Here is a 57,671-nt window from a genome sequence, read left to right as displayed (position 1 = left end):
ATGTATTAGTTAATTAATGCACTGGAAAACTATCCAGTGCATTATAATGTTGTAGTTATTTATAAATTTGTTTTGATATTACTTTACAGAATTTCTTATTTCATTAAGAACTTTTGTATCCATTCCAATAGCTGAATCTACTTTTATTTCTCCAGATATTATTTTCTTTGAAGTTTCTTCTACAAATTTTCTCATATCTTCTGGAACATTTTTATTGTAGACTTCGTTTGTAGCAAGTCCAACCGCTTCTTCTTTTAATCCTAAAGCTTCTGCCTTACCCCATGGTAATTTCCCTTGAGTTTCAAGCTCAATTGCTCTAACAAGTGAGTTATCAACTCTCTTTAAAACTGAACTCATTATTAGATTTGATTTTGCAGCATCATCTTTAAACAACATTGCCTGATCTGAGTCTACACCTATAGCATATTTTTTCTGCAATTTAGCTGCATCTAATGCTCCAAGTCCTGCCTGTGAAGCAACTGGAAATACTACGTCAGCCTTTTGATTAAACTGAGCTAATGCCATTTCTTTACCCTTTGCACTGTTAAAGAAATCTCCAATATATGATATAGCAACTTTTATGTCCTTATCTACATATTGAGCACCTTTTATATACCCAACAAGGAAGTCATTTATAACTGGAATATCCGCTCCACCAACAAATCCTATAACCTTATCTTTATTAGCTTGAGGCATATTTGAATTTGTTATCTTAGCTGCTAGAGCTCCTGCTAAGAAAGAACCTTCGTTTTGCTTGTAATTTATTGAATATACATTTTTGAAGTCACCTTTATCATAGTTTACTGCTGCATCAAATAGTATATATTTTTTTTCTGGATGCTGTGGTGCTATTTTTTCTAAGTGTTCCTGCATCTGCCATGTACCACAAATTATTATATCCCAATCTTCTTCAGATACATCTGCTAAAGTTGGTTCCCATTTTGTCTGATCTGATCCTACTTCTATTACTTTTGTTTCAGCTTTGAATTTTTCTTTAATTTGTTTTAAACCTTCATTTGCTGAGTCAAAGAAAGACTTGTCTCCTAAATTCCCGTTAAGAACTAATACTATCTTTAACGGTTTGTCTTTTCCTGCATCCTTTGCTCCCTGATCTGCTGCCTTCTTGCTTCCACAACCAGTTAATGCAAGTGCAATAACCATGATGAAGCTTAACATTAAACCAAGTACCTTTTTCATCTTATTTCCCCCTATTACTGAAACGTTTTACTAAAACGTTTACTTATTTTATATATATTATATTAATTTATTCAACATATTTCAATAAAAATATTACAAAAATAACATAAAAGCTTTTATAAAATTTATTTTAAATTTATTTTTGAGTTATTTTAAATAATTTATACTATACAATTAGTAGAAATATGTAGTATTTTATATCATTTGTAAGTTTTCTAATTTTGTTAAAAATAATAATATTCCATTTTATTATATTTTACTTACACGAAATTACTTTATTTCTATTAATACTTTATTCCTTGCCTAATTTTGCTATAATATTAGTACATATAAGTTTATAAAGGAGTGATATTTATGCATTGTCAAAATTGCAACACAGAAATCCTAGACTCAAGTTCTAAATTCTGTAGTTGCTGCGGCTATAAGCTTACTAATTCTGATAATTTAAATTCAACTAAAATAAAATTTTCTATAAATAAAAAAATAATTATATTTTCAGGCTTAATATTATTAGTTTTATCCCTTACTATGATTCAATCCTATAGTGCTATAAATTCTAAACCCGAAAATGTCATTAACAACTTTTTTGATGATTTAAAAAATAAGAAGTATGAAAGAGCTTTTAAAAATCTAGATAGTACAAAACTTCAATCTTCTCCTTTTTTAAGTAAGGAAAGCTTTGAAAAAGCTTTAAGTTTAGCTCCCATTAAGAATTTTACTATAGAAGAAGCAGATAGTGCTCTTTATAAAACTATTGGAGAAAAAGCCCATACTATGTTTTATAACGTATCTATTTACTCTGATGAGGTTCCAAATAGGGATTTCATTGTAAAACTTACCAAGAAAGATGATAATTGGCTCATAGAACCCTCAGCATTTATAATTAAAAAATCAATATATATTCCCGAAGATAAAAATATTGAAGTAACCATAAACGATATAAAATTAGATTTAAAAGATACTAGCTCTAATAAAGAATATGACTTTTTTATATATTCTCCTATAGTAGTTAAATACGAAGGAGCTAACATTAAGCCTCTGGTTGTGGATATGAATAACTTAAGTGATACAAGCAGTATAGTATTTGAATCTGTGCAAGATACATCTTCAAATTCAAATACTAAAACTTCTAAGAAAGATTCTAACAATGAACATTTTCATAATAATTCGGATTTTATTTTTCCAAATAGCTCTACTCAGGAGTTATCTGTATATGATTTAAAAAACCTAACTAAAGATGAACTAGGTATTGCAAGAAATGAAATTTATGCACGACATGGCTATATATTTAATCAAGAACCTTTCAAAAGCTACTTTGAAAGTAAAGACTGGTATGTTCCAAATCCTGAATTTAAAGGCCTAAATAGTGACCTATATCCTGTAGAATATTCAAATATACAACTTATACTGCAGTATGAAAAAAATAAACAATAATTTAAAATTACTAAAACTAACATTTACATGTGTTACAGAAAAAAAACTCACTGAAATTTCAATGAGTTTTTTTTCGTATTTATATTTTAATTATTTTGCCATTGATAAATATTAATCTTCTACTTTATTAAACTTACTATTCATAATAACTATATCAACTCGCCTATTTTTAATTCTTCCTTCTTCATTATCATTACTTGCAATAGGTCTGTGTTCCCCATACCCTACAGAACTAAGCTTTTCTGGGGGAAACCCGCACTTTTCCACAAGCAATTGAACAACATTTGCAGCTCTTACAGATGAAAGTTGCCAATTAGATTGAAACTTAGAGTTATGAATAGGTTTATTATCAGTATTCCCTTCTATTCTAATATAATTTTCTTGCTGTTTTAAAATATTTCCTATTTGAATTATTTTTTTTAAAGCATCTTCTCTTATTTCTGCCTCTCCAGATTGAAAAAATACTGTATCATTAATACTTACAACAAGTCCTCTTTCTTCTATTTTTGTCGTTACACTTCCAGTTAATTTACTTTCCTTTAAGTACTTATCTAAGTTTTTTTTTGTCTCTTGGAGTTTTGAGTCTTCATTATTTACACCAACACTTGTGCCTTCTCCTCCATCAACTATAGATGCATCTCCTCCAAAGGTAATTCTAAAAGAATTCGATATACTTTTGTATTTAGTTGCATCTACTTTACTACTAGCATACATAATAACGAAAAATATCATCAATAAAGTTATAAGATCTGAATAGGTAAGAAGCCATCTTTCACTACTGCCTTCATGCTCTTCGTCTCTTTTTATCATCTTTAAGTTTCTCCTCTTCCACTTTGGTATTTTAAAAGTTCACCTTTATCTAAAAACCCTCCGAGCTTTTCACCTAGTGTACCTGGATTAATTCCTTCTTGAATGGAAATTATTGCTTCTATAATAAGTTCTTTTTCAAGTAATTCCTGTCTATTTAATGCTTTTAACTTAGATGCAATAGGTAACCATAATAAGTTGGCAGAGCCCACTCCATACAGCGTGGCAATAAAGGCTACTGCAATTTTAGGACCTAATGAATCAGGATCACTTAAATTACCCAAAACATGTACAAGCCCCATTACTGTTCCTATTATACCCATAGTAGGACCATACCCTCCTGCGGCATCGAATATAGCTATAGCTTCCCTATGCCTTTCATTCACCATTTCTACTTCTAAACTAAGCATATTTCTTATAAGAGACGGTTCTAATCCATCTACTACTCCCTGAAGTCCTTTTTTAATAAAAGGATCCATATCATTTCTTCCTAAATCTCCCTCTAAACTTAACAAGCCATTTTGTCTTGTTTTTTGGGAAACTTGAACAAAATATTTAATGAGTTCTCCTTTATCTTTGCTTTGATCTGTAAAGGCAATCTTCAAAGCGCCCGAAGCCCTTTTCAAACTTTTTATAGGAAATGAAACTCCAACTGCACCAATAGTTCCACCGAATACAATTATGGCTGCTGTTCCTACTAAAAGTGCTGATACATGTCCCCCTTCAAGAATAAATGCAAAAACCAATGAACCAAAACTAATTATCAAAAAAATTATTATAGAAATGTCCATATTACTCCTCCGACACTGTTGTATTTTGTCTACTATAAAATAATTCGTATATTAATTAGGATACTTTATAACATTAAATGGATAGAAGCACTATTATATACAAAAAAACTCACTAAAAGTTTTAGTGAGTTCTCTTTTGCATGTTAAGTAAATCTTTTTCAACGAAAGTTTTTCTAATTTTTAATCTCAGAAGCCATCTACTAATTTATTATTCTTCTCGCAGTAAGATAATCAGATCTCGTAAGTGGAGATATCTTTATTACATCTCCTGTACGTGGAGCATGTATATATTGATTTCCTCCTATATACATTCCTACATGATGAGGGTCACTCCATGTACCAAACAGTATTAGGTCTCCAGGCTGAAGCTCTGAACGTGATACTTCTCTTCCATTATTTATTTGGTCATAGGTAGTTCTTCCTATACCAATTCCAAAATGAGCATATACATACTGCATGTATCCTGAGCAATCAAATCCATTTGGAGTTGTTCCACCCCAAACATATTGCAATCCTAAAAAATTCTGTGCATAAGCTACTAAATCATTACCTGATACAGAGCCACCATGGCTTGGCCCTCTTGAAGGCTTAGAGCCATTATTGCTATTACTGCTATTGTTGCTATTGTTGCTATTATTCGAGCCCTTATTTGCTGATTCCTTCTGTCTTGCTGCTTCCTTCTGTCTTGCAGCTTCTGCTGCTTTTGCATTTTCTTCATCTATTGCTTTAAGTGTTGAATTTACCGCACCCTGAGAAGTGTTTATTTTTGATGCATAGACTTTTTTTTCATTATTTAAGTCCTGAATGAGCTTCTTTTGCTCATCAGCAGATTCTTTTACCTCTGCTAATTTCTTTTCACTATTATTCTTATATGCTACTAAGTTTTGTTTTTCTTTATCTAATTCACTTTTTTTAGTATTTAGAACCTCTCTTTCAGATTCCATTTCTGCAAATATTTCTTTATCATATTTCATTACTCTTCTTACATTTTCAGCCCTACTTATAAGATCTGAAAATCCTTCTGCCTCAACAAGTACATCTATGTAGGAGGTTTGTCCATTTACATATAGCGCTCGTACCCTTTTATTAAACAAGTCCTGCTGCTTTTCTAAATCTTCTTCTGCTTTAGTTATATCCTTATTTACCTGTTCAATATTTGATTGAGTTTTTGATATTTTACTTTTATACCCTTCAACCTCTGCAAGAGCCTTTTGTATTTTGTTGTCTAGATGCTCTATAGCTATCTCTTTGTCTTCTAATTTTTTTGTTATATCCCCATAGGTCTTTTTTTCTTGTTCTAATCTTTGCTTTTGAATTTGTAACTGCTTTGATAAAGGTGCTGCAGATACCACACTACTGTTAATAAAAATTACTGTCAGTATACTAGCATAAATTTTTAATTTCTTATTCAAGCTTCCACCCCTTGTCCACATTTCTTTATAAGTTACTACATTACAATTTATGAGAATGTTTCATTATTAAATTATCCTTAGTAATCACACCAATATTATATGGAATAATTATGAATATTTTATGTAGAAATTTTTACTTTAATACTATTATATCATTTAAACTGATATTTTTTACATATTTTTTTATTATTTCTAAACTTTTTTCCAAATTTTTCGCTTATATATAAAGAAAAATAATTTAGAGAGTAATTATATCAATAAAAAATATGGGAGTATATATAGATTTGTTTAAATCCAAATCTATATATACTCCCATATAAATCTAATTTTATCTTAATACTCTTCTTCCCGTTATAAAGTCTTTTCTAGTCATTTCTGAAAATTTAATTACATCTCCTGTACGTGGAGCATGTATATATGTATTATTTCCTGCATATATGCCCACATGCGTCGGGCTAGAGTTACCAAAAAACACCAAATCCCCTGGTTGAAGATCTTCTCTTGATACAGGAACCCCATCATTTATTTGATCATATGTAGTTCTACCTAAATTAATTCCAAAATGTCTAAATACATATTGAGTAAATCCAGAACAATCAAATCCACTTGGGGTAGTTCCTCCCCATAGATACGGTGTTCCTAAAAATTTCTGAGCATAAGCTAATACTTGTCCTGCATCTCCACTAACTGTTCCTCCTCTAGAAGGAGTATAGTTTGAATTACCTGTATTTTTAACATTTGAATTACTACTAGTTGTAGCAACCTGAATATTTGAAGCGTAAACTCTTGATTCTTGATTTAATTTAGCAATTAGCTTCTTTTGTTCTTTCATGTCTTCTCTTGCTTTTGCTAACTTATTTTCGCTATCCTTCTTTAAACCTATAAGTTTTTCTTTTTCATTAGTTAACTGTTTTTTCTTATTTTCTATTTGTTCCTTATTAGACTTAATTGAAGCCAACGCTTTCTTGTCATGGCTAAGTATGCTTTTAACCATGTCAATTCTTGATATAAAATCTCCAAAGCCTTCTGAATCAAATAACACTTCTATGTATCCTGTTTGTCCACTTATGTACATAAATCTCATTCTGTCTTTAAATTTTTCTTCTTGCTCTTTTAGCTTTTTTTCAGTTTCCTTTAATTCTTGGTCTGATTTTTTTATACTATTTTCAGTTTCACTTATCTTTTTCTTGTAACTTTCTACCTCTGCTAAAGTAGATTCTATCTTGTTATCAAACTCTTCTATTTTATTTTCAGCTTCTTGTACTCTGTCCTGTACGCTTCCCGTGACCTGTCTATTATTTATACGTGTTGTTGAATTTACCCTTGGCGCTGCTTGTACAGCACTACTACTCATAAGTACAACTGTAAGTATGCTTGCATAAATTTTTATTCTTTTATTCAAGCCATCCCCCTCCTTTTTCCTTTGAAAGTTTATAACACGCCATCTTTATTGTAAAAGATATTGAATAATTTATCAATAAAACCATGTAAACTTTTTAATGGTATGCTTTCCTAATATAGGTATACATATCATTCTATATAGGTAAAAATACCTTAAATACGGTCCCTTCCTTAATGTTACTTTCCACAGTTACTTTTCCATTATGAGCCTCTATAATACTCTTTACTATGGCAAGTCCTATTCCAGCTCCCCCTGTTATACGAGTTCTTGACTTATCAGCCCTATAAAAACGTTCAAAAATATGAGGTAAATCTTCCTTAGAAATTCCAATACCTGTATCTCTTACAGTTAAAACAATATTTTTACTTTCTTCCTGTAAAATGACGTCTACATTTCCATCTTCTTTTGTATACTTTAAAGCATTTGATAACAAATTTACTACTACCTGACTTATCTTATCTTTATCACCAATTATATACTTACTTAAGCTTTCATATTTTAAAACTACATTTTTATTCATATATTCATTTTCAAAATTCATTATTATATTCCCTATAAGTTCTCCAATATTAAACTCTGACTTATTAATTAAAAACTTATCACTTTCATATCTTGATAGCTTTTCTAAATCTCCAACTAACTTGTTTATTCTTATAGACTCTTCATGACAACTTCTAATTCTTTCAATGGTAGGCTCCCACACTCCATCAATCATTGCCTCCATATGACCTTGCAGTGTAGTCAAAGGTGTTCTAAGCTCATGAGCTACATCTTGAGTTAGTCTTTTCCTTAAATACTCTTGATTTTCTAGAGTTTTTGCTAAGTCATTTATAGTATCAATAAGATTTTTAATTTCTATTACATTCGATACTTCATTTATTCTATTTTTATACTCTCCCCTGCGAATACCCTTTGATGCTTTTATAACTTTGTATATAGGTCTGGTTAATGCAGAAGCCATAACAAGACCAATCATTACAGCCATTAATAAGGATACTGTTCCCACCCCTACAAACAAAGCATTTAGCTTTTTTAAGAAAGCTAAATCATTATCGCTATAGTAAAATGGTCCATAATATCCAACTTTTACACTTCCTATAATATTATTTGCATTAACCATGGGATATTTAATTTCCATATATTCACCGTTCCAATTTGAGTATCTATCCATCATATTTTTTGCCATGTTTGTGAGTATTGCTTCACACCGTCCACTATCATAAGCGCTTGCATCCCATATAATTTCATCATTACTATTTGATACACTTATAATAAGTCCATTTTCTAAAGCCTCAACTCCCACAGCTTCTATAAATGCTAAATTTACATCTCCATCTTTACTAAACTGATCGGTAATAGACGCCACTATTCCCTTTACCTTATTTTCATGAGCAGTTAGAACATAACTTTTAAACTGTTTTTCCAAAAATAAATTAGAAAATATGCTTATTAAAAATACGCATGCCATTGCTACCAATATGTAGGACATCACAAGTCTTTTTCTTAAAGTTACCATATTTAAGCTTCACCACCAAACTTATATCCTACTCCATGTACTGTTTTTATGTACTGAGGTTTCCTAGTATCTCTCTCTATCTTCCTTCTTAGATTTTTAATATGAGAATCTATAACTCTATCAAAACCTTCAAAGTCCTCTCCCAAAGCCTTACAAACTAGCTCCTCTCGAGTAAACACTTTATTTGGATATTTAATCATAGCTATAAGTATGTTAAGTTCTGTACTAGTTAAACTTACTACTTCTCCATCTCTTTTAACCTCATAAGTTAATGCATCCACAGTCAACTCATCATTATTATAAGAATAATAATTTGAAAGAAGTCCCATATCTTCTTCAGATCTTCTAAGAAGTGCCATAACCCTTGCAACTAATTGCTTAGGACTAAATGGTTTTGTAACATAATCATCTGCTCCTATATCAAATCCATTCAAAATGCTATCCTCTTCCACCTTTGCTGTAAGCATTATAATAGGAACTCTAGATACTGCTCTTATACTTTTGCATACTTCCTCTCCACTTAAATCAGGAAGCATTAAATCTAATACAATTAAAGAAGGACTTAATTCATTGAACTTTTCTAAAGCCTCTGTTCCGGTTATTGCTTCATGCACTTCAAATTCCTCTTTTTGCAAATAAGACTTTAGTACTTCTAAAATTTTTATCTCATCATCCACTATTAAAATTTTCTTTTTATTCATGGTATGTCTCCTTAAACTTTCAAATTATATATTATATTAAAACGCTAATCGTTATTTTATGCATAATAATCAAATGATTATATATTAAAATAGAGGTAAGCCTTTAAATGACTTACCTCTATTTTATATTATGGGGAGTTTTAGGGTTAATGGGTTAATGGGTTAATAGGTCTACATGATTAATATACCAATAAAATGTGTAGAAAATATGAAAAAACAATTGGTAAAACTTACAACCAAATAGTGCTAATGCGTGCAATAGTAGTAGTAATAAGACAAACTGCAAAAGCAATTCCAGTTGGAATTAGTACCGCAAGCAAAGTCCATTTCTTACTTCCCGTTTCTTTTTTTATAGTTAAAATCGTAGTTGCACAGGGCCAATGAAGCAAGCTAAACAGCATCATATTTAAAGCAGTTAGATACGTCCAGCCATGGCTTAATAGAATTTGCCTTAACGATTCAATGCTTTCAAACTCAACCATAGAACCAGTTGACAAATAAGACATTAAAAGTATGGGCAGTACAATTTCATTTGCAGGTAGTCCTAAAATAAATGCCATTAAAATGTATCCATCTAGCCCTATTAACTGAGCTAGTGGATGTAATAAATTCGCAGCATGAGCTATTATACTTAAATCCCCAATATATACGTTCCCAAGTATCCATGTAACAGCCCCTGCTGGTGCTGCAACAGTTATAGCTCTTCCCAGTACAAATATAGTTCTATCAATAATAGATGTATATAAAATTCTTCCGAATTGAGGTTTTCTATAAGGTGGAAGCTCTAATGTAAAGCTTGAAGGCACACCCTTAAGTAGGGTTTTAGAAAGTATATATGAAACAAGCAAGGTAACTATTACTCCAATTATAATCATTGTGGTAATCGCCAAGGCTTGATATACATTTGAAACTTTATTATTACTTGTTAGCAAAAATACTGAGGAAATAGCAATTATCGTTGGAAATCTTCCATTACAGGGCATAAAATTATTTGTTAGTATTGCAATAATTCTTTCTCTAGGCGATTCAATGATTCTACACCCAACAATACCTGCTGCATTACATCCAATTCCCATACACATGGTTAAGCATTGTTTCCCATGAGCACAAGCCTTTTTAAAGAGATGATCTAAGTTAAATGCCACCCTTGGTAAATATCCTAAATCCTCAAGCAGTGTAAACATTGGAAAAAATATTGCCATTGGGGGAAGCATTACAGATACCACCCAAGCTAACGTTCGATAAAGTCCCAGTATCAAAACTCCATGAAGCCAGGCTGGTGCATTAACTTTAGTAAACCATTTAGTTAGAACTTCTTCAAATCCAAAAAGCAAATTTGAGAGTACTTTTGAAGGTATGTTAGCCCCTGTTATTGTAATCCAAAATATGATCGCTAATATAAAAAGCATTATTGGGATACCGAAAATTCTTGACGTTATATAATTATCAATAAGTCTATCCCTGCCATTTTTACTCTTATCGCGAGTTACGTATTTATTCCTAATATATTCTGCCTTTTTATAAATTTGATAAGTTATATCATCCCTTATCTCCTTCTTTTCATGGGTTAATCTTAAATTTTCAGCACTCCTTAATAACTCTTCAGATATATTTGCATCTATTCCCTTTAAAATTGTACTTGTAATACCCTTATCTCCATCAATAAGGCGCAGTGAAAGCCATCTTGAGTTAACAACTTGTACTCTCTCTTTTGTAAATGGCTGAATATGTTTAATCATCTCTTCAATATAATCTTGATATATTATCCTTTTAGGATTTGGTTTTATCTCTTCAGAAGAAATGTTATAAACTGTTTCCTTTAATTCTTCTATTCCAATATTACTTCTTGCTGCTGAAAGTACTACAGGTATTCCAAGTTCTTCTTCTATACCTTTTCCATTAATTGCTATACCCTTCTTTTTTGCTTCATCTATTAAATTAATACATAGTATTACGTTGTCCGTAAGCTCCATGACTTGATAGGCTAAATTCATATTTCTTTCAAGACAAGTTGCATCCGTTACAACAATAACTGCATCAGGATTCCCAAAACAAATGAAATCCCTTGCAACCTCTTCTTCCACAGAGGATGCAAAAAGTGAATAGGTTCCAGGTAAATCTATTAATATATATTCTCTATCTTTTACTTTGAATTCTCCCCTTGCATTAGCAACAGTCTTTCCAGGCCAGTTTCCTGTATGTTGGTGAAGTCCAGTTAAAGCATTAAAAACAGTACTCTTTCCCGTATTTGGATTTCCAGCTAATGCTATAATATATTGTCCTTCCTTTTTATCCACCTTGTATAGTTCTGTTAATGCTTCCATACCTGTGGACTTATAGGTCAGCCCCATCTTAAATCCTCCTATTAATTGCTACATGATTTGCAGAAGTCTTTGATTCCTTTGAAAATCAGTACATCTCAATTCGTTGAGATGTTTCCTTTAAGAAATCATTATCAATGATGCTTCTTCTTTTCTTAAAGCAATCATCGCTCCTCTAATATCATATACCGTTGGGTCCCCTGAAGGTCCCCTTCTTATAACTTCTATACTTGTGCCTTTGATAACTCCTAATGCAAGCATTCTTTCCCTCAATAATCCCTGTGCAAATATATCTTGAACTTCTACAAAGTTTCCTACCTTAGCATTGTTTAAAGTTTCCATTTTAATAAACCCCTCACTTCTTTATAATTGTTAGCTTAGGCTAACTTTTAGAGTTAGCTAATGTTATCTTATGCAAGTTGAGCTATAAGGGTGAGTGCTTAAAGGAAGATTTTTAGACCAGAGAACCATTTTACTAATGTTTAACATTAAGCTATAAGGGCTTAGTTATAAACAACTAAGCCCTTATAATTATTATGCTTTTAGTGGCTAGAAATTAAAACTTCTAGTAACATACAAAGCTATCTATTTTATTTGTATCAATTCCAAAATGCTGCCAGCCATTTCTAGTCCACATATAGCCTGAAGCAGAAGTTCCTCCTACAGAGGTTAAATATGCCCAAAAAGACTGTCCATTCTTAGGCCAAATATATATATATCTATTAGTACATAGCTTTACATCACCAGGCTCCACAGCAGTTACTTGTGGGCCACCACTTTGAGGTTTAGGTGGTATCATTTTGGGTGGTGGTGGAATTTGAACCTCAGGAGAACTTCCTGGCATACCTGGCTGGTGAAGCTGTCTATTAAATTCATCTGCACGTTCTATAAATGGACATCTAAATTGCTTTAAATAATATTGATAGTAAGGGCACATATTCCTATTCGGATAAGTGTATTCTCCATTCTTGTCCAAGTCTTCAATATCAAATCCATCATAAAAAATTGACAACTAATAATACACCTCTTTTTAATATTTCATTAATATTATATGTAGTGATACAAAAATTGCCATATATTAAAGTAAACTTATTTTATAAAACTTTCATAAGCCGTTTATTCATTAATATTTAAAGTAAGCACTATTGAATCGTCCTCCATAACTTGTTCACTTTCTAAGGTTAATTTATTATTTTCCTTAAGTTTTTCTTTAAGCATGGAATAAGTGTATTCTTGCATATTATATTTATATTCTTCATCTATAAGTTTAATATGGCGATGAAGCTCATCTATATTTTCTTCCTTACCTTTTACTGAAAGGATAATTCCATTCTGTGCTGCTTTAGTAAATTCCATATCTATATTTTCTACATTACAAATCAAGCTATTTTTATTAAAACTTTTTATATTTGCTCCATAACATTCAAGGGCATCTTTTAGTATATCCATATCCTTAAAAGTAGTCCTAATTGTGCTTAAACTTTGTTTATTTTGGGACATTTCTTTTAATTCGTCCTTCGAAATCACTTCTGCAAGTATTAATGCTGCTGGAATTAAAAGTATTGAAACTGACATGTTAACTTCCTCCTAAAAATCTATAGTTCTTCCACCTCTATACCTTCTTATATCACTAGGCTGAGTATTTTTTTCCTGAGCTTTAGTAACCTTTTCTTCATCTATATACTCTGTTCTATCATCATAAGATGTTGCAGCCACTGCCCTTACGTTTGCCCATTCTCTAATCTGAACTATTTTTTCTGCTTGAGTTACAGATAGAGGCACTGTATTTTGTATGCTTCTTTCCAAGTCACTTATCTTTAAGCCTCTTTCTTCATAAAAAGCTTCATATAAAGCAGCTATAACCACCTGTTCAATTTCTGAACCTACAAAACCCTCAGTCATTTCTGCCAAATGATTAAGCAAATCAACAGTTATATTTACTTCTCCCTTTATAAAATCACTTGTAAGTCTTTTGTTTAAATGGACTTTAAATATCTCCTGTCTTTCTCTTTTAGTTGGAAGGTCTACAAAGAAAATCTCATCAAATCTACCTTTTCTTAAAAGTTCTGCTGGGAGTTTACTTATATCATTAGCTGTGGCAATTACAAATACAGGTTTCGTCTTTTCCTGCATCCAAGTTAAAAAAGTTCCAAATACCCTTGAAGAAGTTCCACTATCTCCACTTCCACCATTTCCTCCAAGTCCTTTTTCAATTTCATCCACCCAAAGTATGGATGGAGATACTGCTTCAGCTGTTTGTATTGCCCTTCTCATATTTTCTTCTGAGCTTCCTACAAGGCCACTAAATATCTTACCAAGATCTAGCCTTAAGAGAGGAAGCTGCCACATAGCACTTATGGCTTTAGAGGTTAAACTCTTACCGCATCCTGGAATTCCAGTAATTAAAATTCCCTTTGGATGCGGCAGATTATATTTTTTAGCTAAGTCAAGCCAAGATTTATTTCTTTTATTAAGCCATTTCTTTAAATTTTCAAGACCTCCTATATCTTCTGCCTTCATATCAGAATTTATATATTCAAGTATTCCAGTTTTTCTTATAACTTGACGTTTTTCTTCTAGTATAATCTCAATATCTTCAGCTGAAATATTTCCTCCCTGTACCATGGCACGAGCAAAAGCATTTTCAGCCTCTTGAAGAGTAAGACCTAATGCAGCTCTAGATAATCTCTCCTTATCCTGTTCATTGAGCTCATTATCTATTTTACCATCTGTGCAGTTAGCTTCTATCATTTCATCTAATATAACTCTTATTTCCTCCACCGTTGGAAGTTCTATATCTACAACTGTAATGTCCTTTTGCAACTCCAGTGGAAGTACTAATAATGGTGATAAAAACACCACACTTTTAGGCTTTATAGATCTTTTTAACTCCATTAGTAAATCCCTAAGCTTTCTTATTATTGTAAAATCAGGAGTTCTAGCTTGTCCTCCGAAGTATACATGAAAATCCTTTAATATAAATATGGCTGCTTCATCACACTCTTGAATTATTTCTAGAGCTTTTATATTATTTCTAGAGTTCTCTCCATAGGTTATAGCTGGATCATTTATGCACCTTATTCCTTCCGTTTGACTCCATATATATATTTTTCTTGAATTTTTCATAAGACTAGTATCATTTACTATATCCTCTATCAGTGAAATTGTTCTTTCTTCTTCATAAGTATTTATATATATGTATGGAAATCTAGCCTTTAATAAATTAGATAAGTATTTTTTTGTCTTACTTGTGGTTGTAGTATTCTCTTGCATATCATCATCTCCTAAAGCTTTGTAATAACCCCTTTATTTTCGAAAAATCACCCATGCCATTAACTTCAATTATTCCTTTTGAATTTATAGTAACTTCTAGCTTATTTTTATAAGCCTTTAAATTAATATCCTTTAATTTTTCTGTTAAAAAAATATATCTCTGATTACTTGAGCCTACCCAAGGCCTTGACAAGTCAAATAATTCGTTTTTATAGGGTCCATCTATTAAAATGTCTATTTCCTCTAAAAGTCTTATTTTATCTAAATTCTTAGAACACAGTATTTCTTCATAAGTATATCCTGTAAACACTATAACATCTAATCCTAACTCTCTGCATTCTTTTGCAACTTCATGCACTGCATTACTTTGATCAAATGGTTCCCCTCCAAGGAAGGTAACCCCTTTAATATTAGCCATTTCCTTTTTTATCAAACTAATAAGTTCTTTAGTGTGAATATCAATTCCCTTATTAAAGTCCCACATGTCTATATTGGCACAATTACTGCATTTAATAGAGCAGCCTTGTACCCATATACAAAATCTAATTCCCGGACCCTCTACTTCTGTTCTCTTTAAATACCTATGCACTTTTAGCTTCATTGCATATCAACCATTCTTTTAACTCTATTTGAATTAGTCTTATGTACTCTGTTTTCCTCAGAAACTTCAAAGTATATATTGTCTCTTATTTTGTCCACTATGTGAGGTTTAAGATCTGTTCTTATAGCAAAATCATTTAAATCCTTAAATGCTCCTTGAGTATTTCTTATTTCTACTATTTTCTTTGCTCTTATGGATCCAATGGAAGGAATTTTTGCAATATCTCCTTCTAATGCATGGTTTATGTCTACCTTTATTTCAGCTTGTTTTATGTTTTCCTGATTTGATAGACTACTTTTAAAGAATTCATTGGTTGGTTCTTCATCCTTATTTGTAAATTCATCCATATTGTTGTTTAAGTTATATTCTCTTCTTATTTTTTCTTTTAAACCATCTTCTTTATTAAATTTATAATCAGCTTCGCTTAATATTTCACGTCTTATTAGGTACTCTTTTGTAATCTTAATACTGTGTACCATAAATATAATCCAAAGAACTCCCCCTATACCAGAAAAATTATCATTTCCTATGACTTCTCCTAAAACCGATGAACCTACAATAGCTATATTATATATAATTCCATATATCTTCCACCTTTTATGTATAACATTTCTACCTGCAATATACATACCAACTCCAGCAAATACAAGAGTGAATCCCAATAATATCCACCAAAGACTTAATATTTTCCTGACAATTACTTTATTTTTCTTCTCCAACTTAAACTTCCTCCCTTAAATTTAAATTATTGCTTAACTTGATATTTGTATATTCTGAATCACTTTCAAAAAATTCTTTCGTGTATTCTGAATCCACAGTTTCAGCTTCGAGTAAATTTTCAACTACTTTTATATAATCCATACACTTGGAACCCTTTATTCCTTGAGTTTCGGCATTTATAGATCCACCCTTGTTTATTTTTATAATTAGCTTTTTCATATATAACCTCCGTGATTAATTTTTTTATTGCATTGATATTTTATCACATTAAGAAATCATGAATCAATTTTCTTTTGAGCTCAAAGATGTGAGAAGAATCACTTCGCATTTCTTATACTTTATGTTATAATATATCGTAATATTTAAATATAACAATTTAAGGATGGTGCACATATGGATAAAATAATAGTGGCACTCTTTGTAGCTGTTGCCTTTTTTAACATAATTAGAAGAAGATCGATTTTAAGCAATAAAAGTGTAAAAAATCTTTCTCCTGAGGAAGCCCACAAGTTAATAAATGAAAACAAGGACGTAATAATACTAGATGTTAGAACAAAGGAAGAGTTTAGTTCTGGTCATATGCCTGAAGCAAAATCTTTTCCCATGCATGAAATTCTCTCTAGAATTGACGAACTTGAAAGCTTTAAGGATAAGCCTATTCTTGTCTACTGCGCTTCTGGTGGAAGAAGCCCTATAGCAATTAAACATTTATTGAAAAATAACTTTACTAATATATATCACTTAAATAAAGGTATTTCTGCTTGGAAGTATCCTTTAGAATAATAAATATTAGTTGTTATTTATCATATTTAAAATTATAATTAATACTATAGTAGTAAATAATAACTTCTCTTTATCCGGACTTTAAACTCTTGATGAAGGGACTTAAAGAAATCATCATTCTAATTGCAAGGATTATTCTAAGCAAAAGGACAAGGAGTGCTATAGCTTTATTTTGGTAAGACAAAATTCTGCCCTTCTACCCTTTTGAGGTAGAAGGGCTTTTATTTTTATCTTGAAGATTTAATATAAAGGAGTGTATTAATAATGAGAGAATATAAAGCAGAGGAATTTATAATTGATTCAGAAATACTACAAATAATAGATGAAGGTGAAAAACTTTCCAAAGACAAAGAATATGTGAAAACACTTTTAGAAAAAGCTAAATTATACGAAGGACTTACCCCTAAGGAAGCTGGGGTTTTATTAAATGTAAAAGATGAAGATATACTAGAAGAAATATACAAAGTTGCTAAGGATATCAAAGAAAAGATATACGGAAGAAGAATTGTTATGTTTGCTCCATTATATGTAAGTGATTATTGCGTAAATGGATGCACATACTGTGGATATAAATGTTCTAACTCTTCCTTTACAAGAAGAAAACTTAGTATGGAAGAAATAGCTAAAGAAGTTAAAATTCTTGAATCCATGGGACATAAAAGGCTTGCCCTAGAAGCTGGAGAAGACCCTGTAAATTGCTCTTTAGATTATATAATAGACTGTATAAAAACCATATATTCATTAAAATTTGAAAATGGAAGCATACGACGTATAAACGTAAATATAGCTGCAACCACAGTGGAAGATTATAAAAGATTAAAGGATGCAGACATAGGAACTTATATATTATTCCAAGAAACCTATCATAAAGATACTTATGAGAAAATACATCCAAAGGGACCAAAACATAACTATGATTATCATACCACAGCTCATCACAGAGCAAGAATGGCTGGAATTGATGATGTGGGAATAGGTGTACTTTACGGACTTTATGATTACAAATACGAAACCATAGCTATGCTTATGCATGCTGACCATTTAGAAAAAGCTACAGGAGTTGGCCCTCACACAATATCTTTTCCAAGAATTAGACCTGCTGAAGGGGTCTCTTTAAAAGATTATCCATACTTAGTTTCTGATGAAGAATTTAAGAAAATTGTAGCTGTCGTAAGACTTGCGGTTCCATATACTGGTATGATACTTTCAACAAGAGAAGATACTGATTTTAGAAATGAGGTTATAAACCTTGGAATATCTCAAGTAAGTTCTGGATCCTGTACCGGAGTTGGCGGATATACAGATTCTCAAAAAATAGAACATCAAAAGCCACAATTTACTGTAGGAGATCATAGAAGTCCACTTCAAATCATAAAGGATTTATGCAAGGATGGTTATATACCAAGTTATTGTACTGCTTGCTATAGAGAAGGACGAACTGGCGACAGATTTATGAGACTTGCAAAGACAGGCCAAATATGTAATGTATGTCAACCAAACGCACTGCTTACATTAAAAGAATTTTTACTTGATTATGGTGACGAAGAAGCAAATATCCTTGGAAATAAAGTTATAGCAGAAGAGCTTACAAAAATCTCAAATGAAAAGGCTAAAGAAGAAACAATTAATAGACTTAAAAGAGTTGAAAACGGAGAAAGAGATTTAAGATTTTAGTTTCTAAAATGATTTTATCACAAAGGAGAATTAACAATGCTAGATACACCTAAAGCAAATAGACTTCATATAGGAGTTTTTGGTAGAAGAAATGCTGGAAAATCAAGCCTTGTAAACGCCTTGACTTCTCAAAATTTATCTGTGGTTTCAGATATAGCTGGAACCACCACAGACCCTGTATTTAAAGCAATGGAGCTTCTACCTATAGGTCCTGTTATGATAATAGATACTGCTGGCCTTGATGATGAAGGCTCTCTTGGAGAGCTTAGAATAGAAAAAACTTTAGATATAATGGATAAAACAGATATCGCTCTGCTTTTATTTACAGGAAGTAGCAATGATTTTTCTATGGAAAGTACTTGGCTTAATGAACTTAATAAAAAGAAAGTCCCTGTTATTGGCGTTATAAATAAAATAGATTTATATGAGTTAAATGAAGATGACTTAAAAAAAGAATTTAATATTCCCTTTGTAAGTTTAAGTGCTGAAAATAAAATAAATATATCTGGACTAAAAGAATCAATAATTGAAAATGCTCCCTTAGATTTTGAAAGAGCAACCATCGTGGGCGATATATTAAATCCTAAGGACATGGTAATTGTGGTTGCCCCTCAGGATATTCAAGCTCCTAAGGGAAGACTTATTTTACCTCAAGTTCAAGTAATAAGAGATATTTTAGACCATGATGCTATGGCTCTTACTGTAAAAACCACAGAACTTAAAGATATTTTGAAATCTTTAAATAAAAAACCAGATTTAGTTATTACAGACTCTCAAGTATTTAAAGAAGTAAACTCAATACTTGATCCTTCTATTCCCCTAACTTCCTTTTCTATACTTATGGCAAGGTACAAGGGAGATATAGATATGTTTAAATCTGGTGCAAATGCAATAGAAGATTTAAAAGCTGGAGATAAAATACTTATTGCAGAGGGCTGCACTCACCATGCTCTTAAGGGAGATATAGCAAGAGAAAAACTTCCTAACTGGATAGAGCAAAAAGTAGGTGGAAAACTTCAAATAGATGTGAGGTCCGGCAATGACTTTCCTCATGATTTAACAGAGTACAAACTTGTAGTTCACTGTGGAAGCTGTATGTTTACAAGAAAACAGCTTTTATCTAGACTTTCACGATGCAAAGAACAAAATGTACCTATAACAAACTTTGGAGTATGTATTGCTAAGCTTAACGGAATACTTGATAAGGTTACCAAGATGTTTTAAAATAAAAGGCCATTCCAGAATCCGTTAAGAAATTTGTATAAACTTCTTTAAAAGATTTTATATGTATGTACATTTTGCTTATGAAGAGGATAAATTCTAAGGTTTATCCTCTTTTCTTTCTATTTTGGTTTTTGAGTTTTTTATTATATTATCCTACTAATAAACTTAAGCCAATTCGTAGTTCATATTCCCTCTTATCTTTTCTTTTTTGCAGTATTATAACTCATTTGTAAGCTCTATTTCTTTTTTATATTTCCTATATTCTTTAGTAAATAGGAACGGTAAATAGACTACCGACATGCAAATTAAGTTTACTAATACTAATTTTCCACTAAGAACAACATTAGCTCCTGAATTGTTGTAAAGAATAAAAGCAAAGTTATTGTTCAGGTAATGAATTATAGAAACAGTCCATATGTTTTCTGTCTTCATATAGACAAAGCCCAAAAATATGGCATAGGAAATACAAACAATCAATTGATTTAGAATAGAATAAAAAGGCGTCATTGGACTATAGTAAAACAGATTTAATGGTAAATGCCATATGCCCCATATAATCCCTAAAAGAACTATCCCTTTTCGTTTACCCAGCCTCTGTTGAAGAGCAGTTTGAAGAAAGTACCTCCAGCCATATTCCTCTCCTAAAAACATAATAAACTCTAATGAAAACAAAAGAGGTGCTAAAAATAGTATTCTCATTATTTTTCCGTTTCGTAAAGTGGTGATAAATTCTTTACCGCCATCAAAAATAATTGCCGCTAAAAAGTTTACACATAGATTCAGAGTAATAAATAACACAATATATCCAATAGATGCCTTCACATTTTTTCCAAAACCCAATCCTAAACTGTTCATTTTTTCTTTTTCATCTGAAGAAGAACATAAAAGGAACGAGGTAATACTCCCCAGAATCATCCAGCATTCAATATACATACCTGGGTCTTTGTGAAATACAAATACCTCTGCTAAAAGAAATAAAACTGAGGTAATAGTAAAAAACAAATAAGCTCCATAAAATTTCATTGGGAGCTTTTTACGCCTTTCTTTGTTTAACAATAAAGCCATCATCACACCTATGGCTGGATAATACATCTGTATCACGCCAAAAGAATCCACTGGGTATTTAGTGTATGCAAACCCCATAACAATGCCCATACCTATGGTCAAGCCAAAAGTTACTACCAAAAATATAGTAAGATCTTTGTTTGAAATACTATACTCAGACATTTTCTGCCTCCTCATGATTATATATTTTTTTTCATTTCACCAACCTCATTTAATAAAATTGCTTATGTCAGCTAACGCAACTAAAATTTCCATAAAAATAAAACAAATTATTGCTAGGGAAGAAAAAAATATCTTATATTTATTCTTATCCCCTTTCATTTTTCTTATCAGATATTTTAGGTTATATTTGTGCAAAAGGTCTCTCAATTTTTTGTCAAAACTATAACCTACTAAAAATATTATTGGTGAAATACTTTTTACATCTACAGGAACACCTCCTGTGCGCATTTTAGAGCCTATATCTGGCACAAGGTGATTTCAAAATTCTTCTGGTGTAGAACCAATAATACTCAAAAAAACAAACAGCATAGATAGTGCGAATAAACTATCTATTCCAAGTGTGTTTTTATCATTTTTACCTAAAATTATTTCCTTAGGTTTTATTTTTAATAAAAAAATACAAACAATTGATAGTAATAGCCAATGTATATCATCATTTAATGATTTTCTTGTATAAAAATCTAATTTTGAAAAATTAATTATATTAACTCCAAAAGTAAATATGGTTATTATACAAATTAATCCTATTTTATTTATAGTTGACTTTAAATTATCCTGTGTTGTATTTCGTGTTGTATTTCGCATTCTCTCACCCATATTATAATTTCTTACAATTTATAAGTTCAGTAGAATCGCCTATCTTACTTTAAGCTAAGTTATTTACTAATTTAACCTCGTTGGTTTTATATTACCAAAAAAAATTACATTATGGGGAAACATGGCAGAATGTATATACAATTTTGGTAAAACTAATATTTTTTCTTTATTTTCCTAAATAAAATTATAAAGTAATATACTTACAGTAAAATTACTATCATCATAATCTATATCCATTATTCCATCATATTTTCTTACAACAGTTTCTACGCTTCTTAGACCTATACCATGATTGTCCTTATCTTTTTTTGTTGACTGTAATTTCCCATTTCTAGATAAAATTCTTCCTGAATAAGTGTTAGTTATTATTATATAAAGAATGTTTCTATCAAATTCAATTTCTATTTTTATCTCCTTGCTTTTACTGTTTTTTATAGCATAAATAGCATTATCCATTAAGTTACCTAAAATGACATTTAAGTCAAAGGAATCTATTCTTAACTTGTTTGGGATATTTACAACAATATCAACTACTGCTCCTGCCTTTTTTGCTTCATGTATTTTATAATTAAGAATACTATCTACATCTAAATTTTGTGAATTTACATACTGATTTGATACATCTATAAATTCTAAAGTGCTTTCTAAATAATCAAGAATATCCTGCTTCCCGCCTTTTTGCATAATATCTTGAAATTTGAAAATATGATTTTTCATATCATGCCGCATCATTGCTATATTATCCTGTGATTGCTTTATAATCTCAAATTGATTTATATATGAGTTACTTTGTTGTCTAAGTAATTCCTTTTCATATTTCTCTTCATAGAATTTTATGAGCATATCATACAAATAAAAAATCATTACATTTATACCTAATAAGCAAGTCAAGCTTAAAAGACTAGGAATAGTTCTATAATTAGATAAAAGCAGTGTAGAGGCAATAATAATACTACCTACTGGAATGGAGAAAACCGCAACCCATTGTAAAACATTTGCATCGTACTTGTTTTTATGATTTATTACCTTATCAAATACAAGTACAAATAGATATAACACTAAATTAGATATGATGTCAGCAATTATTGCTATCTCATGTATTGTATTTACTTCTTTCATGAAATTATAGACTATACCTTTCAAACACATATTTTCTGAATAAATTAATGCCGTTGATATTAACCTTGTTGATAGCTTTCCTGGATATATAAAAGTTAACGCAAAAAATAATAATAAATTAGATGATAGGTTCATAAGAGGTGATTCAAAGAATATATGTACAAGACTATTAATTATAAAATATATAGAAAGTGATTCTATCTCAACCCTTTTATTTGTATTATTTCTATCAAAAAATACATTCATAAACCTAAGAATCACATAAACACCAAATAAATTTGAAATTAAATATAATATATTATTTATATTTAAAATATCCATAATTTATTTTCTGCCTTTCTTGAGGTTAAGCAATTTTTGTCTAATATCTTTTCTGTGATTCTGGCTTATAGGTAAAATATCGCCATTTGTTAATTTGATAGAATCATATTGATATTCTGCAACATAAAAATAGTTTACAAGATATGATTTATGAATGAATAAGAAATGACTATTTCCAATTACCTGCTGTACATCAGAAAGTTTGCGATAACATTCTTTTGTACTATCTTTTGTTATTACTCTAATTTTTTTCATTTCACTCTCAAAATACAAAATATCTTTAAGAGGTATTTTATATAATGTTTTTCCACTGTTAAACTCGAAGAATTGATTACCTCTTTGAGATAATTCTATAAATTTTTTCACAACTTGCGTAATCTTTTCTTTGCTTAATGGCTTTACTAAAAAGTTCATAGGCCTTATCTCAAACAAATCCATTGCATATCCTTGCTTTCCAGAAATGTATACTATTTGAACAATATCATTTTTCATTTCCTCTCGTATTTTCCTACCAACCTCAACACCATTTAATAACTTTAATTCAATATCTAAAAAGATCAAATCAAAGTTTGATTGGTTTAACATATATTCACATAGTTCTTCTCCTGAATAAAACACCTCCACTTCAATTTTTTCGCTGATTTCATTACTGACTTTTAGTATTATATCTTCAATTTGACCACATATCATTGATTCATCATCACATATTGCAATACGAAACATAATAAATTCCCCCTCTTCTTCTCTAGCCTATCAAAATGCCTGTATACATAATATATTAACTCTAAAAAATCTCTTTTACAGCGTTATGATGAAATATAATTATATGTGTTAATATTCTAACATATATCATTATTCATGTAAATTTTTAAATAATACCCAATATCATCTCATATCTTCCTTCCAACTCTATAATTAACGTATATATAAATCCCTTAAACCCTAAAATCAGCTGAAAGAATTAATGATGTTTTATAACAGCAGAAGCTTATATTCAAATGCTTTAAAAAGAACTGTTTCATAGCGCATATTCATACACTATGAAACAGTTCTTTCTTAGTTAGTTGCTAGATTTTCTATTCTTATTACATTTTCAATTTTCTCTGAATCCTCTAAGGCACTTATCATATTAATAGAATTATTTATATTCTGTTCTACTGTGCTATGAGTTATAAATACTAAAGATACCTGCTCCTCCCTTTTTCCTTTTTGAATAACAGAAAGAATACTTACATTATTTTCGCCAAATATAGATGATATCTCTCCTAGGACACCTGGCTTATCCTTTACTGTTATTCTAATGTAATATTCACATTGAACCTTTTCCATATCTCTTACTTCTCTATATTGATCATTTTCCAAATATGTATGATAAGCAAACTTATCCTTATTTCTTAATATAGAAACTATATCTCCTACTACAGCACTACCTGTAGGAAGTTCTCCAGCACCTCTACCATAGAGCATTAAATCTCCTACTGCATTACCCTTTAGAAAAATAGCATTAAAGGAGTCATTTACATTAGCTAATGGGTGTTCAGCAGGTATCATAGTTGGATGCACTCTTAATTCCAACTCACCATTTACTTCCTTTATTATACCTAATAACTTTATTACATAACCAAATTCCCTTGCATATTCTATATCAATAGGCTTTATATTGGTTATTCCTTCTCTGTAAATTGAATTTACATTTACAACTGTATCAAATGCTAAAGATGATAAAATGCACAATTTATAAACTGCATCAAATGCTTCTACATCTGAAGTAGGATCTGCTTCAGCATACCCCTTATTTTGAGCTTCAGCTAAAGCTTCCCGAAAACTTATTTTCTCATGTGTCATTTTAGTTAAAATATAATTTGTAGTGCCATTTATTATCCCTATTACTTCTTCTATCTTATTTGCTACAAGATTATCATTTAATCCATGAATTATAGGTATTCCACCTCCAACACTGCCTTCATAGTGAAACATTACTCCTTCTTCTCTAGAAGTTTTAAAAAGGATTTCTGCGTTTGTAGCTATAGCCATTTTATTTGCTGTAACTATATGCTTCTTTCTTCTCATCCCCTGTAACATATAGTCAATGGCAGGTTCTACCCCTCCCATAACTTCCACAAGAATTTCAATGCTGTCGTCTTCAATAATCTCTTCAAAATTTGTAGTGAATAACTCCTTTGGTACTTCCAGGTTTCGTTCCTTATTAATATCTCTCACAAGGATTTTACTAATTTCAATATCGTATCCCGATCTCTTTAAAATTTCATCTTTGTTCATATTTAATATTTTCCAAACGCCTTTACCCACATTACCAAGGCCTAATAAAGCTATTTTTACTTTTTGCATACATACTTCCCCCAATTCATAATTTATAAAGGCTTATTTCGAAAATGCGTTATATATGGCTCTTACTGCATTTTCAAAATTACTATTTTCAACTCCTACAATTATATTTATCTCGCTAGAGCCCTGACTTATCATGGTTACATTTATATCTTCCTTGGCTAAAGCTTCAAAAATCTTAGCTGAGATTCCTATGGTCCTCAACATTCCTATACCAACTACAGCTACTAATGCTATATCAGGATGTACATCTATAGAATCAGGCTTGCATTTAATTTCTATTTCCTTTAGTATTCTCTCTAATTTACCATCAAGCTGTGATTGTGCTATTACAAGGGATACTGTATCTACCCCTGAAGGTATATGCTCAAAGGATACATTATTATCTTCTAATACGGAAAGAATTCTTCTGCAATAGCCCTGTTCTATATTCATCATGCTTTTTTCAATAGTTATAATTGTAAAGTCCTTTTTTCCTGCTACCCCAGTAATACTTCCTGCATAACTTGCTGGTGATAGGTCATTTATTATATAAGTGCCTTCATCATCAGGACTATTTGTATTTTTAATATTTATAGGAATACTTGCCTTTCTTACAGGGAAAATTGCTTCCTCATGTAATACTGTAGCCCCCATATAAGATAATTCTCTTAATTCTCTATAGGTAATATTTTTAATATTTTTAGGGTTTTCCACTATTCTAGGATCTGCCATTAAAAATCCAGATACATCTGTCCAGTTTTCATACAAATCTGCATTTACCCCTCTTGCAATAATTGATCCAGTTACGTCTGAACCTCCCCTTGAGAAAGTTCTCACATCTCCATTTGGCATAGATCCGTAAAATCCAGGTATTACTGCTTTATCTATCTTTAATAACTTTTTGCTTACAGCTCTTTGAGTTCTTTCTTCATCAAAAATTCCCTTTTCATTAAAGAAAATTATTTCTACTGGATCGACAAATTCATATTTAAGAAAATTAGCCAGTATAAGTCCATTTAAGTACTCTCCTCTACTTGCTGTATAGTCAGCAGATGCTCCTTGAGCTATATTAGTTTTTATCTCTTTTAAATATTCTTTAATATCAATTGTTACATCTAGCTCTTCTACTAATTCTAAAAATCTATTTTCAATTACACTAAATACATCTCCAAACGGAATGTTTTGCTCAACATGAGCATGGCATAAATAAAGTAGATCTGTAATTTTATGATCTTCTTTATATCTTTTCCCTGGTGCTGATGGAACTATATACCTTCTTTTTTCATTAGCTAGCGCTATAGATTTTACCTTATTAAATTGGTTACTATCTGCAAGAGAGCTTCCCCCAAATTTAGCAACTATTATATTATTCATTGTTATTACCCCACTTTTCAAAATTTAACATTCCCTTACTACAGCCCCTTTTAAGTCTAAATTAAGTTCTTTTACTGTCCATTCTTGATTTAGACTCTTTAATGATTGTTTTATACTACTCGAAAATATCATATTTTTTTCTTCTAACAATGCCATAATTGTAGGTCCCGCACCACTTAAAAATACTCCTAACGCTCCAAGTTCCTCACTGGTGTTTACAACTTCATCATAACTCTCAATTAATTTACCTCTATAAGGTTCATGAAGCTTGTCCTGACATGCTACTTTTAACATATCAAAGTTTCCATTTATAAGTGATGTTATCATTAAAGATACCCTTCCTATATTAAATACGGCATCTTTATATGATACTTCTTTAGGAAGAACAGCCCTACTCTTTTCTGTAGATAATCTAAAATTAGGAATTAATGCACAAAACTTAATTCCTTCTTTTATGTTTATTTTATCGTAGTACACATTATCATTTTCATAAATTGCTGTAGTCATACCTCCTAGGAGTGCAGGCACTATGTTATCAGGATGTCCTTCTATTTCTGTAGCTAGTCTTAATATATCATCTGTATCTAGTTTATTTCCTGCAATACTATTAGCTCCTAGTACTCCTGCAACTATACAAGATGCGCTGCTTCCAAGACCTCTTGATGGAGGTATATCTGACTTTATTGATATCTTTATTCCCTTTTCCTCATATCCTATTCTTTCGAAGCATTTTTTCATAGATGTATATACTAAATTGCTCTTATTCCTATACTCTTCTTCACAGCCTTCTATAATTAATCCTTTTTCTATTTCTTCTATATAAAACTTATTATATAAATTAAGTCCTATACCTAAAGTGTCAAATCCAGGTCCGAAATTGGCACTTGTAGCTGGTACTACTACTTCTATCATAATATCACCTATACCTTAAGAAAATTTTTTATTTCTTTTTTTATTTCTTCCTTTTTACACACATTAGTATGAATGATGTCTTTGTTCTCTATATTGCTTATAGCATTTGGAATCTTCACTCCTGCAAAAGCAGAAAGCTTATATACTAAATCGAAATCATCTAACTCATCACTGTCTATTTTTAATGCTTTACATACATCTCTTGGAAATTTGAATGGGCTAGCTGTAGATACAACTATAGTCTTTGTATTGTCTCCAGTAGCTTGTTTATAATCCATATATGCCTTATAAGCTACAGCTGTATGTGTATCAACCAAATATGATGTATCTTCAAAAATATCCCTTATAGCTTTATAAGTTTCTTCATCACTAGCAAAACTAGAATAAAAACTATCCAACTCATTTTTCATATCTTTATCTATAATGTATTGACCTTTATCACTTAGTTCTCTCATAAGCCTATCTACCTTTTTCTCATTTTCATTACTAATATGATATAAAAGCCTTTCTAAATTACTAGAAACCAGTATATCCATAGAAGGCGAAATAGTTACTTTAAAATCCCTATTTTTGTTATATCTGCCTTCATTAAAGAAATCACAAAGCACATTATTTTCATTGGATGCACATATCAACTTATTTATAGGAAGCCCCATTTTCTTAGCATAATATGCAGCTAATATATTACCAAAATTTCCTGTAGGTACAGCTATATTTATACTTTCACCTTCTTTAATCTCTCTATTCTTTAACATACATAGGTATGAATATATGTAATATACTATCTGCGGTACAAGTCTTCCTATATTAATGGAGTTGGCAGATGAAAGCATGCATCCCTTATCTTCTAATAATTTATTAAATTCCTTATCATTGAAGATTTCTTTAACAGCCTTTTGAGCATCATCAAAATTCCCATCTATTCCAACTACATAAGTATTTTTTCCTTCTTGGGTAATCATTTGCCTTTTCTGAATAGGACTTACTCCATTTTCCGGGAAAAATACTATTACCTTTGTACCTTCTACATCAGCAAATCCTTCAAGTGCAGCCTTACCAGTATCTCCTGAAGTAGCTGTAAGTATCACTATTTCATCTTTTATTTTTAACTTCCTGCAAGAAGTCTTTAATAAATGTGGCAATATAGATAAAGCCATATCTTTAAATGCTAAAGTAGGCCCATGATATAATTCTAAGAAAAAGTTCTCATCTATTTTAGCTACAGGAGCTATAGAATCATTAGTAAATTTATTATCATATGCCTTATAAACACAATCTTTTATTTCTTCATCTGTAAAATCAGTAAAGTACTTTTTCAATATATATACTGACAATTTTTTATAATCATAGGAAAGCAATTCCGAGAAAGGTATATCAATTGTAGGAAATTCTATCGGTATATATAATCCTCCATCATCTGCAATTCCTTTTATAATAGCTTCAGCAGAAGTTATTTCTTTTTTACATCTTGTACTTGTATATGCTATTCTCAAGAATATCCCCCCATTAATTGTACGATTTTTTTCTTTTATATTATGCTACAATGTTCCCTCACAAAAGTCAAGTGTATTTTTATAGCGAACAAATAATTCTTATAATTTCAATCATACAAAAAACACCTCAATAAATTGAGATGTTTCAAAAAGGGAGAAGGCGACCTTGGGGTAAGGTCGCCTTTTATGGGTTTAATGCATGTTTATGAGATTATTATATTATTGAGCTGTGCTAATTTGTAGAAATTAGGTATTTCAATAAATCGTGCATCGCTCTCTGGTTTAGCCTAACATTTTCTTAAGATCTGCTTGAGCATCTCCGCTTATTAACTGTAAATTAAATACATCCTGTAATACCTTTAATACTCCTGGAGTTATGAACTTTGGAGCTGAAGGTCCTACATACATATTCTTAACTCCTAAACTAAATAATCCTAATAGTACTGCAACAGCCTTTTGCTCAAACCATGATAATACTATTGTTAACGGTAATTCATTTATATCACATTCGAAAGCTTCTGCGAGTGCTATAGCAATTTTTGCTGCAGAACCTGAGTTATTACATTGTCCTAAATCTATATATCTTGGAATATCTGTTCCTGGAACTGTTCCAAAGTCTATATCATTAAATCTATACTTACCGCAAGAAGTTGTAAGAATTACGCAATCCTTTGGTAATGTATTTGCCATTTCTCTATAGTAATCTCTTCCTTTAGTTGGAGCATCACATCCTGCTATAACGAAGAATCTCTTTATCTTGCCAGATTTCACTGCATCTATTATTTCTGGAGCTATATCTAAAACTGTATTATGATGGAATCCAGTTGTAAGCACTTTATCAGACTGAATATTTGCCTTAGGTAATGATAATGCTTTTTCAATTATTGGACTAAAATCATTGTTTACTATCTTCTGGATATTTTGTAATCCTGCTGTTCCATAAGTCCACATTCTATCAGCATAATGTCCAGTAGTTATTGGCATTAAGCAGTTTGTAGTACCAAGAATTGCTCCTGGGAACTCTTCAAATAATTTTCTCTGATCATACCAAGCTTTACCTACGTTACCCTTTAAGTGAGCATATTTTTTTAATTCTGGATATCCATGAGCTGGTAACATTTCTGAGTGAGTGTATATATTTATTCCTTTTCCTTCTGTCTGCTTTAATAATTCTTCTAAAGCATAAAGATTATGTCCTGTAACTAATATACAGTGTCCTTCAACTTTGTCCTGTGAAACAACTACAGGTGTTGGAACTCCTAATTTTGAAGTATGTGCTCTATCTAATAAATCCATTACTTTAACAGCTGCAGTACCAACTTTTAAAGTCATATTTATGTGTTCTTCCAAGCTAAAGTTTGAATTAGTAAGTGTTGTATATAATGCTTCGTGCGCTATAGCATCTACTTCTGGATCAATATATCCTAATTCTCTTGCATGAGTTGCATATGCTGCTACCCCTTTAAGTCCAAATATCATTATATCCTGTAAACTTGCTATATCAGGATTCTTTCCACATACACCAAACTTAGTACATCCAGTCTGTGGTGTCTGTTCACATTGATAGCAGAACATTGGGTTTGGTTCCTGTACCACTACCTTATTTAAAGCTTCATTTTCTTCTTTGTTCTTAAAAAATCCAAACATATTATATCTCTCCTCCTAATTTAACTATTTATTTTAATTTTTTTAATTTCTTTATTTCCTTACTGTTTACAAGATATATAATACACTGGATTTTATACAAAATCGGTAACGTATGAAACTAAAATTAAAATTTTATACTTTTTTAGTATAGTTTTTTATTAAAGCTTGTATTATTCTTTATTGAGTCGATAAATCTTATAAATTGTTTAAGCACCTTTATATTTTACATTAAACATAAAAATCCTCCATATAATTATCCACTAATTATATGGAGGATTTTTATTCTATATGAATTTAATTAGCTTACCTACTGTCTCCTATGAAAAATAATGTCACAGTACCCGGGCCTGTATGCGATCCTATTCCTGGCCCAATTGGATTTATTATAAAATCTTTTACTTTAAACTCTTCAAGTATCATATTTCTTACTAGCTCAGCATCTGAAATACAATCACTATGACTTATAAAAATTACCTGCTCCTCTGGATTAACAACTCTTTCTCTAAACTTATCAACCAGTGTTTTAAGAGCCTTTTTTCTTCCCTTTACTTTAGCTACAGGTATAAGTCTACCTTCATCATCCACATTAAGTATAGGTTTTATATTAAGTAAAGTTCCAACCACTGCTTGAGCTCCCGATACACGTCCACCTCTTTTTAAGTGGTTTAAATCATCTACAGTAAACCAATGATTTACCTTTAGCTTATTTTCTTCTACCCACTTTACTATTTCTTCCTTACAGCATCCTCTTTTTAACATATCATAAACATAATAAACTATTAATCCTTCACCTAAAGATGCACTTTTAGTGTCAATTATAGTAATATCTGCATTTTCATATTCCTCTAATATTTCACTTCTAGCTATATTAGCACTGTTTATACTCCCGCTTAAAGCCGAAGAAAAAGCCAAATAAATTATTGATTTATTTTCCTTAACATGCTTTAAAAACTCTTCTTTATATATTTCTGAATTTACTTGAGCAGTGGTTGGCATTTCACCTTCCCTTACTGCATCATAAAATTCTTTATATGTTACAGTTTTCCCAAAGTCATCAACAAATTCCATTTTATTAAGCTTAACATTTATTCCAAGTGATGGTATATTATTTTTTTCAACGAAATCTCTTGGTAAATCGCTACAGGAATCAATTACTACAACTGTATTCATTAGGACTCCCCCTATCTATATTCTATAATTATACTATAATACATACACTTAGCCTATCTATTATAACTTATATTCACACAAAATTATACTATACATATGTTTTTAATTTCTAAATATATGTAAATTAACCTATACTTGAATAAATTTGAAAATATATTAATCATTTTTCTCGATTTCTTCTTTAAAATTAATTTTCTATTTTTATATTGATTATATGTGCTTGTATTTAAAAATTACATATAATATTAATCTTTTGTTATGTAATATATATAAATGTAAAATTTTTTTCACATAAAGCAACTAATTATTTACGCACATAAAACTATATTAATGAGCTTAACATAAACTTTACATTGAATTAATTTACTTATAACACTAATTTAATATCATATAGGAGTTTGTGATTAATTTTATATTAAAATAGGAGGGAACTAAATGAAAGAACTCATATTTGGACTCATTGGCGGAACTGCATTATTGATGTATGGCGTAGACATGATGGGTGAAGGTCTTGAAAAAGCTTCTGGTAATATGATGAAGAAAATACTTACTGTTCTTACAGGTAGAATATGGAGTGCATTTTTAGTTGGAATACTTTTAACAGCATTAGTTCAATCTAGTACAGCTATAACTGTATTAACTGTTGGATTTGTAAACGCTGGACTTATGAAACTTCCCCAAGCAATCGGAATTATATATGGCTCTAATATAGGTACAACTATAACAGCACAGCTTATGGCATTTAGTTTTAGTTTTAAACTTACAGATATAGCCTTACCTGTTTTAGGAATAGGATTTGGTATAAATTATTTTGCTAAAAATAAAACTCTTAAAAATGTAGGCCAAGCATTAATGGGCTTCGGTTTAATGTTTTTAGGACTTAAAATACTTAATTCTGGCGTGCCTTTTATGAAAACTAGTCCTACTCTTCGTTATTTCTTTGAAACTTATGCTTCTAATCCTATAGTAGGTATGCTTTTAGGTGCGTTAGCAACAGCACTTGTACATAGTAGCAGTGCAACTGTTGGTCTTGTAATGGTACTTGGTCAGGCAGGACTTATAGACTTAACTACATCAGTTTCCATAATGCTTGGTGACAATGTAGGTACTTGTATAACTGCACAATTAACAAGTCTTACTGGTAATATACATGCCCGTAGAACTGCATGGGCCCATACTTTGTATAACGTATTTGGTGTTTTAATTTGTGCTATATTCTTACACCCATTTGTAAATTTAATAGAAATCTTTACAAACTACATACAACCTGGTTCAGATATAAGTGCTCAAATAGCAAACTCACATACAGTATTTAATGTTATAAGTGCAATACTATTTCTACCTATAACTAAGTATTATGTTAGGTTCTTAGAAACAGTTATTCGTAGTAAAAAAGGCGATGAAGATAAGGCTATGTATCTAAATCAAATGCTTCTTACTAACCCTATTGCAGCTTTTAAAGCTACACTTTCAGAAATAACTCGCGGCGCAGAAATTTCAAAAACAATGGTTTCTGATATAATGAGTTATATAAAAAATAACGATACTAAATCATTGAATAGAATTGAAAAATATGAAGGTAAGATAAATACTCTACAAAAGGAAGTTACATCTTACATTGTTGAAATATCTCATCAATCTTTAACTCACAATCAATCTCTATTAGTTCCTACTATGATAAGTAGGATAAATGATGTAGAAAGAATTGGTGATCATGTAATAGAAATAAAAGATTTAATAAGCAGCTCACAAGACAAACATCTTGAGTTTACAGAAAATGCACAAAATCAATTAAAAGTTATTGAAGATACCGTAACAAAAATGTTTGATGATACTATTTTATCATTAAAAAATCATGATTTAAATTTAGCAAAAGAAACCTTAAAAATAGAAGATACTATAGATTCCTTAACGAAAGAATTTGAGCTTGACCATATGAAAAGACTTCATGATGGAGACTGCTCCGTAGAATCTGGTATATTATTTCTTGATATACTCTCTCACTTAGAACGTATTGCAGACTATGTATATAAAATATGTATTTCTTTAACAGATGACCTTAAACCCCTTATTGAAAGTGACTCAAAGATAGGGTAATTATCAGTAACCATTTCCCAGTTACAAATAATTTTTAATCATCAATATTAAGTCCTTAATTTAAAGTTAGTAATATTTAAATTAAGGACTTAATTTTTTCTTTCTTCTTTAAATATATAAACAGCGTTATTCATTAAATCTTCTCTCTAAATATTTAACATATTCCTTTAATTCGTCTATTTGATCTTGTAAATCTTTAATATTATCATTGTTATTAGAACCTTTTCCATCACTTTCTTCATCATCTTCTTCATCTTGCTGATTTATTGATTGTATAAGTAAAATATTATCACCTATAACAGTTAAAATGTTTCCTACAAATTCCTGCTCATCAGAAGTTAAATTTTCAGCAATTATTATACTTATAAAAGCAGTCAATATAAGGATTTGGTTGGCATTAATACATTTCTTTTCCCCCATATGTTCTTACCCCTCTTATTATACCTATATTTTATATTATTTAAATTTTAATAAAGGGTTCTTAGTTATCCTTATAAACTTAAGCAATTCTTATTCCCACTTTATTTATAAATTCATAATATATATAATGCAAAGAATTTTTAGGAGGAATTATGAATACAGACCTAGTTTTTGAAGGTGGAGGAGTTAAAGCTATAAGTTATGTTGGAGTACTTAAAGCATTAGAAGAAAAAAATTATAAAATACTCCGATGTGCTGGCACTTCTGCTGGCGCTATAATCTCTGCTTTAATTGTTGCAGGATACAATTCTAAAGAGCTAAAAGACATAGTTTACAATACAGACTTTAAATTATTTAATAAAAATACAATGGTAGGAAACATACCTATTATAGGTGGATTTATCTCATTACTAGTGAATAACGGAAAATATGATGGTTCTGTAATTGAACAATGGATGGATACTTTACTTAAAAAAAAAGGGATTACAAAATTCAAAGACGTTATTGTAAATGGTAAAAGCATCTTAAAAGTGATAGTTGCAGATATTACCAAAAGAAAAATGATAATACTTCCAGATGATTTACCTGAGTATGGACTTGATCCTTTAGAATTTAGTATTGCCAGGGCTGTACGAATGAGCTGTTCTATTCCCTTTTACTTTACTCCTGCGAAACTAGAGTATTCTAACTCTATAAGTTATATTGTAGATGGAGGTTTACTTAGCAACTTTCCAATATGGATTTTCGACTCAGATAACACTAATTATCCTACCATAGGAATTAAAATTAAAGACCTAGATAGTTATACCTCTCAAGGCAAAACAGGTATACTATGTTTTTTAAAAGATGTGATTGATGCTCCAATAAACGTAGATCCAGAAAACTTTGTAAGAAACAAAGATAAATTAAGAATTTTAATCATTGACTATGGAGCTAAGATAAAGGCCAGTGACTTTAGAAAAATAGATAAATATATAGACCCGCTAATTAAAAATGGATATGATCAAACTTTGAGTTTTTTAAAAGTTCGGTGTCGCTTGAATAGTTAATAGTCCCTAATCTCTAGTAACTTGAAATTTTAGAATAAAGTGTTTTGTATACTAATACGGGGTACTAGGATTGAATGAAACCTTACCATGAAAGTTTTCTGAATTTCATGCATCCTAGCACCTTAATTTCTACTCCTAAAAGCGTTATTCACTTTTACTAAAGTCTATAATTTTCTCTTTATCATTAATATATACTATTGTCTCATTTGGAACAGTTTTAGAAATTATTTTCCCGCCTCTTATTGAATAAAGAACTGATACTTGCCTTCTAACTGCTTCGTAACCATTTTCTACTGGTAGTATTATAAGATTGCCTGGTTTTCCTTCCTCAATTCCATACTCATCTAATATATTTAATGTTCTTGCACTGTTTTTACTTATTAAATCTAATGAATTATTTATTTCATTATAGCCCATTACTTGGCATACATGAAGTCCTAAGTGAAGCACTTGAAGCATATTTCCTGTTCCCAAGGGATACCATGGATCAAATATATCATCATGTCCAAAGCACACATTAAGCCCAGCTTCCATTAGCTCCTTTACTCTCGTTATTCCTCTTCTTTTTGGATAACTATCAAATCTTCCTTGAAGATGAGTATTAACTAAAGGATTTGCAACAAAATTTATACCTGATAGCTTTAAAAGCCTAAATAATTTATAGGTATACGCATTATTATAGGAATGCATCGCTGTAGTATGACTGGCAGTTACCTTAGGCCCAATATTATACTCATAGGCTTTAGCTGCCACCACTTCTAAAAACCTAGATTGTTCATCATCAATTTCATCACAATGTACATCTATGAGTTTATTGTATTTTATTGCAAGTTCAAATATCTTTTCTATAGACTTCACTCCATATTCTCTCGTGAACTCAAAGTGAGGAATTCCCCCTATAACATCCGCCCCTAGTTTTAGGGATTCTTCTAAAAGTTCAAATCCATTTGGATAAGAAAGTATTCCCTCTTGAGGAAAAGCTACTATTTGAAGAGTAACATAGTCCTTTAGTTCATCTTTAACTTCAATTAAGGCCTTTAGAGCAGTTAATTTTTCATCTGTAACATCCACATGGGTTCTTATATATTGAATTCCATTAGCTATTTGCCATTCAATCGCCTTTTTTGCTCTAGCTTTAACATCTTCGACTGTAAGATATGGCTTTCTCTCTGCCCAGCACTGAATTCCTTCAAATAAAGTTCCACTTTCATTCCATCTAGGCTCTCCAGCAGTTAATGCTGCATCTAAATGCACATGAGGTTCTATGAACGGTGGCATCACAAGGCCGCCTTTTGCATCTATTATATTTTCATCTTTTAAATCTATGTTTTTATGAATTTTATTTATAATTCCATCTTTTATTAATATATCATAATGTCCTTCTCTTCCTTGTAATACTGCATTTTTTATTAACATAGCATTCCTCCATTAAGCACTTATTTTTATATTTTCCTTTTCTACATTCTTGTTATATACAACTTTTTTAATTACTACATGACATATCAAAGCCACGAGTACTCCATTTATAGAAGTTATTCCTGGTAAAAACTTAGCCGCTAAAACTCCTACCACCCATGCGATTATTGCTGATAAATCAACTGCATTAAAACTACTTTCATTAATACTTCCATATTTACCTTTCCTAACTATAAAGTAATCTGCAATGATTATTCCACCTATAGATGGTATTAAAATTCCCAGTAAATTTAACCAACTTACAAAGTTATTGTAAATATATAGTGCACCTAAAGTTCCTATAATTCCATTAAACACTACAATTTTACTTTTAGGTATTTTAGTTATATTTGAAAAGCCAAGACCTGAGGCATACAATGCATTGTCATTAGTTGTCCATATGTTAAATCCAAGTATTATAATAGCTGGTATTATAAGACCTTGTAAAAACATAACCTCTGATATATCTGACTGACCTGTAACCATTGCTCCTACTGCTCCAAATATGAACATAAGTGAATTTCCTATAAAAAATGCTACTGCTGTAGTTAAAACTCCTACCTTTTTATTTTGTGAAAATCTTGCAAAATCTGGTGTTAAAGTACCTCCACTTATAAAAGAGCCTACACACATAGTAAGTCCCGTGCCTATAGCTAGAGTTTCTTTTGGCTGAATATTTATAAGCCCTTGAATTCCTCCTACAGTAGCTACTGCCTTAATTACTGAAAATCCTCCAAGTAGTGCTATAGATGGTACTGCTATTATACTTAATACTGTAAGTGCTTTTATTCCTAAATAAGCTGTGGACGTCATAGCTATTCCTGCTATAAGAATTAATAAATACAAGTTTATGCCAGTTACCTTATGAACTGGAATTGCAAACATAGCAACCCCTACTCCAAACCACCCTACTTGAGTGATACCAAGCAAAAATGATACCAGATAAGAACCCTTTTCTCCAAAGGAATATCTAGCAAGTAAGTGTGTTGAAAGACCTGTATCTGATGCAATATATGCAAGTAAACTTGTATAAACCCCTAAAATTAAGTTACCAAATAACACTGTTATTAAAAAATCCTTAAATCCTAGTCCTATTCCAAGAGATCCCCCTGTCCACATGCTAGCTGAGAAGAATGTAAAACCCAACATTACCGCGAACATGGACAAAAATCCCTTCTTACTTTCATTTGATACCTCTTGAAGTGAAAAATCCTTATCATAATTTTTATTACTCATAAAAACCCTCCTTAATTTTTATATCAGCACCATTAAGGAAAGAGTAATTATAAAACACAAAAGCTTCCTTTCAGGAAGCTGAAAGGAAGCTTTTTTTATGTTTTATAAATTACTTAACTTATCAATAATTTGAAAACACATTAAATTATTAATATAACTTTATTTATAATACATTCCGCTAACCTTGTCAGTCTCTCTGGACCGAATTAAAGGTACTGATATCTATTTTTAACCATTATTTCACAAAAAATAAAGCTTGTCAAGATAATATTATTTCCTGTTAATTGGATTCATAAACCATTTCCACATGTGGAATGCCATCTTCGCTATAGATTTCTGAACATTCCTTAAACCCAAGTTCCTCATATAAATTTTTTGCATAAACTTGAGCTGAAAGTTTTATGCATTTTTGTTCCATTTTTTCTTCAATTACTTCAATAGCCTTTTTAAGCATTTTTATAGCAAGGCCCTTTCTTCTATATTTTTCACTTATAAGCACTCTTCCTATAGCAGCTTCATTATAAGACACCCCTGGGTATAAAAGTCTACAGTAAGCTACTATATGTCCATTTTCCTCCAAATATAGGTGCAGTGCTTTCAAGTCCTTGTCATCACACTCTTCATAAGGACAGTTTTGCTCCACTACAAAAACATTTATCCTTTCTTGTAAAATTCTATAAAGTTCATAGGAAGTAAGTTCATCAAATCTTTTTACTATCCAATTCATCTTAGTCTCTCCTTATGTATTTATCTAAATTAGTTTTTAATACTAATTTTAAAACCTATTTTAAAAATTTTCAAGTCACTTGCCAGGCCCCAGCAACCTGACAAGTGGCAAAACTGCATACTAAAAACTAGTGAAAGCTTCTCCAAAATTCCCCTTGGGTATTAATAATATTCATTATTTCACTAAATGGTATTTTAAAAGTAGGAAACCCTGCTGCAAAGGGAGCTATTTCATAGGGAGCAAAATAAATATATAAATTGTTTTCATCCACATAAAATGGCTGATTTGCTGATATTCCCTTATAGGCACCTGGAAATAAATAAGAATACTTATCATCATTCTTTATTTGTTCCCCTATAATATCACTAATAACTTTTACATAATCACTATTAGGCTTAAATAAATCCTTTAATTCATAAAATCTTCCATTCACAAGATTTATGTGAGGATACTGCTTTGTAGGCATTCCGTGTGCGGCTCCAAAATAATACTGATAATCATTAAGTTCTAAAACAGCCAAGTTCTTTTTAAAAAATTCTATCAAAAAATCTCCTGTATAGTTATAGTCAAGCTGAACATCACTACCTATATTCTTAACTTGAGACAGCTCCTTCAATTTTTTATTTACTTCTTTCTCTACATCCTTGTTATCCATGCCCTGTACCTGTGGATAATACACTAAATAATTTACATTAGGTTTAAATTTTTCTTCTATAATCTTATATTTATCACTTAAAGGAATTATTGTATTTTGTTTCCATATAACCTTTCCTGTTTTATCTAGATAAGATACTCTATAATCTATATTTGCCTTTATTAAATTTTCATCCATAGATACTGTTCCGCCACCGCTTAACATGGGTAGACTTTTTACTCTATTTCCAGTCCTATCAATAAAAAATGTACTTTTATCATCACTTGCAGAAGCTAACCCATTTTTATACTCCGAAACATTATTATATATGAATTCCGTAAGAAATTTACCATTAATATCTGCAATTGCATATTTTGATCCTATATAAGGTTTTTCAGGATCTATGGCCTTCCCTACAGCTACCATTCCTTCTCCTAATAAGTTTACATCATTATACTCTGGCTTTATTATAAAGTTCCCTTTCTTGTCTATAAGCCCATATTTATTTTTAAAATCTTCAGAAGTATTTACTACAGCCCTTCCTTCTTTGAAAGCTTGAGCTCCTGTATACTGAGGTACTATGACAATCTTTCCACTTTCATCTATATATCCAAAATTCCCTCCTGTGCTTTCTTGAAAGGCTAAAAGCCCATCCCCCAAATCTCCTACAAAGGCATAATTATAAATTTTGAGTATATTGCCATTAAGGTCAATCATAGCATATTGATTATCTCTAATTTTAACTACTGCTTTGCCTTCTTTAAAGTTGCTAGCTGATTCATATTTAAGTGGTATTACTTCTCCTCCACTCGTATCCAAATATCCGTAGAGCAGCTTACCTTCTCTATTTTTATCATAAAACACAGCTCTTCCTTCACTGTAACTGCCTATATAGCTATATCCTTTTGGAGTTAATACTTTTCCTTCTTCATCTATTACTTTAAATACTCCATTGTCAACTACCTGTGCAAGCCCCTCTGAAAACCCTGTAATTGTTTCATATTTTGGTTCTATAACAAAATTATTAGACTCATTTATGACTCCAGATTTACCGTTAATTTCTACCACAGCTAGACCATTATCTTGGAAATCTTGAGCATAGTCATATTGAGGTTTAATTATAATATCACCTTTATTATCTATATATCCCCACTTTACTCCATTTAAAGTTTTAATAGATACAGGATATAATTTTGAAGCCCTATTTCTTGCAAAGATACCACAATTACACCACATAAAAAATTTTCTCCTACATTTATTTCAAAATATTATATGAAAATTTTTTTAATGTGTGATGGAATATCAGTAAATTTTCCAGCATAAACTATTACACACTTTTTGGGATTTTTGAATAGGATATTAGTGTAGTTAATATATAAGGAGTGAAATTCATAATGTACTACTTAGACCCTGATCCAATGTCAATGGATATCTTTGATGAAAATTACGAAACTTATGAGACTGATGGAATCGAAGAAACTATGCCTATGCAATCTCCAATAGACATGCGTAGCTCAAAATGTAGCTCAAAAGGTAAATCAAAAGGAAGGGCTAGATTTGAGAAATCCCAAGCAGCTTGTGGAAATATTAAAGCTAAATGTACAAGATTTGGTCAGGCATATGTTCCAGATCAACCTTACTGTAATTTAGTATCATTTAAAAAAGCTTTGTGCATTGGGACAATATTTGCAGACCTTTATGACCCTTATTATGACAAAGGCAAAGGCAAGTGCTAGGCACACGTATTTAATTAAAGCACAGACTTTAATTTTGTTTTAAAATAATATATTAAGTAATTTTAATAGGAGGAAATACAATGTCCGATTGCATAAGCAGAAAAGATTTGCTCGATAAAATCAGAGAAATAGAATTTGTTACATTAGAATTAAATTTATATTTAGATACCCATCCTACCTGTGAAAAGGCTTTTGCAGATTTTAATTATTATGCAGGCAAATTAATGAAATTAAAAATGTTATATGAAAAAGAATTTGGGCCTTTATTGAATTTTGGCTTTTCCCAAAACAAATATCCCTGGCAGTGGGCAAATGAACCATGGCCTTGGGAAACAGGTGAATAGGAGGGGATAAGAATATGTGGATTTATGAAAAAAAGTTACAATGTCCTGTTAATATTAAAAGCAAAAATATACAACTTGCAAAATATTTAATAACCCAATATGGGGGACCTGATGGAGAATTAAGTGCCGCTTTGAGATACTTAAATCAAAGATATTCCATGCCTACTGGAACCACCAAGGCAATTTGTAACGACATTGGAACTGAGGAACTGGCACATCTTGAAATTATAGCTACAATGGTTTTTCAACTTTTAAGAGATGCTACTCCTGAAGAAATGAAGGCTGCAGGCTTAGGTGGACAATTTGCCGACCATGATAAAGCATTATTTTATACAGATGCAACTGGAAATCCATGGACTGCAACTTATATTCAAGCTAAAGGAAATCCAGTGGCAGATTTACATGAAGACTTAGCCGCTGAAGAAAAAGCCCGTGTTACTTATGAATGGTTAATTACATTAAGTGATGATGAAGACGTAAATAAAGTTCTCAGATTTTTAAGAGAACGTGAAATAGTTCATTTCCAAAGATTTGGAGAAGCTTTAATGGAAGTTCAAGAAACTTTAGGAAGTAAAAAATTCTTCTAAATCATTATAAAAATTAGCTAAATTCTAAATTTAAGGCCGTATACATATATTCGTGTATACGGCTTGTTCTTTTTTAAATCACTTTTGCAACTTTTCCAATATCTTGGGCACAAATTGTTAACTGCTGAGCTGAAGCCGCAATTTCTTCCGTAGCAGATGCTTGAACAACAATTGATTCTGTTACCTCATTTATTTTATTAGACAAATTATTCATGTCTTTATTAATAACATTAAGTATTTCCTTAATTTCTTTTACTGAATTTGCACTACTTTCAGCTAACTTGCGAATTTCTTTTGCTACAACAGCAAATCCTCTTCCTGTCTCTCCAGCTCTTGCCGCCTCTATAGCTGCATTTAAACCCAAAAGATTACAATTTGCCGCTACTCCATTGACAAAATCCAGTATTTTGCTGGTACTTTCAATGTGCTCTGTAATACCTTCAGAAAGGCTTTGTATATATGTGATATTCTCAGATAATAATTGTGATGAGGCTGCGATCTCTTCAGACGTGGAAGCAAGCTGTTGCGATGAAGAAACAATGGTTTCGGTTGATTGGAATAAAGTATGTTGATTGCTTAAATTAAGTGCAAGATTTATTGTTCCAATTATTTTACCATCATTCCTTTTTATAGGTATTCCCGTGGTTTTAAATGGAACTCCATAAGCTTCTTTTGATACTTCCCCACTTTTAGATTTTCCTGAACTTAAAACCTTAGGTATGGTACTATCCTTTGGAAAAGGCTTTCCTACTATATCCCCAAGATTAATTTCCTCACCAGGAATAGAGCATATAAATTTTTCCTTATCAGTCATCGATATTGTATTATCTAGCGGAATTAAATCATGAAATAGTGGCATAACTTTTTCTATTATATTAAAAATTAACTGATTTTCTTCTTCGCTATATTCCACATTAAATTTACCCATTTTTATATACCTCCGTCCACTTTAATACTTTTATAATATTCCCCTATTTAAGTATACTAAGTCAGCATCTAAAAAACATCTAATTATTCAGAAAACATTTACTTCTTTATATAAAATATAAAAAGGCTGTTGACAAATATATTTTGTCAACAGCCAAAGATAATCATATTTATGATTATCTTTTATATACTAGTTTTTAAAACTATGGATCGGAGCTGGAATTTGACCACCCCTTTTAATAAAGTCGCTGCTACTAAATTTGCTTACCGGCATAACAGGCGCTCTACCTAAAAGTCCTCCAAACTCCACCATATCACCTACAACTTTCCCCGGAACAGGAATTATTCTAACAGCCGTAGTTTTATTATTTATAACTCCTATCGCCGCTTCATCTGCAATAATGGCAGAAATAGTCTCAGCTGAAGTATCCCCAGGAATTGCAATCATATCAAGACCTACAGAGCATACACAAGTCATAGCCTCTAATTTTTCTAAGTTCAAAGCACCATCTAATACTGCATCAATCATTCCAGCATCTTCACTTACAGGAATAAAAGCGCCACTAAGACCTCCGACCCTAGATGCAGCCATAACTCCACCTTTCTTTACTGCATCATTTAACAGGGCTAAAGCAGCTGTAGTACCTGGAGCACCAGCTCTTTCAAGTCCCATTTCTTCAAAAATATGAGCTACGCTATCTCCAACTGCTGGAGTAGGCGCTAAGGATAAGTCTATTATTCCAAAAGGCACATTAAGTCTTCTGGACGCTTCTGCTGCAACTAATTGCCCCATTCTTGTAATTTTAAAGGCTGTTTTCTTTATAGTTTCAGCAACTACATCAAAACTTTCCCCTTTAACAGATTCAAGAGCTTTCTTTACAACACCAGGTCCGCTTACACCTACATTTATTACACATTCTGCTTCCCCAACACCATGGAAAGCGCCTGCCATAAACGGATTATCCTCAACTGCATTTGCAAATACCACAAGCTTAGCACATCCAAGACCATCTGTATCTTTAGTAAGTTCTGCTGTTTTCTTTATGACTTCCCCCATTTGTCTAACTGCATCCATATTTATTCCTGCTTTACTTGTAGCGATATTAACAGATGAACAAACCTTTTCTGTTACACTTAAGGCTTCTGGAATAGATGCAATTAACTTTCTATCTCCTTCAGAATAACCTTTATGAACTAGAGCTGAAAAACCTCCTATAAAGTTAACCCCTACAGTAGAAGCAGCCTTATCTAAAATCTTAGCAAATTCAACATAGTTTTCATCATTAGAGCATCCAGCAATTAAAGATATAGGAGTTACAGATATTCTTTTATTTATAATAGGAATTCCGTATTCTCTTTCTATTTCATTTCCTACACTAACTAACTTTTCAGCATATCTTGTAATTTTATCATATATCTTTTGACGAGCCCTTTTACCATCAGAATCACAACAATCCATTAGAGAAATTCCCATAGTTATAGTTCTAATATCTAATTTTTCTTTTTCTATCATCTTAATTGTTTCAATTATTTTGTTTTGATTAATCATATCTACACCTACCCTTATACATTGTGCATTGAATTGAATATATCTTCATGCTGAATTTTAATAGATAGGTTCATTTCTTTGCTCTTTAAATCTAAAATATCTTTTAGTTCCTTAAAAGACTTTGATGAATTAGATAGATCAACTAACATAATCATAGTAAAATACCCTTGAAGAATCGTTTGACTTATGTCTAGAATATTTACATTAGCTTCGGCTAATGCGTTGCTTACCCCTGCAATGATACCTGTTCTATCTTTCCCTAAAACAGTAATAATAGATTTCATGAATATGCCCCCTTAGATTTTATAATGTTTTGTTTACAAATTTAATGTCCCGCATATAAAGAACAAGTATTTACATATATAGTAAAATACTTATAAGGACATAAAAGGTATAACATATATAATATATTAACTAATTTTAAAATACAATATATTTAAAAAATTCCACAAAGTTTTTTGCTTAATATCTTAAGAGTAATTATTGCAAGCCAATGATTCCTATAATACTTCTGGTGCTAATGATGTGATTAAATCTTTGTAAATTTGGCAAATATATTATACATAAGTATGTTATAATATATCCCTAGATGGATTTAAAGTTTATTGTAAAACAAAAGAAAGAGGTGCTTTATCATAAAAAAGAAGTTTGAAGTTAAAAATAATGAATATGAGATAAAGGGAGAGATTGCCTACTTAAAATTAGTGAAAAAAGATGGCAAAATAATTGATGCTAAGATAGATGCTGAAGATTTGCAAAAAGTCCTTGATAGAGGTGGCTGGGCTGCTCAGTGGCATAAAGACTTTAACAGTTATTTAGCTATGCATTACATACCTGAAGAAAAACAAAAGGAAAGCTTACATTCCTTTATTTTAGGTGTATCTACTAAAACTCCTATAAGACATTTAAACGGAGACACTTTAGATAACAGAAAATCCAACTTGGAGATATATAATAAAAATTCCTATAATGATTATAAGGAATTTGATGAAACTGCTGAGATAGTGCTTAGAGATAGTAATGGTATTGAAAAAGGCCGTGCTATAATTGATAAGAAGGATTTATATAGAGTATTAAATAATGGATACCCATGGGTTTTTCATAAAGTAGAGGAAAAGCCTTATGCTGTAGCAAATACTCCTAAAGGCAGAATCCACCTAGATAAATTTATTATGGGAAATAACCAGGATATAACTGTTCATCACATAAATTTTAATACCTTAGACAATAGAGAAAACAATTTAGAAATTGTGGAATCCCTTGAAGAACAATCAGAATAATTACATATAAAAAACTTCCAGTTAATATTAATATTATTAATTAGTTTCTATTAACTGGGGGTTTTTATTTTTATCCAATTTAACTATTTTACAATTACAGAAACACCATCAGGAATAAATCGATCTATTTTCAACATTTTATAGTGTTTGGCTTCATCATCACGTGCAAAAGAACTTAATTACCATATAATGTAACGACCCCAGGGGTAGCTATTTTTCTTCACATGTATTGACAGATTTTAAAATTGAAATTATAATTTATAGCATATTTAATCTTTTAAATTGCAATGATGAGAAGAGTAAATTACCAGAAGCTTACAGAGAGAAATTCCATTTGGTGTGAGGAATTTTAAGTGAAAAGTAATTGAAGTGCATCTCTGAGCACTGAATCGAAACCTAGTAGACTTCAGCGGGAATGCCCGTTATAGCATTGAGGTATGTTTGTACCAATACTAAAAGAAGAGTTATCGTGTATTTTATTTTTTACATGATAAACAGAGTGGAACCGCGGAAGTATACTTCTGCCTCTGTAATGGAGGCAGGAGTTTTTTTGTTTCTCAAAATCCGGAGTTTGAGGAACATAAAATATTAAAATTAATATTATACACTAACAATAAATAGCAAATACGAAAGGATGATTTTTAAATGAATAAGATATCAAAAAAAATATTAAGCTTAATTGCTACAGCTGCTATAGCATCAGCTATATTTGTTGGCTGCGGAGCAAAAAAAGAAGAGGCAACTAAAGCTTCATTATTAGATCAAATAAAAAAATCTGGCAAAATGAAGGTTGGTCTTATGGGCACATATCCTCCATATAACTTTATGAATGATAAAAATGAAGTTGACGGATTTGATGCAGATATGGCAAAAGAAGTTGCTAAAAGAATTGGTGTGCAAGCTGAATTTATAACAAGTGATTGGTCCAGCATGATTGGCGGCCTTGAAAAAGGTAAATTTGATATAGTAATAAGCCAAATGGCAATTACTGATGAAAGAAAAAAGACAATGGATTTCTCTAAGCCATATATAAAAAATGAAGTTAATGTAATTGTTAAGGATGATAATACAACTATTAAATCTGTTAATGATTTTAAAGGAAAAAAAATTGGCGTAGGTCTTGGCACTAACGATGAGAAGTATTTAAGAGACGTTGTAATGCCTAAGGTAGGTACATTTAAAATTGTAACTTACAATGACGTAATAACTACATTACTTGATTTAAATACTGGAAGAATTGATGCAACAGTTAATAACCTTTTTGCCATAAAGCCTGTTGTTGATAAAAACAACTTAAAGATTAAAGCTGTAGGCGAGGCTATAAAAGCTGACTTTGCAGGAATGGCTATGCGAAAAGAAAATCCTGAATTTTTAGCTGCTGTAGATAAAGCTTTAGAAGATATGAAAGCTGACGGAACTTATAAAACGATATTTATGAAATGGTTTGGGGTTGAACCCAACATGTAATACTTTAAGTAATTAAGGAGGTCATTATGGAATTAGTTATAAATGAGTTTGGATTTTTATTAAAAGGTGCATATTATACAATGTTTATAACCCTTATTTCAATGTTTTTCGGATTAATCATTGGGGTATTCGTTGCAATTGCTAGGCTAAGAGGAAATATATTGGTTGCTAGGCTTGCAAAGGCCTATGTTTCAATAATTCGTGGTACACCACTGCTAGTTCAAATATTTATAATTTACTTTGGACTGCCTGACTTTGGAATATCACTGGAACCATTAACAGCTGCACTTATTTCACTAAGCATAAACATTGGTGCATATTTATCTGAAACCATAAGAGGAGCGATACTCTCTGTTCCTAAGGGACAAATGGAAGCAGCTGTATCCCTAGGAATGAGCTACTCTCAAGCAATGAAAAGAATAATACTCCCTCAAGCAAGTAGGATAGCAATTGCGCCTATGGGAAATACATTCATTGGTATGCTAAAGGAAACCTCCTTAGTTTCTACCATTACAGTAACTGAATTATTACGAGCCTCTCAACTGCTAATATCAAAGCATCTTGTAGTAATGCCTTTTTACATTGCAATCGCAATAATGTATTGGGTAATGAGCACAGTTTTTTCTACCATACTTGATAGGATTGAGCGCAAGATGGCTGTTAAGTATTAGTTAGTACTTACTGCTGAATAGTTTACATTGAATATAAAAACTCTGCCAAGGCAGAGTTTTTATATAACTATTAAATATTAACCATTAAATATTCATGCTTATTCTGAAATTTTCCTTAAATTATACTTGGAATACTTTCCTGTATAATCTCCTTAATTCTATCTGGTATAACTTTTCCTTTAGAAGAAAACAAGTATTCATTTTCTTCTAAAGCTTTTAACATATCATCCTTATTAAACTTGCAGTTTTTGAGTATATTCTCAATCATATGAAATTCTCTTGTGAATAAAGAGTCCGTATATATTTTACATTCAACTACCTTGTTATCTTCAGAAGAAATATTTAATTCTATTTTACCTTCATCAAAAACTTTATCTATAACTGCATTAAAACTTGGGCTATTTCCATAAATCCATTCATCACTTGAATATTTCTCTATAAGGTTATTAAGATTTAATTTTTTTTCATCCACATAATCCACATTATTTATGTGTCCATAGTGTTCCTCATAGGATTTTATTATAGATTCCTTAATATCATTTATTGTTAAGTCTTCCTTGTAATTCTTTAAGTTTGTAATTCTGCTTTTTACAGAATCTATTCCCTTTGACGTTAACTTATGAGCTGAAGGAGTTAATATTTTAGCCACCTTTTCTACATCTATCTCATAAAGTAATGTGCCATGATGATAATATCTACCTTCGTCCGTATAAAAAGCATTTCCAGATATTTTTTTACCATTAACTAAAATATCATTTCTTCCTGAAAAAGTTGCTTCTATATTTAAGTCATTTAAGGCTTTTATAATTACTGAAAGTTGTTTATTTAAATCTTCATTTTCCTCACAGGTTATAAAAGTAAAATTCAAATTTCCTAGATCGTGATAAACAGCTCCGCCACCTGATAGTCTTCTAGCTATCTTACCGCTTAATTTTGATAAAACTTCTAAATTGCATTCTTTCCATGGGTTTTGGTTTCTGCCTATAACTACTGTGTTTTCATTTCTCCATAAGTAAAGTATTATTTCGTCCTTATTTACATTATTAAATAGATATTCTTCTAAGGATAAGTTAAAGTATGGACTATAGCTTTCTGAAACTATTAATCTTCTTTTAGCTATCAAAGTGAATCGCACCACCTTCTAAGGATAAGACAGCTTCATGAATAGCTTCTCCCGTAGTTGGGTGAGCAACTATTGTTTCCTTTATCTGCTCTTCTGTAATATTATTTTTGATAGCTAAAGTTAATACCCCAATTAAATCTGAAGCATTAGGTCCTACTATAGAAGCTCCGATAAGCTTATTTGTATTATTATCTTTAATAACTTTTACAAAACCCTTTTCTTCTCCATGAGTTAAAGCCTTTCCATTAGCCATAAATGGGAACTTACCAATTTTAATTTGAATTCCTGAAGACACTGCCATTTTTTCTGTCATACCTACCGTAGCCACCTCTGGAGTAGTATAAACTACACTTGGGACTGCGGAGTAATCCATCTCACTATTTTTCCCTAATATATTATCCACAGCCACAATTGCTCCATGAGATGCTACATGTGCAAGTCCTATCTTATTATTTACATCGCCTATGGCATAAATATTTTCAATATTTGTTTTTAATTTATCATCAGCCTTTATTCCCTTTTTATTTTCATTTAATTCTATACCAATCTTCTCAATTCCTAGTCCATCAATATTTGGCTCTCTTCCAATAGCAACTAAAACTTTATCACAAGTTATAAGCTTTTCCTTACCATTCATATCAAAATACACAATAGCTCTGTCATCTTCGCTTTCCTTAACACTTGTTACTTTTGATGATGTAAAGAACTTTATTCCCTTTTCCTTTGCTATGGATACTATTTCATCAGATACATCTTCATCCATTGTACAAAGAACCTTTGGCATATATTCAATTACTGATATATCTACTCCCAAGTTAGAATATATAAAGGCAAATTCCATTCCAATAACTCCACCGCCGATAATTACCATACTCTTAGGCAATTCCTTCATATCCAATGCTTCAGTACTATTTATAACCTTATTTCCATTAAAGCCATCTATATTGATACTTGCAATTTTTGATCCCGTTGCAATAATTATATTTTTCGTATTTATAGTAACTTCTTCTCTTTTTCCCTTTACAAAAACTTTATTTTTATCTAATATTTCTCCTGTTCCTGAGATCTTTTCTATAGAATTTTTCTGTAATAAATAATCTACTCCACCTGTAAGCTTTTTAACTATTCCATTTTTTCTTTCTATGACTTTTTCCATGTCTACAAATGCATCTGCTGTCTTAATTCCAAATTCCTCACTATGTTTTATATTATCAAATACTTCAGAGGATCTTACCAATGCCTTTGTTGGTATGCATCCTACATTTAAACAGGTTCCTCCTACTTCCTCCTTTTCAATAATAACAGTTTTTAAGCCCTGTTTTGCTGCATAGATCGCTGCTACATAACCTCCAGGACCTGCCCCTATAACTGCTAAATCACATTCTACTTCCCTTTTTATAGGTTTTAACATCCCTCCAAAATAGTCAAAGCTTGAAGATTTAGCTTTATTTCCCTGAGACTTACTTTGCTCCATTTCACTTACTGAGCTTACCTTTTTATCTTCTTTTTCCTTTATAACTCCATCTATATGAGCTACTATGTCTCCTATATTAACTGTGTCTCCTTCTTTAACCTTTAAGTCCTTTAATATTCCATCACAATTTGATTTTACTTGTGCATTTCCCTTATCACATTCAACTTGAAAAATAACCTGTCCCTCTTTTAACTCATCACCTATTTTTGCACTTATTTTCCCCACTTTTCCCTTTTTACTATGTCCAGCTAATTTTTCTATTTTTAAATCTACCATTATTTTTTTCTCCTTATTTTAATATTTGTTAATTTATAACATAAATTTTAAGTTATTCTTCTAGATTTTACTAAAAAATTGTTTGTATTAGACATATGACCCTGCAAATCTATACTTATTATCTAGATTTACAGGGCCACTATTTATATAATATCTACATTCTTTTAAAATATCCTATTATTTAAAATCTTTTTCAAACTCATCTATTGAGTCTTTAAGTAAAGTTACACTATACGCCATTGATGGGCCACCACCAAATGCAACTGCAACCATGGCAGCTTCCATTATTTCTTCTCTGGTAGCACCTGCTTCTAATGCCTTAAATACGTGAAATACTATGCAATATTCGCAGCGACTATAAGCTGCTATTGCTACACTTATAAGCTCTTTTGTCTTAACATCTACAGCTCCTGGTGTATAAGATGCTCCTAAAAGGTTCATGAACGCTTCTACACTTGCTCCGTTTGTTGTTCCTACTTCTTGTAATCCTCCCATAAAGGCATTTAGCATTTCTCTTGGATTCTTACTCATAATAAATTTTCCCCCTTATTTCAAACATTTACTTTACACACTAATACTTGCCATAGCAAGTATTCCTACATAAATTATACCACCTCTCAGTGGTATAAACAATACTTAATTATATAAAACCGTTACTTATTTAACATTCTTTTTTGTGTTATCCACGATTTTATTTAGAACCTCTTTAAATATGCTTAAATGTTCTTCACTTATTCCTTCAATTCCTTCTTTTGAAAAACTTTCACCTATAGGAAGTATTTCTTCTCTCTTGTATTTACCTAGCTTAGTTAAATATAATTTAGTTATTCTTTTATCACTAGCATCTTTAATTCTTTCCACTGTTCCTTCTTTCTCCATTCTATCAACTAATCTGGCAACAGTAGATTCCTTTAGATCCATTTTTTCTCCCAACTTTTTTTGGGTTATCCCTTCTTCTTTTCCTATATAATAAATAGCTATCCATTGAACTCTTGTGATACCACAAGCTTCTACTTTACTGCTAAAAGCATCAATAATTTCTTTAGTACTTCTACTAGTTATAATTCCAATACAATCATCTAAGTCAAACATTAAAACTTTTTCACCTCAATTATTTATTCTATTTCTACACCCTATTATATAGATACAATATGTTCTCTTGCAACATTAACTCTAATTATAATTAAATCTTTCTAAATAAATTCAACTTACGTTATATTTTACTTAACCGCTCTTTGAACTCTAACTTTTTTACCCTTAATTGTTTTATCTTGTAGTTCCTTTAGTACAACTTTCCCTTTTCCTTGAAGTATATCTACATAAGAAAAGTTCTCTTGAACGTCTATAATTCCTATATCTTCAGCACTAACTCCTTCAATGCTTGTAATTGTTCCTACTATGTCTCCTGCTCTAATTTTTTTCTTTTTTCCTGCATTAATATATATCTTTGTAATTTCTTTATTAAGGGATGCACTTTTATCAACTTTTAATTTAGGCGTAGATTTTGATTTTTCTCTAAAAATTTTCTTACCTTCGCGGACTTCTTCTTCTGAAGGAATTTTCCCTAGTTCAATTTTATATCCTACATAATCCTCTATGATATTTAACATTCTCTCTTCCCTTGGAGATACAAAGGTTATAGCCTTACCTTTATTTCCTGCACGTCCTGTTCTTCCAATTCTATGAACATAGCTTTCCTTTTCTACAGGAGTATCGTAATTAATAACATGTGTAATATCTTCCACATGAATCCCTCTAGCTGCTACATCCGTAGCTATTAGAAATGTAAACTCACCTCTTTTAAATTGCTGCATGATATCAATTCTATCCTTTTGTTCCATGCCTCCATGAAGTGCCTTACAGGAATACCCTCTATCTTTCATATCTCTAACTAAACTATCTACGCCTTCCTTTGTACTACAAAATATAATTGAACTATCCGGTCTTTCAGTATAAATAATTTTATTTAAAAGCTGAAGCTTATCACTTTGAAGAGCTTCATAATAAACTTCTTCAATTCTTTCTGTAGTAATACTTTCAGGATTAATTTCTATGTTTATAGGATTTATCATATAACTTTTGCATAAAGCCTCAATTTTCTCAGGCATGGTAGCTGAAAGTAAAATTGTAACTCTATTTCTAGGCATTCTTTCTATTATAGCTGTTACTTGATCAATGAAACCCATATTTAACATTTCATCTGCTTCATCTATTATAAGATACTTTATTTCTTCTAAATTTATATTTCCTCTTTCTATATGATCCATGGTTCTTCCAGGCGTTCCCACAATTATATGTACTCTTTGTTTAAGTTCCCTTTTTTGAATTTCCATAGGGTGCTTACCAAAGACTGCTGTAGCTCTTATTCTCTTAAGTCTTCCTATGTTATTTATATCTTCTTTTACTTGTATTGCAAGTTCTCTTGTAGGAGTAAGTACTAGTGCTTGAGGTTTATTTTCTTCCCATGTTATTTTTTCACAAATTGGTACTCCAAAGGCTGCAGTTTTCCCACTTCCAGTTTGTGATTTTACTATTATATCCTTACCATCAAGTATTAAAGGAATTACCTTTTCTTGAACCTCTGATGGATTTTCATATCCCATCTTATTTAATGCTTCAATAATCTCCTTGCTTATATTAAAATCGTTAAAATTTAATTTCTTCATATTATTGTTCCTCTCTCTATATATTATCATCACTTATTATAACCTATTAAGCCATTAGGTATATAATAATTTCATATATTCCTCTTGCATGATTTATGAAAGTCTTTGATTTTCTTATAATTCAACACCTCTCACTTAACTCTAGATGTTTCCTTTTATTATCATATTTTAGAGATAATTTGTCTTAAAAATGATATACTAAGTATGAATATAAACTTATGTTAATGCACAGGAGGAAATTATGATAGATTCATTTGATAAATTAGGATTAAATAACAATCTAATAGAGGGCTTAAAAAAGGCAAATATAATAAATCCTACCCCAATTCAATCAAAGGTTATACCACTAGCCTTAGAGAAAAAGGATTTAATAGGTCAATCCCAAACCGGCAGCGGTAAAACCTTAGCTTATTTATTACCTTTATTTCAAAACATAGATAGTTCTAAAAGAGAAATGCAAGCTCTAATTCTTGCTCCAACCCATGAGCTTGTTATGCAAATAGATAGCGAAATAAAACTTTTATCAGAAAACTCTGGAGCAGGTATCACTTCAACCCCAATTATAGGTGAAGTTAATGCAAAAAGGCAAATAGAAAAGTTAAAGGAAAAGCCTCATATAATTGTAGGTTCTGTAGGAAGAGTACTAGAACTTATATCTCAAAAAAAGATAAAGGCTCATACAATTAAAACAATTGTATTAGATGAAGCAGATAACCTACTTGCTAAGGATAAACTATCTATTGTAAAAAATATAATTAAAACCACACTAAGAGATAGACAGCTTATGGCTTTTTCAGCAACAATTCATGAAGAAACATTAAATATAACAAAAGAAATTATGAAGGAACCTGAAGTAATAAAAATTGAGGACATTGATACAGTTAATGAAAATATTGAGCATATGTACTTTGTTTCAGACCCAAGAGAAAAAATTGAAACTTTACGAAAACTCGTGGCTTCAATCAACCCAAAAAGAGCCATTGTATTTTTAAATAGAAGTGAAGAAGTTGATTTAGCTACTGTAAGACTTAAGTATCATCACATAAATGCTGAAGGAATTTATAGTAACACATCAAAGGAAGATAGAAAAAAAGCATTAGAGGGCTTTAGAAGTGGAAAAGTTCAACTTTTAGTATCCTCTGACATAGCTGCTAGAGGTCTAGATGTAAAAGATGTAACTCACATATTTAATTTAAACTTACCATCGGATCCAAAGGAATACCTACATAGATCAGGAAGAACAGGAAGAGCTGGAGACTTTGGTACATCAATATCTATAATTTCTCCAGTGGAATTATCCTTAATTAAAAAATATGAAAAAAACCTTAATATAATTGTAAAACCTAAGAAGATATTCAAGGGAAAAATCATGGATTCCTTTAGAGAATAAATAAAATAAAGAAAGAAAAAAATATATACATATAAATATAAAGCGAGGTAATAAACTTGATAAACATAGGAAATTTCAACAAATTAAAAATTGTAAGAAGACCTGACTTTGGCTACTTCTTAGATGCAGGTACTGGGAAAACTTCAGATGATATACTGCTTCCAAATGGTAATGCTCTTAATATGGAACTTAACATAGATGATGAGGTTGATGCCTTCATCTATACAGATTCAAAGGATAGAGTTATTGCTACATTAAAAAAACCTTTAGCCCAGGTAGGCGAAATTGCTTATTTAAAAGTTGTTGCTAATACCCAAATTGGAAGTTTTATTGATATTGGCTTAGAAAAAGATATTCTAGTTCCACTTAAAGAAAAACTTTACGGACTACAAACTGATAAGAATTATTTATTTTATATATACCTAGATAAGACTAAAAGAATAGCTGCTACTACAGATATAGATAAATATTTACAAGCTGAATCTCCATACAAAGTAGGCGATACTGTTAAAGGTACCGTTTATGGTTTTCAAACTAACCAAAGTGTTATGGTAGCTGTAGATAATTTATATCAAGGTGTAATTTTAAGACATGAATACTTCACTGAAATAAATGCTGGTGATATATTAGATTTAAACGTAATAAAAATTTATGAAGATGGGAAATTAGGCCTTACCCCAAGAAAACGTGCCAAGGAAGAAAGAACTGAACTTCAAGACACTATATTAGAATATTTAAAATCTCATGATGGGTTTATGACTTTTAATGATAAGTCTTCTCCTGATGATATATCAAAAGCCTTTGGCGTAAGTAAAAACAACTTCAAAAATGCTTTAGGTGGACTTATGAAAAGAGGATTAATAACTCAAGACGAAAAAGGAACTACATTAAAAAATTAAAATAATAAACATTTAAACAAATTATGATGCTAATATAGTTAATATCAATATTAATTATAAATAAATAACAAAAATCACCCAATCAATAAATATTAAATATTTATTGATTGGGTGATTTTTCTCATTCTGTCCAATAAAAGATCTTATCCATATTTTACCTTCCCCAAATTCCTTATTTTTGTTAAAATTAGTATATAGGATATTTTTGCCAATTAAATGAGTGTATTATTGGAAATGTAAGGACTTTAACTGAACAAAATTTATAATTATACAAATGAGAGATTTATATTATGAACAAAATCACTATTTTAACATTGTTATTAAGTGTTGCAATCATTACTCCACAGACTTCATTTGTACAAGTTAAAAGTAATGATAAAGTTGAACTTACTCAGACTTATAGTGTAACAAGAAATTATAAAAAATGGACAACGAAAGGTTTTATTAGGTTACTTTATACCTAAAACAGAATCAAATAAGTTACAATTAAAAAATCAATTGAACTTAAATCAATGGATTTTAGGGAGTTGGTATAAAATGAAAAACAGAAAAAGATCAAATCAAGATATTTTTAATTATTTTTTAATCATCATATTTATAGTATCAATTATTTCTTTTATTAACATTTATCTACAAGGCTATATTCCTGAAGTTCATATGGCAAAAGCACTACCTTTATCAATAATTATAGGCTTAACAGGAATAGCTATAACTATTAACATTAATAAAAACAAAGAATAAAATATGTTTATCAACAACCTGAGATATCTAGAGTGCTATCTAATTAACTAACTATCAGATATTTACAATGGTTCCTAGATAATAGAAAATAATTTAAAGGAAGTATAATAATTATTTATGACTATATAAAGAAACATTTTAATATAATATTCTTTATAATTATAACTTTAATCAGTATGATAATAAGTTTTAATAGCAAAGATTTGCAAGTAGTTTTTATATGCTTAGAGATGATTTATATAATAGTGTATTTTATGCTTGAACAGTTGACTGGAAAAGTATATAAAAACGACATATTATGTATAAATGGTATAATACTAGGTGTAGTTACAGTTTATACTTTAAGGACAATGAAGTTACCTAATAGAAGTTTAATACTAGTAGATAAGTTAAATATATTAAAAGTAGTTTTGGTTCCTTTTCTAATATTACTTCTTATAATACATTTTATAGTAAAACCTATGTATGCTAAAACTAAAGACAAAACTATTTTTAATATAGTGTTTTCCATATTTCTATTAATATACTTTTTAGGTATTTTAAAATTTTGCTTTTATATGGTTACTAAATAAAACTTCCATAAAATCTAAAGAAGTCCCTAGTATATTATTTAAAGTATAAAATAATATACTAGGGACTTCTTTATCTTCTCTATAAAATATTTATCAACTCTTATATTTGCTCATCAACTATCACCTAATTTATCCGATGGCAACCATCCGTAATACTCCCATCACACTCTGTGAAAGCGACTATCACCAAATCATAGATTTGGGATATCTGCTTTTCTTAGGTGGGAGATAACGGCTGATACGCCCC

General features: G+C 30.7%; 54 protein-coding genes and 1 other annotated feature. Of the genes, 16 read left to right on the top strand and 38 right to left on the bottom strand.

The window, feature by feature from the left end:
* Positions 1-78: 78 nt before the first annotated feature.
* The gene (locus tag CRN98_RS07115; protein WP_097026736.1) at positions 79-1,197 is read right to left on the bottom strand and encodes a BMP family ABC transporter substrate-binding protein; all 1,119 of its coding nucleotides are present in this window, start codon (positions 1,195-1,197) and stop codon (positions 79-81) included.
* A gap of 354 nt (positions 1,198-1,551) precedes the next feature.
* On the opposite strand from CRN98_RS07115, the gene CRN98_RS07110 reads away from it, so the two are divergent.
* A complete protein-coding gene (locus CRN98_RS07110; protein ID WP_097026735.1) occupies positions 1,552-2,631 on the top strand; it encodes a YARHG domain-containing protein in 1,080 nt (359 codons plus the stop codon).
* 111 nt (positions 2,632-2,742) lie between these two features.
* Here CRN98_RS07110 and CRN98_RS07105 read toward each other — a convergent pair whose 3' ends face one another.
* The 14 genes from CRN98_RS07105 to CRN98_RS07040 all read right to left on the bottom strand — a co-directional run bounded on the left by CRN98_RS07105 (position 2,743) and on the right by CRN98_RS07040 (position 16,394).
* Complete coding sequence (locus tag CRN98_RS07105) at positions 2,743-3,441, bottom strand: OmpA/MotB family protein (protein WP_097026734.1); 699 nt, start codon at positions 3,439-3,441, stop codon at positions 2,743-2,745.
* Positions 3,442-3,443: 2 nt separating this feature from the next.
* Positions 3,444-4,229 carry a flagellar motor protein gene (locus CRN98_RS07100; RefSeq protein WP_097026733.1) on the bottom strand — a complete coding sequence of 262 codons (786 nt, stop codon included), beginning with the start codon at positions 4,227-4,229 and terminating at the stop codon, positions 3,444-3,446.
* Positions 4,230-4,429: 200 nt separating this feature from the next.
* Positions 4,430-5,641 (bottom strand): C40 family peptidase, encoded by a 1,212-nt coding sequence (locus CRN98_RS07095; RefSeq protein ID WP_179632011.1) that lies wholly within the window; start codon positions 5,639-5,641, stop codon positions 4,430-4,432.
* Positions 5,642-5,969: 328 nt separating this feature from the next.
* A complete protein-coding gene (locus CRN98_RS07090; protein WP_097026731.1) occupies positions 5,970-7,043 on the bottom strand; it encodes a C40 family peptidase in 1,074 nt (357 codons plus the stop codon).
* A 133-nt stretch (positions 7,044-7,176) separates the two neighbouring features.
* Positions 7,177-8,559 (bottom strand): sensor histidine kinase, encoded by a 1,383-nt coding sequence (locus CRN98_RS07085; protein ID WP_097026730.1) that lies wholly within the window; start codon positions 8,557-8,559, stop codon positions 7,177-7,179.
* Positions 8,560-8,561: 2 nt separating this feature from the next.
* Positions 8,562-9,260 (bottom strand): response regulator transcription factor, encoded by a 699-nt coding sequence (locus CRN98_RS07080; protein ID WP_097026729.1) that lies wholly within the window; start codon positions 9,258-9,260, stop codon positions 8,562-8,564.
* A gap of 230 nt (positions 9,261-9,490) precedes the next feature.
* Positions 9,491-11,611 carry a ferrous iron transport protein B gene (feoB, locus tag CRN98_RS07075; protein WP_097026728.1) on the bottom strand — a complete coding sequence of 707 codons (2,121 nt, stop codon included), beginning with the start codon at positions 11,609-11,611 and terminating at the stop codon, positions 9,491-9,493.
* Positions 11,612-11,701: 90 nt separating this feature from the next.
* Entirely contained in the window at positions 11,702-11,923 is a 222-nt protein-coding gene (locus CRN98_RS07070) for a FeoA family protein (protein WP_097026727.1), read from the bottom strand.
* A gap of 223 nt (positions 11,924-12,146) precedes the next feature.
* Positions 12,147-12,593 carry a hypothetical protein gene (locus tag CRN98_RS07065; protein ID WP_097026726.1) on the bottom strand — a complete coding sequence of 149 codons (447 nt, stop codon included), beginning with the start codon at positions 12,591-12,593 and terminating at the stop codon, positions 12,147-12,149.
* Positions 12,594-12,697: 104 nt separating this feature from the next.
* A complete protein-coding gene (locus CRN98_RS07060) occupies positions 12,698-13,156 on the bottom strand; it encodes a hypothetical protein (RefSeq protein ID WP_097026725.1) in 459 nt (152 codons plus the stop codon).
* 12 nt (positions 13,157-13,168) lie between these two features.
* Positions 13,169-14,854, bottom strand: coding sequence for an AAA family ATPase (locus tag CRN98_RS07055; protein ID WP_097026724.1), 1,686 nt, complete (start codon positions 14,852-14,854; stop codon positions 13,169-13,171).
* 4 nt (positions 14,855-14,858) lie between these two features.
* Entirely contained in the window at positions 14,859-15,455 is a 597-nt protein-coding gene (locus CRN98_RS07050; RefSeq protein ID WP_097026723.1) for a 4Fe-4S single cluster domain-containing protein, read from the bottom strand.
* The gene (locus CRN98_RS07045; RefSeq protein ID WP_097026722.1) at positions 15,452-16,174 is read right to left on the bottom strand and encodes a ComEA family DNA-binding protein; all 723 of its coding nucleotides are present in this window, start codon (positions 16,172-16,174) and stop codon (positions 15,452-15,454) included. Before CRN98_RS07045 ends, CRN98_RS07050 begins: the two co-directional genes overlap by 4 nt.
* A gap of 1 nt (position 16,175) precedes the next feature.
* Positions 16,176-16,394, bottom strand: coding sequence for a DUF2997 domain-containing protein (locus CRN98_RS07040; protein ID WP_097026721.1), 219 nt, complete (start codon positions 16,392-16,394; stop codon positions 16,176-16,178).
* A gap of 174 nt (positions 16,395-16,568) precedes the next feature.
* Here CRN98_RS07040 and CRN98_RS07035 point away from each other — a divergent pair, with 174 nt between their 5' ends.
* From CRN98_RS07035 to hydF, 3 genes are all read left to right on the top strand, one after another.
* On the top strand, positions 16,569-16,958 hold the full coding sequence (locus tag CRN98_RS07035) for a rhodanese-like domain-containing protein (protein ID WP_097026720.1): 390 nt from the start codon (positions 16,569-16,571) through the stop codon (positions 16,956-16,958).
* 264 nt (positions 16,959-17,222) lie between these two features.
* Positions 17,223-18,632 (top strand): [FeFe] hydrogenase H-cluster radical SAM maturase HydG, encoded by a 1,410-nt coding sequence (gene hydG, locus CRN98_RS07030; protein ID WP_097026719.1) that lies wholly within the window; start codon positions 17,223-17,225, stop codon positions 18,630-18,632.
* Positions 18,633-18,668: 36 nt separating this feature from the next.
* Positions 18,669-19,856 carry a [FeFe] hydrogenase H-cluster maturation GTPase HydF gene (gene hydF, locus CRN98_RS07025; RefSeq protein WP_097026718.1) on the top strand — a complete coding sequence of 396 codons (1,188 nt, stop codon included), beginning with the start codon at positions 18,669-18,671 and terminating at the stop codon, positions 19,854-19,856.
* A gap of 216 nt (positions 19,857-20,072) precedes the next feature.
* On the opposite strand, the gene CRN98_RS07020 is transcribed toward hydF, so the two are convergent.
* The 10 genes from CRN98_RS07020 to CRN98_RS06970 form a co-directional block, all read right to left on the bottom strand.
* Positions 20,073-21,083 carry a CPBP family intramembrane glutamic endopeptidase gene (locus CRN98_RS07020; protein WP_097026717.1) on the bottom strand — a complete coding sequence of 337 codons (1,011 nt, stop codon included), beginning with the start codon at positions 21,081-21,083 and terminating at the stop codon, positions 20,073-20,075.
* Between the two features lie 318 nt (positions 21,084-21,401).
* Positions 21,402-21,740, bottom strand: a complete 339-nt coding sequence (locus CRN98_RS07010; RefSeq protein WP_097026715.1) for a hypothetical protein — start codon at positions 21,738-21,740, stop codon at positions 21,402-21,404.
* A 174-nt stretch (positions 21,741-21,914) separates the two neighbouring features.
* Positions 21,915-23,180, bottom strand: a complete 1,266-nt coding sequence (locus tag CRN98_RS07005) for a sensor histidine kinase (RefSeq protein ID WP_097026714.1) — start codon at positions 23,178-23,180, stop codon at positions 21,915-21,917.
* A gap of 3 nt (positions 23,181-23,183) precedes the next feature.
* The gene (locus CRN98_RS07000; protein WP_097026713.1) at positions 23,184-23,903 is read right to left on the bottom strand and encodes a LytR/AlgR family response regulator transcription factor; all 720 of its coding nucleotides are present in this window, start codon (positions 23,901-23,903) and stop codon (positions 23,184-23,186) included.
* 333 nt (positions 23,904-24,236) lie between these two features.
* Positions 24,237-25,529, bottom strand: coding sequence for a homoserine dehydrogenase (locus CRN98_RS06995; protein WP_097026712.1), 1,293 nt, complete (start codon positions 25,527-25,529; stop codon positions 24,237-24,239).
* Between the two features lie 33 nt (positions 25,530-25,562).
* Positions 25,563-26,882 carry an aspartate kinase gene (locus CRN98_RS06990; RefSeq protein ID WP_097026711.1) on the bottom strand — a complete coding sequence of 440 codons (1,320 nt, stop codon included), beginning with the start codon at positions 26,880-26,882 and terminating at the stop codon, positions 25,563-25,565.
* A gap of 24 nt (positions 26,883-26,906) precedes the next feature.
* Positions 26,907-27,794 (bottom strand): homoserine kinase, encoded by an 888-nt coding sequence (thrB, locus tag CRN98_RS06985; protein ID WP_097026710.1) that lies wholly within the window; start codon positions 27,792-27,794, stop codon positions 26,907-26,909.
* An 8-nt stretch (positions 27,795-27,802) separates the two neighbouring features.
* A complete protein-coding gene (gene thrC, locus CRN98_RS06980) occupies positions 27,803-29,281 on the bottom strand; it encodes a threonine synthase (RefSeq protein WP_097026809.1) in 1,479 nt (492 codons plus the stop codon).
* 288 nt (positions 29,282-29,569) lie between these two features.
* Positions 29,570-30,862, bottom strand: coding sequence for a hydroxylamine reductase (hcp, locus tag CRN98_RS06975; protein WP_207653580.1), 1,293 nt, complete (start codon positions 30,860-30,862; stop codon positions 29,570-29,572).
* A gap of 375 nt (positions 30,863-31,237) precedes the next feature.
* Positions 31,238-32,104, bottom strand: a complete 867-nt coding sequence (locus CRN98_RS06970; protein WP_097026708.1) for a DegV family protein — start codon at positions 32,102-32,104, stop codon at positions 31,238-31,240.
* Between the two features lie 435 nt (positions 32,105-32,539).
* On the opposite strand from CRN98_RS06970, the gene CRN98_RS06965 reads away from it, so the two are divergent.
* Complete coding sequence (locus CRN98_RS06965) at positions 32,540-34,201, top strand: Na/Pi cotransporter family protein (RefSeq protein ID WP_097026707.1); 1,662 nt, start codon at positions 32,540-32,542, stop codon at positions 34,199-34,201.
* Positions 34,202-34,327: 126 nt separating this feature from the next.
* Here the strand turns inward: CRN98_RS06965 and CRN98_RS06960 are convergent, their stop codons facing one another.
* Positions 34,328-34,621, bottom strand: coding sequence for a hypothetical protein (locus CRN98_RS06960; protein WP_097026706.1), 294 nt, complete (start codon positions 34,619-34,621; stop codon positions 34,328-34,330).
* Between the two features lie 152 nt (positions 34,622-34,773).
* Between CRN98_RS06960 and CRN98_RS06955 the strand changes: the two genes are divergently transcribed.
* Positions 34,774-35,670, top strand: coding sequence for a patatin-like phospholipase family protein (locus tag CRN98_RS06955; protein ID WP_097026705.1), 897 nt, complete (start codon positions 34,774-34,776; stop codon positions 35,668-35,670).
* A 144-nt stretch (positions 35,671-35,814) separates the two neighbouring features.
* Here the strand turns inward: CRN98_RS06955 and CRN98_RS06950 are convergent, their stop codons facing one another.
* The 4 genes from CRN98_RS06950 to CRN98_RS06935 all read right to left on the bottom strand — a co-directional run bounded on the left by CRN98_RS06950 (position 35,815) and on the right by CRN98_RS06935 (position 40,958).
* The gene (locus CRN98_RS06950) at positions 35,815-37,086 is read right to left on the bottom strand and encodes a cytosine deaminase (protein WP_097026704.1); all 1,272 of its coding nucleotides are present in this window, start codon (positions 37,084-37,086) and stop codon (positions 35,815-35,817) included.
* 12 nt (positions 37,087-37,098) lie between these two features.
* The gene (gene codB / locus CRN98_RS06945; RefSeq protein ID WP_097026703.1) at positions 37,099-38,361 is read right to left on the bottom strand and encodes a cytosine permease; all 1,263 of its coding nucleotides are present in this window, start codon (positions 38,359-38,361) and stop codon (positions 37,099-37,101) included.
* A gap of 280 nt (positions 38,362-38,641) precedes the next feature.
* Entirely contained in the window at positions 38,642-39,088 is a 447-nt protein-coding gene (locus CRN98_RS06940; protein ID WP_097026702.1) for a GNAT family N-acetyltransferase, read from the bottom strand.
* A gap of 127 nt (positions 39,089-39,215) precedes the next feature.
* Positions 39,216-40,958 carry a WG repeat-containing protein gene (locus CRN98_RS06935; protein ID WP_097026701.1) on the bottom strand — a complete coding sequence of 581 codons (1,743 nt, stop codon included), beginning with the start codon at positions 40,956-40,958 and terminating at the stop codon, positions 39,216-39,218.
* Positions 40,959-41,140: 182 nt separating this feature from the next.
* Between CRN98_RS06935 and CRN98_RS06930 the strand changes: the two genes are divergently transcribed.
* The 3 genes from CRN98_RS06930 (at position 41,141) to CRN98_RS06920 (ending at position 42,389) form a co-directional block, all read left to right on the top strand.
* Entirely contained in the window at positions 41,141-41,458 is a 318-nt protein-coding gene (locus CRN98_RS06930; protein WP_207653579.1) for a spore coat associated protein CotJA, read from the top strand.
* A gap of 80 nt (positions 41,459-41,538) precedes the next feature.
* Entirely contained in the window at positions 41,539-41,802 is a 264-nt protein-coding gene (locus CRN98_RS06925) for a spore coat protein CotJB (protein WP_097026699.1), read from the top strand.
* Between the two features lie 14 nt (positions 41,803-41,816).
* A complete protein-coding gene (locus tag CRN98_RS06920) occupies positions 41,817-42,389 on the top strand; it encodes a manganese catalase family protein (RefSeq protein ID WP_097026698.1) in 573 nt (190 codons plus the stop codon).
* 73 nt (positions 42,390-42,462) lie between these two features.
* Here the strand turns inward: CRN98_RS06920 and CRN98_RS06915 are convergent, their stop codons facing one another.
* The 3 genes from CRN98_RS06915 to CRN98_RS06905 form a co-directional block, all read right to left on the bottom strand.
* Positions 42,463-43,317, bottom strand: a complete 855-nt coding sequence (locus CRN98_RS06915; protein ID WP_097026697.1) for a methyl-accepting chemotaxis protein — start codon at positions 43,315-43,317, stop codon at positions 42,463-42,465.
* Positions 43,318-43,506: 189 nt separating this feature from the next.
* Entirely contained in the window at positions 43,507-44,862 is a 1,356-nt protein-coding gene (locus CRN98_RS06910) for a DUF711 family protein (RefSeq protein ID WP_479723514.1), read from the bottom strand.
* Positions 44,863-44,879: 17 nt separating this feature from the next.
* The gene (locus tag CRN98_RS06905; RefSeq protein WP_097026695.1) at positions 44,880-45,149 is read right to left on the bottom strand and encodes an ACT domain-containing protein; all 270 of its coding nucleotides are present in this window, start codon (positions 45,147-45,149) and stop codon (positions 44,880-44,882) included.
* 420 nt (positions 45,150-45,569) lie between these two features.
* Here CRN98_RS06905 and CRN98_RS06900 point away from each other — a divergent pair, with 420 nt between their 5' ends.
* From CRN98_RS06900 to CRN98_RS06890, 3 genes are all read left to right on the top strand, one after another.
* The gene (locus CRN98_RS06900) at positions 45,570-46,145 is read left to right on the top strand and encodes a hypothetical protein (protein WP_242960855.1); all 576 of its coding nucleotides are present in this window, start codon (positions 45,570-45,572) and stop codon (positions 46,143-46,145) included.
* 278 nt (positions 46,146-46,423) lie between these two features.
* Positions 46,424-46,677, top strand: a binding site (T-box leader).
* Between the two features lie 113 nt (positions 46,678-46,790).
* Positions 46,791-47,612 carry a transporter substrate-binding domain-containing protein gene (locus tag CRN98_RS06895; RefSeq protein ID WP_097026693.1) on the top strand — a complete coding sequence of 274 codons (822 nt, stop codon included), beginning with the start codon at positions 46,791-46,793 and terminating at the stop codon, positions 47,610-47,612.
* A gap of 26 nt (positions 47,613-47,638) precedes the next feature.
* Positions 47,639-48,283: an amino acid ABC transporter permease gene (locus CRN98_RS06890; RefSeq protein WP_097026692.1), complete on the top strand. Its 645-nt coding sequence runs from the start codon at positions 47,639-47,641 to the stop codon at positions 48,281-48,283.
* 115 nt (positions 48,284-48,398) lie between these two features.
* Here CRN98_RS06890 and lplA read toward each other — a convergent pair whose 3' ends face one another.
* The 5 genes from lplA to CRN98_RS06865 all read right to left on the bottom strand — a co-directional run bounded on the left by lplA (position 48,399) and on the right by CRN98_RS06865 (position 53,822).
* Entirely contained in the window at positions 48,399-49,406 is a 1,008-nt protein-coding gene (lplA, locus tag CRN98_RS06885) for a lipoate--protein ligase (protein WP_179632009.1), read from the bottom strand.
* On the bottom strand, positions 49,396-51,156 hold the full coding sequence (gene lpdA / locus CRN98_RS06880; RefSeq protein ID WP_097026690.1) for a dihydrolipoyl dehydrogenase: 1,761 nt from the start codon (positions 51,154-51,156) through the stop codon (positions 49,396-49,398). Before lpdA ends, lplA begins: the two co-directional genes overlap by 11 nt.
* Positions 51,157-51,333: 177 nt before the next feature.
* The gene (locus tag CRN98_RS06875) at positions 51,334-51,687 is read right to left on the bottom strand and encodes a carboxymuconolactone decarboxylase family protein (RefSeq protein WP_097026689.1); all 354 of its coding nucleotides are present in this window, start codon (positions 51,685-51,687) and stop codon (positions 51,334-51,336) included.
* A 126-nt stretch (positions 51,688-51,813) separates the two neighbouring features.
* On the bottom strand, positions 51,814-52,248 hold the full coding sequence (locus tag CRN98_RS06870) for a MarR family winged helix-turn-helix transcriptional regulator (protein WP_097026688.1): 435 nt from the start codon (positions 52,246-52,248) through the stop codon (positions 51,814-51,816).
* Between the two features lie 128 nt (positions 52,249-52,376).
* Positions 52,377-53,822, bottom strand: a complete 1,446-nt coding sequence (locus tag CRN98_RS06865; protein ID WP_097026687.1) for a DEAD/DEAH box helicase — start codon at positions 53,820-53,822, stop codon at positions 52,377-52,379.
* A gap of 241 nt (positions 53,823-54,063) precedes the next feature.
* Between CRN98_RS06865 and CRN98_RS06860 the strand changes: the two genes are divergently transcribed.
* The 4 genes from CRN98_RS06860 (at position 54,064) to CRN98_RS06845 (ending at position 57,424) form a co-directional block, all read left to right on the top strand.
* On the top strand, positions 54,064-55,212 hold the full coding sequence (locus tag CRN98_RS06860; RefSeq protein ID WP_097026686.1) for a DEAD/DEAH box helicase: 1,149 nt from the start codon (positions 54,064-54,066) through the stop codon (positions 55,210-55,212).
* Between the two features lie 56 nt (positions 55,213-55,268).
* Positions 55,269-56,111 (top strand): CvfB family protein, encoded by an 843-nt coding sequence (locus CRN98_RS06855; protein WP_097026685.1) that lies wholly within the window; start codon positions 55,269-55,271, stop codon positions 56,109-56,111.
* 537 nt (positions 56,112-56,648) lie between these two features.
* Entirely contained in the window at positions 56,649-56,852 is a 204-nt protein-coding gene (locus CRN98_RS06850; protein WP_097026684.1) for a hypothetical protein, read from the top strand.
* Positions 56,853-57,082: 230 nt separating this feature from the next.
* Complete coding sequence (locus CRN98_RS06845; RefSeq protein ID WP_179632007.1) at positions 57,083-57,424, top strand: hypothetical protein; 342 nt, start codon at positions 57,083-57,085, stop codon at positions 57,422-57,424.
* Positions 57,425-57,671: the final 247 nt, after the last annotated feature.

Source organism: Clostridium peptidivorans (assembly GCF_900205925.1).
Lineage (GTDB): Bacteria > Bacillota > Clostridia > Clostridiales > Clostridiaceae > Clostridium_AK > Clostridium_AK peptidivorans.
This window is presented reverse-complemented; position numbering and strand designations above follow the sequence as displayed.

What these genes read in the sequence shown, in the direction of transcription:
- CRN98_RS07105 (WP_097026734.1), bottom strand. Translation starts at nt 3,441, where the DNA reads ATGATAAAAAGAGACGAAGAGCATGAAGGCAGTAGTGAAAGATGGCTT.
- hydF (WP_097026718.1), top strand. Translation starts at nt 18,669, where the DNA reads ATGCTAGATACACCTAAAGCAAATAGACTTCATATAGGAGTTTTTGGT.
- CRN98_RS07050 (WP_097026723.1), bottom strand. Translation starts at nt 15,455, where the DNA reads ATGAAGCTAAAAGTGCATAGGTATTTAAAGAGAACAGAAGTAGAGGGT.
- CRN98_RS07085 (WP_097026730.1), bottom strand. Translation starts at nt 8,559, where the DNA reads ATGGTAACTTTAAGAAAAAGACTTGTGATGTCCTACATATTGGTAGCA.
- CRN98_RS06875 (WP_097026689.1), bottom strand. Translation starts at nt 51,687, where the DNA reads ATGAGTAAGAATCCAAGAGAAATGCTAAATGCCTTTATGGGAGGATTA.
- CRN98_RS07040 (WP_097026721.1), bottom strand. Translation starts at nt 16,394, where the DNA reads ATGAAAAAGCTAATTATAAAAATAAACAAGGGTGGATCTATAAATGCC.
- CRN98_RS07070 (WP_097026727.1), bottom strand. Translation starts at nt 11,923, where the DNA reads ATGGAAACTTTAAACAATGCTAAGGTAGGAAACTTTGTAGAAGTTCAA.
- CRN98_RS06965 (WP_097026707.1), top strand. Translation starts at nt 32,540, where the DNA reads ATGAAAGAACTCATATTTGGACTCATTGGCGGAACTGCATTATTGATG.
- CRN98_RS06925 (WP_097026699.1), top strand. Translation starts at nt 41,539, where the DNA reads ATGTCCGATTGCATAAGCAGAAAAGATTTGCTCGATAAAATCAGAGAA.
- CRN98_RS07100 (WP_097026733.1), bottom strand. Translation starts at nt 4,229, where the DNA reads ATGGACATTTCTATAATAATTTTTTTGATAATTAGTTTTGGTTCATTG.
- CRN98_RS07020 (WP_097026717.1), bottom strand. Translation starts at nt 21,083, where the DNA reads ATGTCTGAGTATAGTATTTCAAACAAAGATCTTACTATATTTTTGGTA.
- CRN98_RS06915 (WP_097026697.1), bottom strand. Translation starts at nt 43,317, where the DNA reads ATGGGTAAATTTAATGTGGAATATAGCGAAGAAGAAAATCAGTTAATT.
- CRN98_RS06950 (WP_097026704.1), bottom strand. Translation starts at nt 37,086, where the DNA reads ATGTTAATAAAAAATGCAGTATTACAAGGAAGAGAAGGACATTATGAT.
- CRN98_RS06990 (WP_097026711.1), bottom strand. Translation starts at nt 26,882, where the DNA reads ATGAATAATATAATAGTTGCTAAATTTGGGGGAAGCTCTCTTGCAGAT.
- CRN98_RS07115 (WP_097026736.1), bottom strand. Translation starts at nt 1,197, where the DNA reads ATGAAAAAGGTACTTGGTTTAATGTTAAGCTTCATCATGGTTATTGCA.
- CRN98_RS06895 (WP_097026693.1), top strand. Translation starts at nt 46,791, where the DNA reads ATGAATAAGATATCAAAAAAAATATTAAGCTTAATTGCTACAGCTGCT.
- CRN98_RS07055 (WP_097026724.1), bottom strand. Translation starts at nt 14,854, where the DNA reads ATGCAAGAGAATACTACAACCACAAGTAAGACAAAAAAATACTTATCT.
- hydG (WP_097026719.1), top strand. Translation starts at nt 17,223, where the DNA reads ATGAGAGAATATAAAGCAGAGGAATTTATAATTGATTCAGAAATACTA.
- CRN98_RS06930 (WP_207653579.1), top strand. Translation starts at nt 41,141, where the DNA reads ATGTCAATGGATATCTTTGATGAAAATTACGAAACTTATGAGACTGAT.
- CRN98_RS06955 (WP_097026705.1), top strand. Translation starts at nt 34,774, where the DNA reads ATGAATACAGACCTAGTTTTTGAAGGTGGAGGAGTTAAAGCTATAAGT.
- CRN98_RS06940 (WP_097026702.1), bottom strand. Translation starts at nt 39,088, where the DNA reads ATGAATTGGATAGTAAAAAGATTTGATGAACTTACTTCCTATGAACTT.
- thrB (WP_097026710.1), bottom strand. Translation starts at nt 27,794, where the DNA reads ATGATAGAAGTAGTAGTACCAGCTACAAGTGCCAATTTCGGACCTGGA.
- CRN98_RS06845 (WP_179632007.1), top strand. Translation starts at nt 57,083, where the DNA reads ATGATTTATATAATAGTGTATTTTATGCTTGAACAGTTGACTGGAAAA.
- CRN98_RS06860 (WP_097026686.1), top strand. Translation starts at nt 54,064, where the DNA reads ATGATAGATTCATTTGATAAATTAGGATTAAATAACAATCTAATAGAG.
- CRN98_RS07010 (WP_097026715.1), bottom strand. Translation starts at nt 21,740, where the DNA reads ATGGGTGAGAGAATGCGAAATACAACACGAAATACAACACAGGATAAT.
- CRN98_RS06865 (WP_097026687.1), bottom strand. Translation starts at nt 53,822, where the DNA reads ATGAAGAAATTAAATTTTAACGATTTTAATATAAGCAAGGAGATTATT.
- CRN98_RS06935 (WP_097026701.1), bottom strand. Translation starts at nt 40,958, where the DNA reads ATGTGGTGTAATTGTGGTATCTTTGCAAGAAATAGGGCTTCAAAATTA.
- lpdA (WP_097026690.1), bottom strand. Translation starts at nt 51,156, where the DNA reads ATGGTAGATTTAAAAATAGAAAAATTAGCTGGACATAGTAAAAAGGGA.
- CRN98_RS06890 (WP_097026692.1), top strand. Translation starts at nt 47,639, where the DNA reads ATGGAATTAGTTATAAATGAGTTTGGATTTTTATTAAAAGGTGCATAT.
- CRN98_RS06850 (WP_097026684.1), top strand. Translation starts at nt 56,649, where the DNA reads ATGAAAAACAGAAAAAGATCAAATCAAGATATTTTTAATTATTTTTTA.
- CRN98_RS06920 (WP_097026698.1), top strand. Translation starts at nt 41,817, where the DNA reads ATGTGGATTTATGAAAAAAAGTTACAATGTCCTGTTAATATTAAAAGC.
- CRN98_RS07000 (WP_097026713.1), bottom strand. Translation starts at nt 23,903, where the DNA reads ATGTTTCGTATTGCAATATGTGATGATGAATCAATGATATGTGGTCAA.
- CRN98_RS06905 (WP_097026695.1), bottom strand. Translation starts at nt 45,149, where the DNA reads ATGAAATCTATTATTACTGTTTTAGGGAAAGATAGAACAGGTATCATT.
- CRN98_RS07080 (WP_097026729.1), bottom strand. Translation starts at nt 9,260, where the DNA reads ATGAATAAAAAGAAAATTTTAATAGTGGATGATGAGATAAAAATTTTA.
- hcp (WP_207653580.1), bottom strand. Translation starts at nt 30,862, where the DNA reads ATGTTCTGCTATCAATGTGAACAGACACCACAGACTGGATGTACTAAG.
- CRN98_RS06870 (WP_097026688.1), bottom strand. Translation starts at nt 52,248, where the DNA reads ATGTTTGACTTAGATGATTGTATTGGAATTATAACTAGTAGAAGTACT.
- CRN98_RS07110 (WP_097026735.1), top strand. Translation starts at nt 1,552, where the DNA reads ATGCATTGTCAAAATTGCAACACAGAAATCCTAGACTCAAGTTCTAAA.
- CRN98_RS07005 (WP_097026714.1), bottom strand. Translation starts at nt 23,180, where the DNA reads ATGGATATTTTAAATATAAATAATATATTATATTTAATTTCAAATTTA.
- feoB (WP_097026728.1), bottom strand. Translation starts at nt 11,611, where the DNA reads ATGGGGCTGACCTATAAGTCCACAGGTATGGAAGCATTAACAGAACTA.
- CRN98_RS07035 (WP_097026720.1), top strand. Translation starts at nt 16,569, where the DNA reads ATGGATAAAATAATAGTGGCACTCTTTGTAGCTGTTGCCTTTTTTAAC.
- CRN98_RS07060 (WP_097026725.1), bottom strand. Translation starts at nt 13,156, where the DNA reads ATGTCAGTTTCAATACTTTTAATTCCAGCAGCATTAATACTTGCAGAA.
- CRN98_RS06970 (WP_097026708.1), bottom strand. Translation starts at nt 32,104, where the DNA reads ATGAATACAGTTGTAGTAATTGATTCCTGTAGCGATTTACCAAGAGAT.
- CRN98_RS06995 (WP_097026712.1), bottom strand. Translation starts at nt 25,529, where the DNA reads ATGCAAAAAGTAAAAATAGCTTTATTAGGCCTTGGTAATGTGGGTAAA.
- CRN98_RS06960 (WP_097026706.1), bottom strand. Translation starts at nt 34,621, where the DNA reads ATGGGGGAAAAGAAATGTATTAATGCCAACCAAATCCTTATATTGACT.
- codB (WP_097026703.1), bottom strand. Translation starts at nt 38,361, where the DNA reads ATGAGTAATAAAAATTATGATAAGGATTTTTCACTTCAAGAGGTATCA.